This window comes from Bradyrhizobium sp. MI1.7, assembly GCF_055811795.1.
This window is the reverse complement of record NZ_JBVVPO010000003.1, coordinates 1-56,345: the sequence shown is the minus strand read 5'-3', so window position 1 is coordinate 56,345 and position 56,345 is coordinate 1. Positions and strand designations below refer to the sequence as shown.

Genomic DNA, 56,345 nt, shown 5'->3' with positions numbered 1-56,345 from the left:
CAACTCGACCCCGCGGCGCTCGCGCTCGCAGTCGCAGCACTCGAGCCCGCAGCCCCGGAAGCTCCGGCACCGGCCAAGCGGTCCAGCCGGAAATCGGTCCTGGCACTGTCGGTGTGTGCCTTGGCCATCAATGGTGCGGCGGCGATCTATACATGGCCGGCTGATCTTTCGTCGCCGAATCTCAGCAGTCTGGCTGAACTGCTTCCGCGCCGGGAAGCTTCCGCGCCAAAGGCGGATCCGGTTGTCGCTGCCTTGAAGGACATTCAGTCGGCCCAGCAGCAACACACGGCTTCGCTGCAGGAGAACAACCACGCCTTGCAGCAAAATGCAGCCCTGCTGCAGCAGGATTCAATGGTGCTGCTGTCTCTGCGACAGAGCATCACGGACGAACGGGTGGATGTGAGGAAGATATCTTCACAGCTGTCCACGCTCATCGCGAAGGTCGACACGCTGCAGAATGCAATGATGTCGGACGTCACGTCCTCGATCCGAAAAGCGAACGCGCGCTATGGACTGTCGGCAGCGATGCGGAAGCGGATGGTTCGGCAGTCGAAGTCTGTCGGGCCGGTTTCAGTTGGGGGAGCGCCGCTGAGTGTGCCGGCTGCGACGTCGGCTCCGGAAAGCTGAAGATAGTTCAAGCGAAGCAGTTGGCATTACTGGCCCTCGAGTTCACGTTGGCCGGTCTTCTTGTCATGCCAAGCAGGACACGATGGCAAGCACGACGTCTGCGCTTAGCTCCCCTGAGTACATCGTGAAAAGGATGCCAGCGCCAAGAACAACAGCAGAGACCTTGAGAATAATCATTTTGAGATCCCCTCGTGGGTGACGAGACACTGGACCCGGATTGTTTCCTGAGTGCTTCGCGTGATGCGGCGAACGGTTTCATTCACCGAGACGTTATCCGTGAGGGGCCGCTCGACTTAGGGGCCGCTGCGCCCCGATGCATTTTCGAGATCAAGCCCGGGGGCATCGCAATCGAACTGGCGCGCGCCAACGGTGACTTCAAAACTCTCTCGCAAGAGCGAGCGCAAGGTCTCAGTTGCTCCGTTCGGACCTCCAGCCGGTTTCCCGATGTGAAATGGTGGCTGTAATATCGGTATCTCTGCCGGCCGACTGGCGCCAGGCAGCCACGCCGAAACACACCGTCAGCGTTAGTGTCGTCAGCAATAGCAGCACGGACAGAAACTGGCTCACACACACCCCCGGCAAGATCACGCGCGAACGCGCGCACATCTGGTTGATTCGGAAAATGCAGCCCGACTGACCTAGGGAGCGTTTTCCCCAAGGTTGCAGACCCGTGGACCAACACTCGTAGCCCTTGGCCACCGCGCTCAGGAGCCGGCTCCGCACGCACCAGGCTTCTGCGCTTCACAAGAATTGGCCGGCTATTGCCGTCGCCACGGCATAAGCTTTGGCTGGATGCTCGATGGTAGCCTCGCCGGCCGTCGCTCTATGATAGAGGCGATTGTTGGAGGCGGTGACTTTACAGCGCTGCAGATCCCGTCCGACCGACCAAATTGGAATCGCAGCCCTAGATCTCGCGATGGAATTAGCTGGCAACGCAGCGAAGCGCTGACCCGCCGGTTCGCGCTGGCGGCCCCCCTTTAGAATTCGCTAGTTGGGGGGGCTGCCGCTCTTGGCCTTGGACGAATGTTTCACTACCGGTTTGGCCGGCGTGGCCGGCTTCTTCGCTTCGTCGCCGCGGGCAGTTCCCCACGGATCGACTGCCTTCTGGTTGGGAACATTGCCGAGGGAGCGTTGATAGGCGCGCTCGGCCCGAATGTCGTCCGCCTTCTCGGCCTCCGTCTTGTCCTTGGACTCGCCGTACATTGGAACATGGTCCTGAGCCAATGCGGTTTGTCCGATCAGGGCAAACATGACAGCGGCGGCGATTTTGCGCATCGAGAAACTCCCGGTTCTGCGACTAGCATAACATCGCGCCGATTGCGGCATCAATGCATCGGAGTGGCGTCCGGTAACGGCTGATGACGCATCGCCGCCGGTTGAAGCGGTAGAGATAAGCCCGCCGGCTCACAAGGTCGGCGGGGTTCTCTTGCGGGGCAGGCTAGTCATCATCCGCCGACGAGCCGTTAGTTCGCTAGTTGAGCGCGCGCCTGTTTGACATTGCGTGAGACGACACGATCGTAGGCCGATAAAGCGGCATCGGTCGCTAACTCAACCATTTCTCGATAGGCGCCGTCGTTCGTTTGAGTGAAGCTTTCGCGGATTGCTCTGGCAAGCTGTTCGTCTGAAACGGCATCTCCCGGGGCCGCTCGTCCGGTGAGTCGGCTATACAGATTCAAGCGATACACGTCGGCGGCGATTTGCCAGGCCCAATCCTCCAGTCCCAGTTGTTGAACCACCCGGTCGACCCCTTGCTCTACGCGCAGAAAAATTGGGGTAGTCGACGCTGGGCATAGAAAAAACTAACTCAGGTTAGAAAAAAATCTGCCCTACAAATTCAGGTGGAAGCCGCCGCTCGAGGCGCGCGCCGGTTCAGGCACCAACAAATACGCCGCCGGGCTCTAATACATTGTCCCGGCGGCGGTGTTCATTTCCAGCCCCGAGATGGGAACTAACAAAAACCTCGGATAGAGATTTTACGTACGAAACCTGGGAAGGTTTCAGGCTGCCGGTTCACGCTGGCGGGCCTTGGCAGGCCCTGCAAACTCCTGTTGATGTGGCCGAGGAAGCTGTCACATTACTTTGACAGACAGGTGCCAATTTGGAAGGCGCTGGGATTTCAGAGCCCAGACCGGAATACGCGGCGAACGCTGCCAAGCGAATATATTCCGCTTGTGCAGCGTTCAGTATCCTCTCAATTTCGGGAGTTCGGCGTGTTTGATGCTGAAATGACTGCGCTGCTCAGGGCGGTGCTCGATGAAGTTTGCGAAAATATTCCTGTAAGCGAGACGGGCGCCAGAGCGTACGTTGCTTCGAAGCTGCTCGATGCCGCGGCACATGGGCAGTTCTCGACCGACGCGTTGAAAGCAGCGGGTCGCGAGGCCTTGAACCCACCAACGATGTGGCGCTAATTATCCGCTCCACATCACTCGATCACATCGTATTCGAAGGCGACGCCCTCCGGGTCGTTCTCCTCAAACCATCGTTCCGCGGCGCCCACCGTCGCGAAGACCTTGATGTGATCGATGTCGCCGACCTGCTTGGGGTGTTGCGCCGGCCCTAGTGGGGCTCTTTCGCGCGCATGGAGCGCATGTGCCCGGATCTGGCGGACGGGGAGGGCGTGCTGCCGCTTGAGCGCGCCGGCCTCATGGCGATCGCGAGCAATTGCCGCGCTGCATCCTCGACGCTCAGATCGGCAATCAATTTGCCAACACAGTGCCCACACACGGCTTTTTCGGTCGGCTTGTGATTTCGCTCAAGTTATTGTTTCGGCTTGGTGAGCGCGCTGGGGCTCGAACCCAGGACCCCGTGATTAAAAGTCACGTGCTCTACCGGCTGAGCTACGCGCTCCCATGGCCGCTGATGGCTTTCAAGATCGATCGCCATCGTCTTCGGACATTCGAGAAGCATGTCTTGCCGCTGCCTCAACTGGCGTCGCGGGGAAAAACCGGCTGTTTCCGGATCATGCTTTCGGCCCGCGCTGTGTAGGGGGATGGGGCGCTGAGGTCAATAGTGCGAGTGGCGGCCCAAACTCTTGGCGGAGGCGGGGATTCGCTCGCGCTTTCCGCCGCTTAGGCCGGAATTTTCAACTCGATTGGCGGCCCGCTATCCACGCCGAACAGCGCCGGTGGCTTGCCGGCGCGGAGGTTTCACCCGCGCCGAGAGGCCGTTCGTTCGTCAGTTCGCTTCCCGCCGGACTTCGCTCGGCACCGGCTGTGGCGTGCCGGCGGGGGTTGGCAGTGCGACCGGACGGAGGCCAATCAACTCGGCTGTACGGATCGCGCTGTCGCGCCAGAACTGGAACGAGTTGATGCGGCTGAGCTCGAGGATCGCGATCGCGACCGCGGCCAGGAACGGCAGGCTTTGCAGCACCAGGACTCCGGCGAAGATGTAGATCTCGGTGATCTGGCGATAGCTGTTGGAGGCGATCAGCACGCCGGCGCCGATCACCAGCAGGGTGCCGATCACGGCCTCCCAGAACGCCTGGAACTCGATCGACATCCTGGACAGGCCGCCCTTGGAGGTGCGCGCGAACGCGATGTGCTCGGTGATCAGGCCCTGCGCGACCGCGCGCGACACCGTCCATTGCACGCTCATCGCCGCGATCATCGCGCCCATCATCTGGCCGGGCTTGATCGCGACGCGCGCGCGGTACATCGACAGGAAGTGCGCGAGCGAGACGATGAAGGCGCCGATGATCGGCAGGGTCAGGATCTTGTCGGGGATGGCGATGTCGGCGAAGGCGACGATCGGCACCCAGATGAGGTTGAGCAGCGCCACCACCACGCCGAGGCTCTCGGCGCCGAGCCAGTTCAGCCAGCCCAGACCATATTCGCGCTTCTGGTCCGGCGTCAGCCGGCTGCGGCCGGGCAGGAAGTGCCGCCAGTGCTTCTTCACGATCTGGAGGCCGCCATAGGCCCAGCGGTGGCGCTGCTTCTTGAAGGCCTCGTAGGTGTCGGGGAGCAGGCCCTGGCCGTAGCGGTGATTGGTGTAGTGGGTGGTCCAGCCGAGCTCCTGGATCGCAAGGCCGAGATCGCTGTCCTCGCAGATCGTGTCGGACGACCAGCCGCCGGCCATGTCCATCGCGGCGCGGCGGATCAGGCACATCGTGCCGTGCACGATGATGGCGTTGGCTTCGTTGCGCTGGACCATGCCGATGTCGAAGAAGCCGGCATATTCGCCGTTCATGATGTAGTGCATGATCGACAGGTCGCCGTCGCGATGCTCCTGCGGCGCCTGCACGAGGCCGACGCGCGGGTCGGCGAAAGCCGGCACGAGGTCCTTCAGCCAGTCGGGATCGACGACATAGTCGGCATCGAGGATGCCGATGATCTCGGCATCGACGGCGGTGCGGTCCATCGCGATCCGCAGCGCGCCGGCCTTGAAGCCCTGCACCTTCTCGGCGTTGATGAACTTGAAGCGTTCACCGAGCGCGCGGCAATGGTCCTGGATCGGCTGCCAGAACGCGGGATCGGGCGTGTTGTTGATGATGACGACGCATTCGTAGTTCGGATAGTTCAGCCGCGACAGCGCATCGAGCGTCTGCTTCAGCATCTCGACCGGCTCGAAATAGGCGGGGATGTGGATCGAGACCTTCGGGTAGTAATTCTCGGGAACGTTCTCGACCGGCTTGGTCTTGGAGAGCAGCCGCTGCGGCGGCCGGCCCAAGGCCACCGCCGCGATCTCGTCGACGCGCGCCATCGCGATGAGGACCAGGGGAACAAGCAGGATCATGCCGAGCGTGAGCGCGAAGGCCGAGCCGAAGATGAAATAGTGGTCGTTCCAGAACGCGAACACCGTCGCGGCCCAGGCGCCGACGCCGTTGGCGGTCGCCGACAGCAGGAACGCCTGCCTGGCGGTCGGTTGCTCTAGCCGCAGGATCGGCAGCGACAGGAGGATGCCGACCAGCAGCGCAATTCCCATCAGCTTCCAGTAATCGGGATTCTCGACCGGGCCGGTCCAGGCGAATTTCGGCTCGCGGCTGGCGTTGAGGATGCCCCAGTACGGGCCGACGCCGCCCTCGAAATATTTCCAGGGCTGATCGATGGCTTCGACGATGTTATATTCCATGCCGATGGCTTCGGCGCGGCTGACGAAGTTGCGCAGGGTCAGCGCCTGCTGGAACGGACCGGGGTCGGCGTTGCGAAGGTTGTAGCCCTGGCTCGGCCAGCCGAATTCGGCGATCACGATGCGCTTGCCCGGGAACAGGTTGCGCAGCAGGTTGTAGCGATCGACGGCCTGGTCGACGGCCTGGTCCGAGCGGAAGTTTTCCCAATAGGGCAGCACGTGGGCGGCGATGAAGTCGACGTTGGAGGCAAGGTCGGGATTGTCGCGCCAGATGTTCCAGATCTCGCCGGTCGTGACGGGCACGCGGACCGAGCCCTTCACCTTCTTGATCATGTCGATGAGGTCTTCGACCTTCTGCTCGCCGCGGTAGATCACCTCGTTGCCGACCACGACGCCGACGACGTTGCTGTTCTTGCGGGCGAGTTCGATGGCGGCCTTGATCTCGCGCTCGTTGCGATCCTTGTCCTTGTCGATCCAGGCGCCGACGGTGACCTTGAGGCCGAACTCGGCCGCGATCGGCGGCACCAGCTCGACGCCGCCGGTGGACGAATAGAGACGGATCGCGCGCGTCATCGTCGACAGCGTCTTCAGGTCGGCGCGGATTTTCTCGACGGTGGGGATGTTGTCGATGTCGGGGTGCGCCGCGCCTTCGAACGGGGCGTAGGAGACGCTGGGCAGCAGGCCCTTGAAGTCGGGCGCGGGTTCCTTGTCGCGCAGGACTCCCCAGATGCCGGCGTGAAGCACGGACACAAGCAACAGAACGGCGGCGACAACGCGCATCGCGGCTAAACCAAAAGGGGCTGAGGTGGCAGGGAAGCGGATCCGACCCCGAGATCCGACCGAGTCCGCGGCAAATGGAGCATACCTCTGCCGCGCGGTTTCACAACTGTCATGGCCTCATGACCGTATGAGGGCATGACAGTTTTGGAATGTGCGGCAGTGCCAACCGCTTCTATCGCCGATCGTTCCTGAACGGCGGCTGAAACGATCGCGGCTATTTCGAGGGCGCCGGTGTCGGGCTTGCCGCAGGCGCGGGGCTCGCGGCCGGCTGCGGGGCCTGCGAATTGCCCGTGGCTGGCGCCGCCGGCTGGGAGGCGCTGGCTGACGCCTGCTGCGGCTGGGATGCCGGGTTGATCCAGCAGGCGTGCACGCGGCTGTCCAGGGTCTCGGCGACCTTGGGATCGATCTGGCCGCCAAAGCGGGTCAGGCAGCGGAAGGCGGCCTGGATGTGGCCGCCGGGGCAGCCGAAGCGGTCGTAGAGGTCGAGATGGCGGAACGCGGTATCGAGGTCGTCGCGCCACATCAGCCGCACCACGCGCCGGCCGAGCCAGACGCATTCGGGGTTGCCGGCCGGGCCGTTGATGACCTGGGCTGCTTCGGCGAATTCGTCGGTGCGGCGCTGGTTCTGGGCGGCGTCCTTGGCGGCGGCATCGGCGGGCTGGGCGGCTGCCTTGCCCTGGTCCGGGGCGGGCGTGCCGCTCTGGGCGGAGGCGCCACCGAGACCGACCATCACGACCAGGGAGGCGACGGCCAAGGTGGCGGCGAACTGCCGCAGGACCGCATTTCGTAACTCGAACACCCGTTGCCGCATGAATTCCCCAATATATCAGCTGACCGCCCGCGCCAGGACCTCGCGGACTCGCCGGTGATGGCGTCCAAATGGGTCCCCAATGCGGCGGCAAAGTCCTGCCGAGTCCATGACCTGAATTTGAAATTTTGTCCAGCAAAGTCACGATCCTAGGCCTCTGTCGAACGGCCGCAGGTAAATTCCTCGGGGGAGGGAAGGATCCATCCCGGACACACCCCTTGGCAGATGGCGCGTGAGCAGGTAATCGACGGCACCTCGCGGAGGACGGAACCGATTTCTCTTCGTACGCCACTGGCGCTTCTGCTCGTTTCACTGGGTGCGATTGCTGCCGTGTGGTGGTGGCTGGCCACGCCAATCACGCTCGCGCGCGCCCCGATCGACCCGGCCGACAAGGTCCAATGCGTCTCCTATGCGCCGTTCCGCGGGGAACAGTCGCCGCTGAACGCGTGGACCCATATCGAAGCCGACCAGATCGAGCAGGATTTGCGACAGCTCAAGGAGATCACCGACTGCGTCCGCACCTATTCGATGGAGAACGGGCTCGACCAGGTGCCGGCGATCGCCGCCAAGGTCGGCGGGCTGAAGGTGCTCCAGGGCATCTGGCTCTCCAGCAACCGCGCCAAGAATTTTGAGCAGGCCGCGCTCGCCGTCCGCCTTTCCAAGGAATTCCCCGGCATCATCACCAGCGTCATCGTCGGCAACGAGGTGCTGCTGCGCGGCGAGATGACGACGGCGGACCTCGTCTCCATCATCCGCTCGGTGAAGGCGCAGGTCAGCGTGCCCGTCACCTATGCCGACGTCTGGGAGTTCTGGCTCAGGAATCGCGAGGTCTATGACGCCGTCGACTTCGTCACGATCCACATCCTGCCTTATTGGGAGGATGTTCCGGTGAAGGCGAAGTTCGCAGCGAGCCATGTCGAGGCGATCCGCGAGCGCATGGCGGTCGCGTTCCCCGGCAAGGAAATCCTGATCGGCGAGACCGGCTGGCCCAGCGAAGGGCGCATGCGCGAGGGCGCGCTGCCGTCGCGCACCAACCAGGCGCGCGTCGTCTCGGAAATCCTGGGCCTGGCGAAAGCGAACAAGTTTCGCGTCAATCTGATCGAGTCCTATGACCAGCCCTGGAAGCGCAAGCTGGAAGGCACCGTCGGCGGCTATTGGGGCCTGTACGACTCGGTGCGCCGGAACCTGAAATATCCGCCGGGCCAGCCGATCAGCAATTTCCCGTACTGGAAATGGTACATGGGCGCCGGCATGGGCCTCTGCGTGCTGGTGTTCGCGGTCGCCGGCCTCACGCTGCGCAGGCGGCCGTGGACGCCGCGCTTCTCGGCCTGGCTCGGCGTCGCGATCTCGGCGACGTCAGCGGGCACCCTGCTCGGGATCGGCGTCGACAAGATGTATTATGAGAGCTACGGCATCGGCGGCTGGCTGCACTGGGGCGCGCTGCTTCTGGCCGGCATCCTGTCGCCGATCTTCTGCGCGCAGGCGATGGTGATCGGCCGCAGCCTTCCGACCTTCCTCGATCTGCTCGGCCCGCGCGAGGGCCGCAAATGGTCGAAGCTCACCGCCGTGCTCGGCCTGACGCTGGCGGTGACCGCGGTGATCGCGGCGCAGACCGCGCTCGCCTTCGTGTTCGACTCGCGCTACCACGACTTCCCCTACGCCTCGCTGACGATGGCGGTGGTGCCGTTCGCGGTGCTGATGCTGAACCGGCCGCAGATCGGCCAGCGTCCGATTGCGGAATCGGTATTCGCGGGCCTGCTCACGCTGGCGGCCGCCTATGTGCTGTTCAACGAGGGCCGCGAGAACTGGCAGTCGCTGTGGACCTGCGCGATCTACTTGCTGTTCGCGTTCACGCTGTGGCGGGCGCGGGCCGAGCAAATCCAAGAATGAACAGGCCGATCGCAAGGCCCGACAGCACGACATTGTAGAGCACGATGCCGAGGCCGGCGGCGACGATGCCGACGGTCAGCAGCACGATCGACGGCCGCATCAGGTTCAGCGTCGCAACCACCAGCGCGACGATGCCGAACACCGAATTCTTGAACAGCACCGTCGAGACTGTGCGCGCCTTGCAGATTAGAGTCTGCAGGCCGGCGTCACAGGCGAGGCCAACGGTCGAGTTCTCGATGCCGAGATAGCGCAGATAGATCGCGTAGCCGACGGACACGAAGCCGACGACGATCAGGAACTGCACCTGGTAGGGCGTGAGGCGGAAGGGCTTTTTTGTCATGGGCGCAATATGGTCGGGATGACGGGAGGGGGCAACAGGCGAGGTGGATATTTCTGCCCATTGCATAATCGCCAATTAGGCGATGAGACCGAGCTCGCGCGCGCTGTGGCTAACCCAAGCGACACAGGAGACCATTGGGCCTCAATTCCAGCTCGAATGCCCAAGGTTGTGGTGCGTTAATCAGGTCCTCCTCCATATTGCCCTGAGGCGAAAGCTCAGTCTTGTACATCGCCGTCGCGATGGCCAGTGGGACTCCCCCTGGATTGGGCACTGGAATTCCGGCATCAACGCTGATTGGGCCGCCATTTATTGGATCGGATGCCATCAGAGTCGTGTTCAAGCCGTCTCCTAGATCGACAGCGCAACCGTGCATGAGCGTTACCGCGAAGAGCTCAGTCAGGCGCTTTTGTTGATCGAAAGCGTTGCTTTCCTTGGGTTCGAGCACTCCGCTGCTTCTCAGGGTTGCCTTCAGATCGGTGAACAGTCGATCAGACGTAAATGCAGGCCGGACGACAAAGCTACTCGTCAATTTGTCAATATAATCCAGCTCTTCCGCGTTGAGCCGTTCCACGCTTATCGTTCCGAAGTTAGTGCGGACGATCTTTTGTTCGATCGTCTCGACTAGCTTTTTTGCCTTCGCCATCGGGAATTTTCGGAGGCGCGGCGGAGCGCGTCTGAGGGTCGCGTGCAGCCAAGGCACGAACTGGGATGGCAGTGATCTGTTCGTGATGTACGGATTGGCCCCAGGCGGGTGTCTATTGAAGAAAGACATGAAGAAGGCGATCAGAGCCCAATCGCGCACTTCCCGAGTAACTATCCCTTTGTTGCGTTCGGCCTTATGAGCGACGAAGTCGCCGATTTCCTGAACAGGTTCTCTTCCATCGCAGCGATCTCTGGCAAATAGAAAAATACGCGCCAGATCCTCCGGCACAAAGTCTCCGTTCAGGAAACGAACAACGCGCGCTCGGATTCCAGCATCAACCATTGTCGATCACCCCTGCGTTGATGCTTGTTATTTGAGCGTTCCTACCGCCTGAAGAACGACGACAGCGTCGATCCCGTCGAGGCCGTCTCCGGCTTCGCCGGTGCGGCCGGCGGCTGAGGCGCGGGGGCAGGCGCGGGCTCCTCGCGCTTCGACGAGCGTTTTGAGGAGTAGCTGCGGCGGCGCTTCTCCGGTTTGGCGGCCGGAGCGGGCGCCGGCGCAGTCTCGGCTTGCGGGACGGAGTCCTGGTTCTTGTCCGCGTTCTTCTCCTGAACCCGGTCCTGAGTCTTCTCTTGTCCCTTCTCCGATCCGCCGCGCATCGACAGCCGCTGGCCGTCGAACACGGTGGTCTCGCAATGGCGGTCGTTCTCGGCGAGGCCCGCGCAGAGCTTTGCGGCGGCGGCGGCATTGATCAGCGGGCCGGCCCCCAAGCGGAGCTGCATGCCGAGGCCGGCATTGCCTTCCTTGATCATGATGATCGGCCGCAGCGCCGCGATCTCGGGATTGGACTTGGTCAGGCCGCGCCAGAGCGCGCGCAGGCCGTCGAGCGAGTTGGCGCCGCCAAGGTCGATGGCGAAGCGCGTCTGCTGGACCGCGATTGCAGGGGCCTCGCTCTCGGCCGTCTCCGGCGGCTTGGCTGGCGCCGCGGCGACCTCGGTCGGGGCGGGCGCCTGTTCGGGCTTCTTCTCGGCGGCCTTCTCCGTCGTCTCGGGCTGCGTCAGCTTCGATGCGGCGGGATCGGGTGGCGCCATGATCGACTTGGATGGCACCAGCGGAAGCATGGGCAGTGCCGACGTTGTCAGCGGCGACTGCGATACCAGCGAGGCCATGGCGGCGTTCTGCGGCGGCGGGATCAACTGATCCTTTGCGGCCTCCTTCAGGGCGTCTTTTGTCGGCTCCTTCGCCTGGTCCTTCGCGGCTGCCGCGCGCGGCTTGTCACTTGGGGGAGCCGGCGTCGAGGCGACCGGCGCGACGGTCGGCGCCGCGGGCTGGGTGTCAGGCGCCGGCGCGTCCTGCGGCTTCGCGCTCTGCTTGGCGATGGCGCCGGTGACGGAATCCATCCCTTGCTCGAGCACGGTGACGCGCGAATAGAGCCGGTCACGATCGGTGTTCAGCGTCTCGATGGCGGAGGCGAGGCGGCGGGCCTCGTTCTGGCTCTCCTTGGTCAGCATCTGGAGCCGGTCGGCCTGGCGCGACAGATCGGCCGACGCAACCTGGTCACGGCGCCAGCCGAGCTGGGCCTGATTGGCCATCACGGCCATCACGACGGCGCCGACGGCAACCACGCCCCACGCGCCCAGCCGCCACATCGTGCTGCGGTCGACCGCGCTTTCCTCGGCCAGAAGTCCGGAGAACAGCCCGCCGGTCTCCTTGGCCCCGAAGGCGTCCGCCAGTGGGTCGGAATCCTTTGCCATGAACGTTAAGTGCCCAGCCCCGAACTGCTTCCCCGAATCAATCAGGGAACATTAACAGGAAAACCCCGTCGCACTTGAATTCCGGGCGTTTGCGGGGGTAGCAAGGCGACAGCTCATGACGGCGTCGGCCTGCCGCCGCCCGTTGATTCGGCCATGTTTGACAGGATTTCGATGACCGCCCGTTCCAGCCTCACGATCGTACTCGCCGCCGGCGAAGGCACGCGCATGCGATCGAACCTGCCGAAAGTGCTGCATCCGGTCGCCCACCAGAGCCTGCTCGCGCACGTGCTCGCCGCCACACCGAAGGGAACCGGCACCTCGCTCGCCGTCGTGATCGGCCCCGACCATCAGGCGGTCGCGGACGAGGCGAAACGCATCCGTCCCGATGCGCTCACCTTCGTGCAGGCAGAACGGCTCGGCACCGCGCATGCGGTGCTGGCGGCGCGCGAGGCGATTGCGCGGGGCGCGGACGATCTGCTGATTGCCTTCGGCGACACGCCGCTGATCTCAGCCGAGACCTTTGCGCGGCTGCGCGCGCCGCTCGCGAAGGGCGCAGCAATCGCCGCGCTCGGCTTTCGCGCCGCCGATCCCACCGGCTATGGCCGCTTCATCGTCGAGGGCGACCGTCTGGTCGCGATCCGCGAGCATGCCGATGCCAGCGCGGACGAGCGCAAGATCGATCTGTGCAATGCCGGCCTGATGGCGATCGACGGGCGCCGTGCACTCGCGATCCTCGACAAGATCGGCAATGCGAATTCGAAGGGCGAATATTATCTGACTGACGCGGTCGGCGTCGTTCGTGAACAGGGATGGGAGTCCGTCGTGATCGAGACCAGCGAGGACGAGGTGCGCGGCATCAACACCAAGGCGCAGCTCGCGGAGGCCGAAGGCGTGATGCAGGCGCGCTTGCGCAAAGCGGCGATGGAAGCAGGCGTCACGCTGATCGCGCCCGAGACCGTTTATCTGTCCGCCGATACCGTGTTCGGCAATGACGTCACCATCGAGCCGTTCGTGGTGATCGGTGCGGGCGTGTCGATCGCCGACGGCACGGTGATCCATTCCTTCTCGCATATCGTGCAGACCACGCTCGGCAAGAACGTCTCGATCGGCCCCTATGCGCGACTGCGACCCGGCACCTCGCTCGGCGACGGCGCGCGCATCGGCAATTTCGTCGAGACCAAGGCCGCGACGCTGGAGGCCGGCGTCAAGGTCAACCATCTCTCCTACATCGGAGACGCCACCATCGGCGCCAATTCCAACATCGGCGCCGGCACCATCACCTGCAACTACGACGGCTTCAAGAAGCACAAGACGATCATCGGGCAGGGTGCCTTCGTGGGCACCAACTCCTCTCTCGTCGCGCCGGTGAAGATCGGCAACGGCGCCTATATCGGCTCAGGCTCGGTGATCACGCGCGATGTGCCCGACGACGCCATGGCGCTGGAGCGCAATCAGCAGACCATCCGGGAAGGCGGCGCTGCGCGCTATCGCGAGATGAAGACCGGCGGCAAGAAGCCGGAAAAGAAGCCGGAGAACTGAGCGCCAACTGCGGTGTCCTCTCGCTTTGTGCGCGATCTGAGCAGTTTTCTGATTGACACATTCGTCACGGGGATGGGGCGACTGCTGCTGCGGGAAATGAACGAGTACGATCCGCCCGAGATTTTGGCCCTCGTCATCGGGCTAGCGTTCTGGGCGCTCCTCATTTTCCTCGTCTGGGCCGTGATGCTGGGGTGGTAGGGCGCGCCGCTATTCGTCGTCGGAGAATTCCGAGAAGATCGCGCGCGTCAGGCGCCAGCCGCGCGGCTTGGCCCGTTTCGCAGGTTCTCCGGCAGCGTGCTTGACGAAGACGGGTTTGCTTTCCTTGCCGCGCTGGGGCGGCGGCCAATGCGCAAGGTGCGTGCCAGTGGTCTCGCTGGCGTGGGCATACATCGATGACAGGCCTTTGCGGCCGGACGAGCTTTTCATGACCTTACTCCCTGGCCGGGAATCGTTGGTCAAACTTATTGACAACAAGTTAATTCGCGCGGTTTAAGGCCGGCCAATTCGACGCAGTCGAAATCGGAAGCGAACCAGCGCTGTCTCAATCCGCAATAATTATTGAGTATCTGGTTCCTTAGGAACTTCGCTAAAGACCGAGCGGATCGTTTAGGCGATTTTTCGACGATTTGGGGGATATTGATCCGCATGTGCGGGATTGTCGGCATTCTCGGGCGCACGCCGGTTGCAGAGCAATTGGTGGATTCGCTCAAACGTCTTGAATATCGCGGCTACGACTCCGCTGGCGTCGCCACGCTCGAAGGCAAGCATCTCGCGCGCCGCCGCGCCGAGGGCAAGCTGAAGAACCTGGAGAAACGGCTGGAAGCCGAGCCGTTGAAGGGCACGACCGGCATCGGCCACACCCGCTGGGCCACCCACGGCAAGCCGACCGTCAACAATGCCCATCCGCACGCGACCGAACGCGTTGCCGTGGTCCATAACGGCATCATCGAGAATTTCCGCGAGCTGCGCGAGGAGCTCGAGAAAAAGGGCACGGTGTTCCACACCGAGACCGACACCGAGATCGTGCTGCATCTCGTGGACGATCTGCTCACGCGCGGCAACAAGCCCGTGGAAGCGGTGAAGCTGACGCTGGCGCGGCTGCGCGGCGCCTTCGCGCTCGGCTTCATCTTCGCCGGTGACGACGATCTCATGATCGGCGCCCGCAATGGCCCGCCGCTCGCGATCGGATATGGCGACGGCGAGATGTATCTCGGCTCCGACGCCATCGCGCTCGGCCCCTTCACCGACACGATCAGCTATCTCGAAGACGGCGACTGGGTCGTGCTGACGCGCAAGGGCGCCACGGTCTTCGACAAGGACGGCCACGCCGTCCAGCGCGAGAAGATCAAGCACGCCGCCTCGACCTCGCTGGTCGACAAGGCCAATTACCGCCACTTCATGGCGAAGGAAATTCACGAGCAGCCGGAAGTGGTCGGCCACACGCTGGCGCGCTATGTCGACATGGCGACCGAGCGCGTCTCGCTGCCGGTCAAGCTGCCCTTCGACTTCAAGAGCATCCAGCGCATCAACATCACCGCCTGCGGCACCGCGAGCTATGCCGGCTTCGTCGCGAAATACTGGTTCGAACGCTTTGCGCGCGTGCCGGTCGAGGTCGATGTCGCCTCCGAATTCCGCTACCGCGAGGCGCCGTTGCGCAAGGGCGATCTCGCCATCTTCATCTCGCAGTCGGGCGAGACCGCCGACACGCTGGCCGCGCTGCGTTATGCCAAGGCCGAGGGTGTGCACACGGTGGCCGTCGTCAACGTGCCGACCTCGACGATCGCGCGCGAGAGCGAGACCGTGCTGCAGACGCTCGCCGGTCCCGAGATCGGCGTCGCCTCGACCAAGGCCTTCACCTGCCAGCTCATGGTGCTGGCAAATCTTGCGATCGCGGCCGGCAAGGCCCGCGGCGAATTGTCCGACGAGGACGAGACCAAGCTCGTTCATGGCCTCGTCGAGATCCCGCGCCTGATGTCGGACGCGCTCACCACCGAGCTCCAGATCGAGAAGCTGGCGCGTGAGATCGCCAAATCGCGCGACGTGCTCTATCTCGGCCGCGGCACCAGCTTCCCGCTCGCGCTCGAAGGCGCGCTGAAGCTGAAGGAGATCTCCTATATCCATGCCGAGGGCTATGCCGCCGGCGAGCTGAAGCACGGGCCGATCGCGCTGATCGACGAGACCATGCCGGTCGTCGTCATCGCCCCCTATGACCGCGTGTTCGAAAAGACCGTCTCCAACATGCAGGAGGTTGCCGCCCGCGGCGGCAGGATCATCCTGATGACGGACGCCAAGGGCGCGGAGGAGGCGACCGTCGAGTCCCTCGTCACCATCGTCATGCCCGACATGGCGGCCGCGTTCACACCGATGGTCTATGCCGTCCCCGTTCAGCTGCTCGCCTATCATACAGCGGTCATCATGGGCACCGACGTCGACCAGCCGCGCAACCTCGCGAAATCGGTGACCGTGGAATAGGCAGAAGGGATCAGGCCGGAACGCTAGGTAGTCTTCCAAAACCTGCTAGAAGACCCTAGCTTGAGTGCAGCGACCGACCTGGAACCCGAATGACCCCCCGCGACGACGCGCCTGCGCCGCTTGATCCCATCCCGGAACCGCATACCGGCCTGATGGGCCGCTTCCGCAATTATTTCCTCACCGGCCTTGTCGTGACGGGGCCAATTGCCATCACGCTGTATCTGGTCTGGTGGTTCGTCACTTGGGTTGACGGCGTGGTGCGGCCGTTCGTGCCGTTGGCCTACCGGCCCGAAACCTATCTGCCGTATGTCATTCCAGGTTGGGGACTGATTGTCGCATTCTTCACGCTGACGCTGGTCGGCTTCCTCGCGGCCAATCTGATCGGCCGGACGCTGGTCGATATCGGCGAGACCTTCCTCGGCCGGATTCCGGCGGTGCGCGCCATCTATCGCGGCCTGAAGCAGGTGTTCGAGACGCTGTTCTCGGGCAAGGGCTCGAGCTTCCGGAAGGTCGGCCTGGTTGAGTTTCCGTCGCCGGGCATGTGGTCGATCGTGCTGATCTCGCAGTCGCCGAATGAAGAGGTCGCGCGCAGCCTGCCGGGGCAGGAGGAGCACGTCTCGGTGTTCCTGCCGTGCTCGCCGAACCCGACCACGGGCTTCTTCTTCTACGTGCCCAAGAGCAAGATCGTCGAGGTCGACATGAGCACCGAAGATGCCGCGACCCTGATCATGTCGGCCGGCGTGGTGCAGCCGGGCTCGGCGCCCGATCCGAAGAAGGCCGCCGCGCTCGCGGGCATGGCGAACGCCGCGCGCATTGCCAACGCGTCCGCGCTCCAGCCCCAGCCCGCGAAGGTGGAGTAGGGCCATTCCCGTTTCGGATGGCCGCATTCACGCAAGCACTTTCGTCCTCTGCTAGTCTTCCGGTTGAATTGAGCGCCTCGCTCGGAATTCGACCTGGAGTGCATGATGACGAAGACCATTGCGATTCTCGCGCCCGGCGCCATGGGCAGCGCCGTGGCCCGCCGCCTCGGCGAAAACGGTGCGCGCGTGCTGACGTCGTTGAAGGGGCGCAGCGAGGCGACGCAAAAGCGCGCCGCCGATGCCGGCATGATCGGCGCCGAGGACGACGCGATCGTGGAGGCCGACATCATCCTTTCGATCGTGCCGCCGGGCGAAGCCGTGGCTTTGGCCGAACGCCTGGCCGCGCTGATCGTCCGGCGCGAGAAGAAGCCCATCGTCGTCGACTGCAACGCGGTCAATGTCGATACCGTTCAAAGAATCGAGGAGATCATCGGCTCGGCACAGGCGCCGTTCGTCGATGGCGGCATCATCGGCTTCCCGCCGCAGCCCGGCGGCAAGAGCCCGGCTTTCTACCTGTCCGGCGAGTACGCTGGGGATCTCGCGGTGCTGAAGGATCTCGGGCTCGACGTGCGGATTGTCGAGGGCCCCGTCGGCGCGGCCTCCGCGCTGAAGATGTCCTATGCAGGTATCGTCAAGGGCCTGGCCGGCATCGGCTCGGCCATGGTGGTCGCGGCCACGAAAGCGGGCGCGGCTGACGCGCTGCGCGACGAGCTCGCGCTGAGCCAGCCCGCGGTCCTGGCCCGGCTCGAAGTCGCGCTGCCGGACATGATCCCGAAAGCCTATCGCTGGGTCGCGGAGATGCGGGAGATCTCGGGTTTCCTCGGGCCCGACCATCCGGCGAGCCAGATCTACGAAGGCTTTGCGCGCTGGTTCGAGCACCTCGCCGCGGACGCGAATGGCGAAGCGGTGGATGCGGCACTGCTGAAGGCGTTCGCTGCGCGTGTCGCGCAGAAGAAGGCCTGACCGTCCAGTCTGAAGTCACGGCGATGGATCACTCGCAGTGTACTGAAACCGACTCCAGAAAACCCTGGATGTCCCGGTCGCGTCTCAGGCGCACGACCGGGACATCGGGGCCATATTGAAGGCGCTCGGCCTCGATGACGGGCACGCGCTCGGTGTCGTAGCGCCACGCCTCCTTCATCAGTTTCCAGTCGAACTGTTCCGGACATCCCTCGGGCAGATCGGGTCGCGTCGTGTCGCGATCGAACGCGGAGCGCCAGAGAATGCGCCACTGGCAGAGCCAGCGCGGGCGGTCGATGACGACCAGGGTGTCGGCACGCGCAAGCGTGAGATCGAAGGCGAGCCCCGAGAAGCTGCCGTCGATGACCCATGCGTCGCCCGCGATCGCCTCCGCGACGCGTAGACGGAAGCTGGCCTTGTCGGATGGATTCCATCCCGGCCGCCAATAGAGCACGTCGAGATGCACCACGGGCAGTCCAAGCTTCCGCCCGAGATTTCGAGAGAGGCTCGTCTTTCCGCTTCCCTGAGAACCGACAACGATGACCCTGCGCATGAGCGCAAGGTTTCATAAAGTCGACCGCGGCGAAAGGGTGAGTCTTCTGAAGCGGCTCTATCCACTTCGTCATTGCGAGCGCAGCGAAGCAATCCAGCCTGTCTCCGTGGGAAGATTCTGGATTGCTTAGCGGCGCGGGCAAATACGGGGGGGAGAACCCGCCCGCCCCCGGTGGGGTTTTTTTTGGGGGTGAAGCTGGGTTGGTTCGGAGTTCGAATGAGAGTGCTGGTGATCGGCGCAGGCGCGCTTGGAGGCTATTACGGAGCTCGCCTGGTCCGAGCGGGCGGCGACGTGACCTTTCTGGTGCGAGCGAAGCGTGCCGAGCAATTGCGGCGGAATGGATTGCAGGTCGTGAGCCCGCATGGCGACTTTGCCGTGCAGCCGAAGATCGTCCTGGCTAACGATCTCAAGGAGACGTTCGACGTCGTGCTGGTCGGGGTGAAATCCTACTCGCTCGACGATGCGATGGCCCAGTTTGCCCCGGCCGTTGGCGCCAACACGATGATTCTGCCGATACTCAACGGATTGAAACATATTGACGCTCTGACCGCGAAGTTCGGTGCTGCGCGCGTCCTCGGCGGCCTGGCGAACGTCAGCGCCGGGCTCGACGCGGATGGTCGTGTCGTTCAGTTCATGGCCAATCAGACCATCGTCTTCGGCGAGACCAACGGGGCGCCGAGCGAGCGTGCGCTCGCGCTGGAAACACTGCTCCATGTCCCCGGTATCGACGTGCGCGCCAGCGAAACGATCATGCAGGACATGTGGGAGAAATTCATCCAGCTCAGCACGCTCGCCGGCATCACTTGCCTGATGCGCGCAAGTATCGGCGACATCCTGGCGGTGCCGAACGGCGAGCAGTCCATTTTCCGGCTGTTCGCGGAATGCTGTGCCGTTGCAACGGCGTCGGGTTTTGAGCCACGCGCCCCGTTCATCGAGTTCGACCGGAAACTGTTCACCACCCCGGACTCGCCGCTCAAGGCTTCGATGCTGCGCGATATCGAGCGTGGTTCGGTTACCGAAGCGGAGCATATCCTGGGCGATATGGCCAATCGCGCCCGCACGCTCGGTATCGATACGCCGCTGCTGGATCTGGCCCGCGCGCATGTGGCGGCTTATGAGGTCGGGCGCCGAAGAGCAGCAGGCTAACCCGCCCCGATCAGCGGGATCGCCTCGTCCCGCTCGTAGAGATACAGCAGGCACCGCAGCGCCTCGCCGCGCTCGCCTTTCAGCTTCGGATCGTCCTTCAGGATCCGCAGCGCCTCGTCTCTAGCCTGGGTGATGAGCTGGCCGTGCACCTCCGAGCGCGCGATGCGGTAGCCGGGCAGGCCGCTCTGGCGCACGCCGAGCACATCGCCTTCGCCGCGCAGCTTCAAATCTTCCTCGGCGATGCGAAAACCGTCGGTGGTCTCGCGGATCACCTTCAGGCGTGCCTTCGACATCTCGCCGAGCGGCTCCGAGTAGAGAAGGAGACAGGTCGAGGCTTCCGAGCCGCGCCCGATGCGGCCGCGCAGCTGGTGCAGCTGGGCAAGGCCAAACCGTTCGGCGTTCTCGATCACCATGATGGTCGCGGCCGGCACGTCGACGCCGACCTCGACCACGGTGGTCGCAACCAGAAGCCCGATCTCATGGGCGGCGAACTGGCCCATCACGCGGTCCTTCTCGGTGCCCTTCATCTGGCCGTGGACGAGGCCGACGCGGTCGCCGAAACGCTTTTGCAAGCTCTCGAAGCGTTTGGTCGCATTGGTCAGGTGCTCGGTGCCCTCGGCCTCGGATTCCTCGACCAGCGGGCAGATCCAGTAGACCAGCTTGCCCGCCTCCAGGGCCCGGCCGATGCTGTCCGTGACCTCATTGAGGCGACTCATCGATATGGTGCGGGTCTCGATCGGCTGGCGGCCGGCGGGCTTCTCGCGCAACTCGGAGATGTCCATGTCGCCGAAATAGGTCAGCACCAGCGTGCGCGGGATCGGCGTCGCACTCAGCACCAGCACGTCGACGGCGGCGCCCTTCGAGGTCAGCGCGAGGCGTTCGCGCACGCCGAAACGATGCTGCTCGTCGACGACGGCCAGGGCGAGATCGTTGAAGATCACGTCGTCCTGGATCAGGGCATGGGTGCCGACGAGGAGATTGATCTCGCCGGCTTCGAGTTGCGCCAACAGCTCGCGCCGTTCCTTGCCTTTCTCGCGGCCGGTGAGGATGGCCACGCGCAGCCCTGCGCGCTCCGCGAGCGGGGCGATGGTCTTGATGTGCTGCCGCGCCAAAATTTCCGTCGGCGCCATCAGCGCCGCCTGCTTGCCGACTTCGGCGACGGCGGCGGCCGCCAGCAGCGCCACCACGGTCTTGCCCGAGCCGACATCGCCCTGAAGCAGGCGCAGCATGCGCACGGGCTGTTTTAGATCCTCGGCGATGGCGGCCGCGGCGTTGCGCTGGGACGGGGTCAGGGCATAGGGCAGGGCGTCGATGATCTTGTTGCGCAAGTGACCGTCGCCGGCGTTGCGGACGCCGGCCGGGCGGCGCAATTGGGCGCGGATCAGGGCCAGCGCGAGCTGGCCGGCCAAAAGCTCATCGAAGGCGAGGCGCGACCAGTAGGGTTTTTCGGGCAGGATGTCTGTCAGCTCGACCGGCTGGTGCACGCGGCTGAGCGCCTCGGTGACCGTCGGAAAACTGCAGCGGCGCATCACCTCCGGGCTGATCCATTCCGGCAGGGCCGGCAGCTTCTGCAGCGCTTGCGCGACCGCGCGGCGGAGCGAGCCGAGTGCCAGACCGGTGGTCAGCGGATAGACCGGATCGATGCCGGAGAGTTTTGCGATCGCCTCCTCGTCGAGCACGCGGTCGGGATGCACGATCTGCGGGATGCCGTCATACATCTGCAGCGTGCCCGAGACGTAGCGCTTCTCGCCCATCGGCAGCAGCTTTTCGACATAGCCGGGCTTGGCGCGGAAGAAGGTCAGCACGACGTCGCCGGTGTCGTCGCTGGCGTAGACGAGATAGGGCGCGCGGGCGTTGCGCGGCGGAGGCGGGCGATGGCGATCGACGGTGACCTCCAGCGTCACCATGGTTCCCTGGACGGCGTCGCGGATCTTTGGCCGCGCACGGCGGTCGATGACCTGGCTCGGCAAATGCAGCAGCAGGTCAACCAGGCGCGGCGTCTCATTGCGGCTGAGCAGGTACTGCAGCAGCTTGTCCTGCTTCGGACCGACGCCGGGCAGGCTGGTCACGGGAGCAAACAGCGGATTGAGCAGGCTGGGGCGCATGAGAGCGAATCTAGGATCGTTTCGGCCCGTCATGCCCGGCTTTATGCCGGGCATCCACGGCTTTTTTCGCGGCGCCCACGCGGGCAGCGGGCCATGCCAAATCGAGGGCTGACAGGGGCGGTCCGAGTGGCTATATCACCCCGGCCCGGCACGTCCGGGCTTTCTGCGTTTGACTGGATCTGAGACATGACGGGAACGACACGATCGAGCAACGGGCTGGACGATCGCCGCAAGCGGCTTCTGTTCCGCTGCTGGCACCGCGGCACGCGCGAGATGGACCTGATCCTGGGCCGCTTCGCGGATGCCGAGATCGGCAATCTGTCCGACGACGAGCTGACCGAGCTCGAGACCCTGCTCGAAGAGTCCGATCCCGATCTCTATGCCGCCATCACCGGTGACAAGGTGCTGCCAGCTGATGTCACCGGCGCGCTGTTTGCGCGCATCAAGGCGTTCCCGATTACGGACGGCGATTTATGAAACAGGGGATAAAGTCGCCGGCCGAGCTGCTTACGCCCGGCCGCGCGCTGACGCTTGCCAATGTTGCCGAGGGCGCCGAGGGCCTCGTCATCTCCGATCTCGCCCGTGCCATCGCCGCACGGCCGAAGAAACCGGCCGTCAGCCTTGCCGTGGTCTGCCGCGACGGCGGGCGAATGCAGCAGCTCGAGCGCGCGCTGCAATTCTTCGCGCCCGATTTGCCGGTGCTGACCTTTCCGGCCTGGGACTGCCAGCCCTATGACCGCGTCTCGCCGCATGGCGGCATCCTCGCGCAGCGCCTGACCACACTGGCGCGGCTTGCGCCGCTGACCGGCAGCGACAAGCCGCTGATCGTGCTCACCACGGTGAACGCAATCCTGCAGCGCGTCCCTGCGCGCGAACTCGTTGCCGCGCAGGCGCTGTCGGTTGCGCCGGGCAACGTGGTGCCAATGGACACCATCGTCGCCTGGCTCGAGCACAACGGCTACAACCGCTCCTCGACCGTGCGCGAGCCCGGCGAATATGCCGTGCGCGGCGGTATCCTGGATCTGTTTCCGGCCGGCCTCGACCAGCCGGTCCGCTTCGACTTCTTCGGCGACAGCCTGGAATCGATCCGCTCCTTCGACGCCGAGACCCAGCGCACGATGCTCGACATGCGCTCGCTCGACCTCGTGCCGATCTCGGAATTCCAGCTCGTCACCGACACCATCCGCCGCTTCCGCATGGGCTATGTCGCCGAGTTCGGCGCGCCCGAGCGCGACGATGCGCTGTACGAGGCCGTCAGCGAGGGCCGCCGCCATCCCGGCATGGAGCACTGGCTGCCGCTGTTCCAGGACCGGATGGACACGCTGTTCGACTATCTGCAAGGCGCAGCCATCGCGATCGAGCCGCAGGCCGAGGACGCCGTTCGCGAGCGTTTCAAGCAGATCCAAGATTACTACGAAGCCCGCCGCGATGCGATGGAGCATCCCGGCGGCGGTGCGATCTACAAGCCGCTGCCGCCTGACAGGCTCTATCTCACCGACGAGGAATGGACCAGGCGCGAAAGCGAGATTTCGCTGGTGCGGCTGACGCAGTTTTCGGTTCCGGCCGATGGTGCGACGATCGTCGATGCCGGCGCGCGCAAGGGCCGCGACTTCGCACCCGAACGCAATGACGCCACCGTCAACGTGTTCGAGTCCGTCGTCAGCCACGTGATGGCGCTGCATGCCCAGCGCAAGAAGGTCGTGATCGCACTCTGGAGCGAGGGATCGCGCGACCGCATGACCTCGATGCTGCGCGACCACAAGCTGACCCACACCACCAGCGTCAACGCCTGGCGGACGGTGCAGGCGACCCCGCGCAACGAGACCATGCTCGCCGTGCTCGGCCTGGAGGCCGGGTTCGAGACCGATGAGATCGCGCTGATCAGCGAGCAGGACATCCTCGGCGACCGCCTGGTGCGGCCCCGCAAGGCCAGCCGCAAGCTCGACAATTTCATCTCGGAGGTGACGAGCCTCACCGCCGGCGACATCGTCGTCCATGCCGACCACGGCATCGGCCGCTTCATCGGCTTGCAAACCCTCGACGTCGCCGGCGCGCCGCATGACTGTCTTGAGCTGCATTACGCCGCCGACGCAAAACTGTTTCTGCCGGTCGAGAACATCGAGCTGCTGTCGCGCTACGGCTCCGACCAGACCACGGTCGAGCTGGACCGCCTCGGCGGCTCCGGCTGGCAGACCCGCAAGGCGAAGCTCAAGAACCGCATCCGTGAGATCGCGGGCGAATTGATCAAGATCGCCGCCGCGCGCCATTTGCACGAGGCGCCAAAGCTGCCGGTGCAGCCGGGACTTTACGACGAGTTCTGCGCGCGCTTCCCCTATGACGAGACCGAGGACCAGTTAGGGGCCATCGAATCCACGCTGAAGGACCTTGAGCTCGGCCGTCCGATGGACCGGCTGATCTGCGGCGACGTCGGCTTCGGCAAGACCGAGGTGGCCTTGCGCGCGGCCTTTGCCGTCGCGCTCGAAGGCAAGCAGGTCGCGGTCGTGGTGCCGACCACGCTGCTCGCCCGCCAGCACCACAAGACCTTCACCGACCGCTTCAAGGGCTTTCCGGTGAACGTGGCGCAGGCCTCGCGCCTGGTCCCGACCAAGGCGCTGAACCTGGTCAAGAAGGGTATCGCCGATGGCTCGGTCGACATCGTCGTCGGCACCCACGCGCTGCTCGGCAAGGCGATCAAGTTCCGCGATCTCGGCCTTGTCATCGTCGACGAGGAGCAGCATTTTGGCGTCACTCACAAGGAGCGGCTGAAGGCGCTTCGCTCCGAGGTGCATGTGCTGACGCTGTCGGCGACGCCGATCCCGCGCACGCTGCAGCTGGCGCTGACCGGCGTCCGCGAGCTCTCGATCATTGCCTCGCCCCCGGTCGACCGCCTCGCGGTGCGCACCTTCGTCGCCCCGCACGATCCGCTGATGATCCGCGAGGCGCTGCTGCGCGAGCGCTATCGCGGCGGCCAGGCGTTCTACGTGGTGCCGCGCATCGACGACCTCGCCGAGGTCAAGGACTTCCTCGACAAGAACGTGCCGGAGATGAAGGTCGCGGTCGCGCACGGCCAGATGCCGCCCGCGGTGATCGAGGACATCATGACCGCCTTCTACGACGGCAAGTTCGACATCCTGCTGTCGACCACCATCGTGGAGTCCGGCCTCGACATTCCCAACGCCAACACGCTGATCGTGCACCGTGCCGACATGTTCGGCCTGGCGCAGCTGTATCAGCTCCGCGGCCGCGTCGGCCGCTCCAAGCTGCGAGCCTATGCGCTGTTCACGCTGCCGGCGCAGCAGAAGATCACCGCGCAGGCCGAGCGCCGGCTCACCGTGTTGCAATCGCTGGAGACGCTGGGCGCGGGCTTCCAGCTCGCCTCGCACGACCTCGACATCCGCGGCGCCGGCAACCTGCTCGGCGAGGAGCAGTCCGGCCACATCAAGGAAGTCGGCTTCGAGCTCTACCAGTCGATGCTGGAGGAGGCGATCGTCAACCTCAAGGCCGGCGTGTCCGAGCCCGCCGCCGACCGCTGGTCGCCCTCGATCACCATCGGCATGCCCGTGCTCATTCCGGAAGACTATGTCGGCGACCTCTCGGTGCGGCTGTCGCTGTACCGGCGGCTCGCCGATCTCGACACCGAGGAGGAGATCGAGAATTTTGGTGCGGAGATGCGCGACCGTTTTGGCGTGTTGCCGGACGAGGTGCGCTATCTGTTCAAGGTCGCCGCGATCAAGGCGTTCTGCCGCACGGCCAATGTCGGGAAGATCGACGCCGGCCCGAAGGGCGCGGTCATCGCCTTCCGCGATAATTCGTTCGCCCATCCCGACCGCCTGGTGTCGTTCATCCGCAGCTACGGCCAGGCCGCCAAGGTGCGGCCCGACATGAAGGTGGTATTCCTGCAAGACTGGGAGACGCCGGAAGAGCGGCTCGCCGGCACCACGGAGATCATGCGCCAGCTGGCACAGCTCGCGCAGAGCAAGAAGGCGGCGTAATTGTTCCGAGCGCCACCGAGCGGTACTTGGATACAAAACAGCGGCATATGGCCACTTGCGGAATGATCGAACGACAGCCATGTTCGATTCGTCGAGTTAGGCCGACGACTTGGCCTCCGACTTGGCCTCGCCGCTGATAGCGTGCCTGACTGATGACCTGATTCGTGTGACCCGCGACTGGTTTACCGGCCGCGGGTTTTTTGTACCGCAAAGCGGGGCTGCCCCGCCCATTGAAACTTCTGAGGTCGCGAGCGTGTCTATCAATATCGATTCAGGCCAGGAACACGGTGACGAACACGACGACGTCATGTATCCGCAGGTCCTGCCGTTCATATTGGTCCACGCGGGATGCGTCGCGGCGATCTGGTCGGGCGTCTCGTGGCAAGCCGTTACCATTTGCGCGGTTCTGTACTGGTTGCGCATGTTTGCGATCACCGCCGGCTATCACCGGTATTTCTCGCATCGGGCTTACGCGACCAGCCGGGTGTTTCAGTTCATCCTGGCCTTCCTGGCCCAGAGCAGCGCTCAGAAAAGCGTCCTCTGGTGGGCTGCCAAACATCGCCATCATCATCTTCACTCGGATACGGCGCAGGATGTGCATTCGCCCCGGCACAAGGGCTTCCTCTACAGTCATCTCGGCTGGATCTTCTACCGGCAGCACGATGCAACCGATCTGGTGAAAGTATCGGATCTGGCGTCGTATCCCGAGCTGATGTGGCTGCACAAACTGGAGCTTCTGCCGGCATTCGTGCTCGCGGGCCTCTGCTTCCTCATTGCCGGGTGGTCAGGACTCGTGGTCGGCTTTCTCTGGAGCACGGTGCTCGTGTATCACGGCACGTTCTGCATCAACTCCCTCGCACATGTTCACGGCCGCAGGCGGTACGTGACCGGCGACGATTCCCGCAACAACTGGCTGCTCGCTCTCGTCACGATGGGTGAGGGGTGGCACAACAATCACCACGCCTATCAGGCCAGTGCTCGACAGGGCTTCCACTGGTACGAGATTGATCTCACCTATTATATCCTGGTGGCCTTGTCCTGGCTCGGGATTGTCCGGGATCTGAAGATGCCGCCCAAGCAGGTCCTGCGCAATGAGCATCGGTTGGGATCACGCGCGATCAAGCAAGCGGCCGAGCAGCTCGCCGCTCGCTTCAATCCTGAACACATCGCACAGGCGATCAAGACGTCGATCCATGAGACCGAATTGTCGGTCAGGGACGCGATCATTCTGTTGCAGCAGCGTGCCGATTTGCGTCTGTCCAGCATGCCGACTCGCGACCAGTTGCTGGCTGAAGCGCAGCGCATGTTCGCAAAGACGATGTCGCTGGACGACATCGTCGACCGGGCCCACGAGCTCCTGAACGAGACTGTCGGCTTTCTCCTGGCCACTCCCGCTCTGGCGGCCGCCCCGAAATCGGGCGCGAATGGTGGCGCTTAGCGCCACGTTGCCCGTACAAGGGGCGCGCACGAGATCAGGGATTGCTGACGCGCGACTACGACGCCGCGCGCGACGCGTCGGCTGAGAGACGCCCGAGCAGTGACCGCGCCGTATCCGACGGCGACAGCGAGTCCACGCTGACGACGGGATCGCTGCGCATCTCGTGCTTGCCATTGGAGGTGTGCCGCATCACCGCCGACAGGCGGCGGGCGATCATGTGGGCGGTGCGGAAGTCGGTCTCCGCGAACACGACGATGACGGAGCCGTCTTTCTGCGCCACGCCAAAATCCATCTGCCGCATCAGGCGGCTCAGGATCCGCGCGGCGTCGAGCTGGGCACGGGAATTGCCGGGCTCGAAGGCGAAGCGCGCCACGGAGAGGCCGCCGCCGCGGGCAAGAGCCTGCTCGACCGCCTTGGCGAAATCGCGGGCAAAAGCTTCCACCGTGAGCAGGCCGCTGCGCGGGTCGAGCCAGCCGCCGGCATCGATCGAACGCAGCGTGCGGCTCAGTTGCGCTTCCATCGCGTGCTGGCGGATCAGCGGCAGCGCGTTGGCGGCGACCTTCGCCGGCTCGCCCGGGATCAGCTCGAGATTGGGCAGGTCGTAAGTCTGCGCGAGCTGGTGCGCGGTGACGACCACGGGCAGGCTGCGGAATCGGGTGTCTTCGGCGAGTACCGTGAGGAAGGCGTCGGTGACGCGCGCGGTAAAGCCTTCGGCGAGCACGACGCCATCGATATCGCGGGTGTTGAGATGCTTGGCCGCGGCCTCGATCGAGAGCGCGCCGACGACCCCGACGCGTTCGCCGAGTGCGACGGAGAGCGCAGGATAAGCTGCGCCGCGGCCGATCAGGAGCACCGTCGCATCGCGTGCCGGATCCCCCTCCGGCAACCCGACTTTCGCGTCCGGCAGCCGGCGCAGAACCGTCGCATGGAGAGTCCGTACGCGCAGCGCGGCGCGGAGCCGCGCGACGAGGCGGTCGGAATTGCCGCCGCGCGAGGAGAAGGGCAGGGCGTTCTGCGGCAGCGTACCCGCAGCCTCGAGCGCCACGAACGGCAGGTAGGGCGATTGGTCCGCGATCTTCCTGGCGAGCGTCGCCAGATGGGGCTCGTGCCCGACATGCATCGCGGCGAGAACCGCGGCCGGCTGCACCTGCTCGACCGCGCGCGCCGCGCTGGCCCAGTCGGCGTCGACGACGGGAAACAGACGGGCCTCGTCCAGGGCCGCAATGAAAGGCGGCCGCTGGGCGTTGGACACAAACAGGATCGGGCCCGCCTGGGACATCGCAAACTCTGATCACGCAACAGATGCTGCGCAATCTAGTCCGGTTGCCTTAATGCAGCGTCAATGGATGGGTCGAAACTGCGCTTAAACCGGCCCGGAGCGGTCGCGAAAAGCCTCGACCATCAGGGGGTTAAGCCCGAGCTCATTGAGCGCTTCGCGGGCGCGGGCATTGTCTTGCGCCCGTCCTGCGAGCCGGTGACCCGAGAGCCGGTCGGGCAGCGCGGTGAGCAGGGCGCCCTGGCCGAGCCGGCGCGCCCATTCCTGGAGATCGTTGGACAGGAAGCGGTAGCCGCCGACGGCCATGATGCCGGAGGGCGGTGCGGTGATGCAGATCGCGCCGCTCGGACGGTCGAGCCGCGCGGCATAGCCGGTGTCGACATAATCGCGCGGCGGCTGCGCCGTCAGCGTGTCGCCGACCGGCTGCGGCGGCGCGTAGGCCGCGATCGGCACCATCGCTCCGCGCAGGCCGAGCGTGCCCCTGGGCGTCAGCAGGATCTCGCCGGCGATGGAGGAACCGGACTGCTCGCGCGGGGCGCCGTGCGGTCCGGGCATCACCGCAACAGGCATGCCGTCCTCGCCGCGGCGGGCGCCGAACAGCCCGGCCTCGCCGAACAGATAGACGTCGGTCAGCGGTGCATGCGGCGCGATCCAGGCATCGCTCGCCGCCACCTGCTCGGGCGCGCGCCAGAGGCCGATGACGTTGCGCAAGCTCGGCATCCGCGCCGCGAGATCGGCATCGCCGAGCCGCAGCGCGAGCTGCGCGGGGGCGATCAGCACCTCGCATTCGTGCTCGTTGATTTGCTGTTCCAGCACGTCGTTCTCGAAGGGATGATGCAGCGCCAGCGTGCCGCCGCAGAGCAGCCACACCGCGAGCGAGGAGGCGAGGCCCGCGAACGACATCGGCGTGAACGCCGCCATCACGGTCGCGCCCTGCTTGATGTCGGCTTCCAGCGACATCGCGAGCCCGCCGGCGATCAGGCTGAAATGCGGCCGCGGCACCGGGCGAAAGCCTTCCGCGGTGACGTCGAAGGAGATCATCGCCGCCTTGCGGCCGTCCTGGATCACGGCGCGCGTGGTGCCCGGCGGGCGGGCCAGCACCTCGTCGAGCGAGGCCATGCCCTCGGGCAGGTCGGCGCCGAAACCGCAGACGTAACGGATCGAGAAGGCCTCCGCGGCGGCATGCATCGCGAGGTCGGAATAGCTGACGCCGTCGACCTTGCTCATGGTGACGATGGCGCGCGCCGCGGTGCGGTTCAGCGCGGCGGTCAGTTCCGCATGGCGCCAGAGCAGCGGCAGCACGGCGACCACGAGCCCGGCGCGATGCGCGGCGAGCACCGTCAGCACGAACTCGACCGTAGCAGGCAGCTGGATCGCGATGACCGAATTGGCCGGCAGGCCCGATTCGACGAAATGCGCCGACAGGGCCTCGATGGCGGTGTCGGCCTCGGCGTAGGTCATCCGCCGCGGCTGGTGGCCGGTCACGCGGGCCTTGTTGAGGGGATCGAGCAGGGCGAGCGCGTGCGGTTGCCGCATCAGCGTGCGCTGAAACAGCGTGTCGAGCGTCGGCGATACGGCTGGCTGATTCACGGCGTCACTTCGCTTGCGGCTGCCCCTTCGACCACCAGGTCTCCGGCAGGTAGCCGGACAGCGAGGTGGCCTTTGGCCGTTCTATCCGATTCCAGCGCGCGATCCATTGCTCGGATACGTTAAACAGGGGGATTGTATAGAAACCGGAGATCAAGGTGCGGTCGAGCGCCCGCACCGCCGAGACGAAGGCCGTGTGATCACGGGCCTCGAGGAGAGCGTCGATCATGGCATCGACGGCGGGATCTTTGGCGCCCATGTAGTTGCGGGTGCCCGGATTGTCGGCGGCAGCACTCCCCCAATAGAAATACTGCTCGTTGCCGGGCGACAGCGACTGGTCCCAGCGGTTCTGGATCATGTCGAACTCGTAGCTGAGCCGGCGCTGGTCGAACTGCACGGGATCGACCGCGCGAACGCTCGGCTCGATGCCGGCGCGCTTGAGGTCGCGCTGGAACGCGAGCGCGATGCGCTCCTGGTCGCGGGTCGTCACCAGCATCTCGAAGGTGAAGGGGGCCTTTGTCGCGCGGTTACGCAGCACGGTGCCGTCGAGATCGTAACCGGCGTCCGACAGGAGCTTGAGTGCCGCGCGCAGCGTCGTCCGGTCGCGCCCCGAGCCGTCGGTGACGGGCAGGCGGTAGCTGCCGTCCATGACGTCGGGGGGGATCTGCGCGGCAAAGGGCTTCAGCAGCTCGCGTTCGCGCGCATCCGCAGGCCGTCCATAGGCCGAGAGGTCGGAGCCGGCGAAATAGCCCGCAACGCGCGAATAGAGTCCGAAGAAGTAGTTGCGGTTGACCAGCTCGAAATCGAACAGCAGCGTCAGTGCCCGGCGCACGCGGATGTCGGCGAAGATCGGACGGCGCGTGTTGAACACCAGGAATTCGGAAGGCTGCGGCACGCCGGGCTTGATGGTGTCGCGGATCACGTCGCCGCTTTTGGCGGCTGGAAAGTCGTAACCGTCGTGCCAGCGCAGCGGCTCGTGCTCGACGCGGAAATCATAGAGGCCGCGCTTGAAGGCTTCGAACTGGCCATTGGCCTCGCGAAAATAGTCGAGCCTGATCTCGTCGAAATTGTAGAGCCCGCGATTGATGGGCAGGTCGCGACCCCAATAGTCGGGATTGCGGGTCAAGGTCACGCTGGCGCCGGGCTTCACCGCCATGATCCGATACGGGCCCGAGCCGATTGGGCCGGTCAGCGTCGTCTCCTCGAAGGTTGCGACATCCACTGCATGCTTCGGCAGGATCGGCATCAGGCCGAGGATCAGCGGCAATTCCCTGTCGTTGGCGCCAGCCAGGTCGAAGCGGACGGTGAGAGGGTCGGGCGCTTCGGCCTTGGCGACCTTGGCGTAATATTGCCGATGGTTGGGGCGGCCGTGATCGCGCAGCAGCTGCCAGGAGAACAGCGCATCCTCCGCCAGGACCGGCTTGCCGTCGGAGAAGCGGGCGCGGGGATCGAGGCGGAACGTGACAAAGCTCCGCGCGTCATCGGTCTCGACCGATCTGGCGAGCAGGCCGTAGAGCGTGAACGGCTCGTCATTGCCGCGTGCGAGCAGGCTCTCGACCACGTAGTTCCGCACCGGCTGCACGGCCAATCCCCTGACGATGAAGGGATTGAGGCTGTCGAAGGTGCCGAGAATGCCCCAGGTGAGCCGGCCGCCCTTGGGGGCATCAGGGTTGGCGTAGGGCATGTGGGTGAAATCGGCCGGCATCGCCGGCTTGCCGTGCATCGCGATGGCATGGGCTTCCCCAGCCCCTGCGCCGCCTGCGGAGAGCGCGGAGGCGACGACGAAGGCGAGAAGACAGAGGCGGGTGCCAAGGCCCTCACGAAGGCCCTCGAGAAGGCGCTGGAACATGGACATCGGCACACGTTGATTCGAGGACCTGCGGGCCTGAATCCTATCACAAGGAATTTCACGGATCGCAGGCCAGGGAGCGGTTCAAGGCGTGGTCAAAGACGCTTGTCGGCATTGATCTTTTCGTCGGCCACGTTAAGAAGGCACGCAATCGCGCAAGAGCGTCGAGCCCGTCACTTATCCGCCTCAATTGACGGGGAGAGAGCCGCGCCAGGCGGCTCGGTTCGGCGCTTCGGAGCGGTTCGGGCACTTCCCGTTCAGAAAGGGTTTTCCGCAATGAATTTCCGTTACTTGGCCGCGTCCGTCCGGCCGCGCGGGCGACTTTTCGCCCTGTTGACGGCGACGGCGTTGGTCGTCCCGTTTGCTGCTGAGGCCCAGGCTCCCGCGCCGGCCCCCGGCGCGCCTGCCGCGCCCAAGGCGGCCCCGAAAGCCGCTCCGAAGGCTGCCCCCAAGGCTCCGGCACCGGCTGCCCAGGCTCCCGCCCAGCCGGCTCCCGCGCAGGGCGCTCCGGCGCAGCAAGGCGCCGCGGCCCAGCCGGCCGATCAGCAGATCCAGCTGATCTACGCCCCCTGGACCAAGTTCTGCCTCAAGGGCCAGGACGCCAACGCCAAGCAGGTCTGCTTCACCGGCAAGGACGGCCGTATCGAATCGGGCCAGCCGGTCATCGCGGCCGTGATCATCGAGCCGGAAGGCGAGCCCAAGAAGATCCTGCGCGTGACGCTGCCGCTCGGCATGCAGCTCGTGCACGGCACCCGCATCATCGTGGACAACAATGCGCCGTTGCAGAGCCCCTACGTCATCTGCTTCCAGAATGGCTGCATGTCCGACTACGAGGCCACGCCCGAGCTCATCGGCAACATGAAGAAGGGCCAAAACCTCGTTGTCCAGGCGATCAATGCCAACGGCGCACCCTTGACGCTGCCGCTGCCGCTCGCCGGCGAATTCCAGAAGGCCTATGACGGTCCGCCGACCGATCCGAAGGTGTTCGAGGAAACCCAGAAGAAGCTTCAGGAAGAGCTTCAGAAGAAGGCCGACGAGCAGCGCAAGAAGCTCGAGCAGAACGGTGGCGCGCCCGGCGCGGCTCCGGCCGGTCAGAAGTAAGCGGGCTAAAATCCCGGACATGAAAAAGGCGCTCGGTTCGAGCGCCTTTTTTGCTGGCCGCTTGATGGCGGCAAAACTCAGTTCAAGCGCGCTGGCTCAGTTCAGCGACGGATTGCGCGGGCGATAGCCGCCGGTCTTGTCCTTGATGAAAATCTCGGCGACCTGGGAATGGCGGATCGGCTCGCCGGAATCGTCCGGCACCAGGTTCTGCTCGGAGACATAGGCGACGTATTCCGACTCTGCGTTCTCCGCGAGCAGGTGGTAGAACGGCTGGTCCTTGTGAGGCCGCACCTCTTCGGGAATCGACAGCCACCACTCCTCGGTGTTGTTGAATTCCGGATCGATGTCGAAGATCACCCCCCGGAACGAGAAGATCCGGTGGCGAACGACCTGTCCGATCTGGAATTTGGCGGTCCTCGCTTTAATCATTCCCCGTCGATAGACCAGGATTGTGGCCGATGCTAGTGCCCTGATCTGGAATTGACCTTCGGCTAAGGGGCAGATAGCCCCCAAATCTTCAGAAACCACTTCATCAATGGTCGATATCCTCAATCTGGCGCTACCTTATTTCGGCTTGATCTTCGTCGGATTCGCCTGCGGCAAGGCCAAGTCGCTGCCGGAATCGGGCCTCGCCTGGATGAACTTCTTCCTGCTCTACGTGTCGCTGCCGGCGCTGCTGTTCGCGATCATGTCGAAGACGCCGTTTGCGGAATTGAACAACCCGCCGTTCCTGGTCGCGACCACGCTGTCGACGGTTGCGGCGTTCACCCTGGCGCTGGTCGTCGGCAAGGTTCTGGGACGGCTGACGCTGCGCGAGGCGACGCTTGCGGGCCTCTCCGGCGGCTATGGCAATATCGGCTATATGGGGCCGGGGCTGGCGCTCGCCGTGCTTGGGCCGAAGGCCTCGGCGCCGACCGCGCTGATCTTCTGCTGCGACAGCATCTTCCTGTTCACGATCGTGCCGCTGCTGATCGAGCTCTCCGACCGCGACCATCCCTCGCTGGTCCATGCCTTCGGCGTGGTGCTGAAGCAGATCGTGCTCAACCCGCTGATCATGTCGGCCTGCTTTGGCGCGGCCGTGGCGGCGCTTCATATCGAGCTGCCGGTCGCACTCGATCGCACCATCACGTTCCTTCAGAACGCAGCCGCACCGACCGCGCTGTTCGTGCTCGGCGTGACCGTGGCGCTCCGCCCGTTCAACCGGGTGCCGTGGGAGGTGCCGGGCGTGATCGCGGTGAAGCTCTTGATCCACCCGCTCGCCGCGTTCGGTCTGATGCTGGCGTTCGGACCGTTCGCGCAGCCCTGGGCCGCGACCGCCGTGCTGATGGCCTCGCTGCCGCCGGCGCTCAACGTGTTCGTGATCGCCCGGCAGAACGACGCCTGGATCGAATCCGCCTCCGTCGCGGTGCTGCTCGGGACCTTCGCGTCCGTGGTCACGCTGACCAGCGTGATGTGGGCGATCCAGACCGGCCGGCTGGCGTTTCCGTAAGCGAGCCTACCGCCGCCACGTCGGGGTCAGGCCCTCGCGCATGGCGAAGCGCCTGAGCGGGCCGATGGCGCCGAGCAGGTGCATGCCGACCGCGCGGACCGGCTGGAGCGGCAGGAAATCGTTGAGCAGGGAACGGTTGGCGATGTCGATCGCGAAAGTGCGGCTCAAGATATCCGGACGCCGCGCCTGGTCGTAGCGCTTGAGCACGTCGGGCGCGCCGGGATCCTGGCCCGCAGCGATGGCTTCGCCCGCGAGCCTGGCGATGTCAGCGGCATCGCGCAGGCCAAGGTTGAGGCCCTGGGCGCCGATCGGCGGGACCACATGGGCGGCTTCGCCGACCAGCGCGATGCGGTCGCGCCCGAAGGATTTTGGACGTTCGATCGCCAGCGGGAATAGGTTGCGGCCCGGCTCGACCGTCATGCGCCCCAAAATGGAATGCGACTGCTTCTCGATCGCGGCGGACAGCTCCGCGTCGCTCAAGCCGCGAAGCCGCTCGGCCTCGGCGGGGGCCGAGACCCAGACGATGCTGGAGCGGTCGCCTGGCAGGGGCACGAACACGCAAGGGCCATGCGGCGTGTGGAACTCGGTCGAGACGTTGCGATGCGGGCGCGCGTGGCCGACGTTGAAGGTCAGCGCGGTCTGCGTCAGGTCGCGTCGCGTCACCGCGATGCCGGCGGCTTCCCGGCACAGCGAGTGCCGGCCGTCGGCGCCGACCACGAGCCGGGCCGTGAGGAATTGAGCGGACGCCGTGCGGATCGCGACGTCGTCGGCTTCGATGACGACGCTTTCGGCCTCGTCATCGCAACGGACGAGGTTGGGCAACTCGGCCGCGCGTTCTTCCATCGCCAGCATCAGCGAGCGGTTGTCGATATTGTAGCCGAAGGCGTCGAGCGCGATTTCGTGGCAGGAGAACCGGACCTCCGGCGCCCGGAACAGCCGGCCGGTGTCGTCGACGAGGCGCATGATTTCGAGCGCGGCCGCCTTGCCCTTGCAGCGCGGCCAGACGTCGAGGCTCTCCAGGAGATCGACGGAGGCGCCGAGCAGGGCGGTGGTGCGGTTGTCGGCGTAGGGCATGCGCCGCGCCACCAGCGCGGTCCGCGCGCCGGCCTGCGCCAGTGCGATGGCGGCCGCCAGTCCCGCCGGTCCGCCGCCGACCACGGCCGCGTCATGGAGTGTCGATGCATCTGTCATGGAACGACAATTGACATGCTGCGCGGCAAATTCAAGCCCGGCTATATTTCCTTGATTTTGTGGCGAATTGTGCGACCGCGCGCCGCAATGGCGGATGTGCAAACCGGTCCCATTCTGATAGCAGAAGCCATGGATACCCAAGAGGATTCCCTGAAGCCGAGACCGGCGATCCGCGCCGCGGCCTTCTCGGTGCACATCTTCACCGCATTCGGCGCGGCCATCGCGCTGCTGGCGATGCTGGAGGCCGTGCGCGAGCATTGGGCGGCGATGTTTCAGTGGCTGGGTGTTGCCCTGATCATCGATGCGATCGACGGGCCGATCGCCCGCCTGCTGAAGGTCAAGGATGTGCAGCCGAACTGGTCGGGAGACGTGCTCGATCTCGTGGTCGACTTCGTCACCTATGTGTTCGTGCCGGCCTATGCGATCGTGGCGAGCGGGCTATTGCTGCCGGTGGCCGCGCCGCTGCTCGGCATCGCCATCATCGTCACCAGCGCATTATATTTCGCCGATCTGCGCATGAAGGCGGACGACAATCATTTTCGCGGCTTTCCGGCGCTGTGGAATGCGGCGGCGTTCTATCTGTTCCTGCTGCACTGGCCGCCGCTGGCATCGACGCTGCTGGTCGCGGCGCTTGTCGTGCTGACCTTCGTGCCGTTCCACGTGCTGCATCCGGTCCGGGTGGTTCGGCTGCGCTGGCTGACGATGTCGCTGATCGCGATCTGGGCCGTGCTCGGCCTCTATGTGCTGGAGATGGATTTTCGCGTCGGCACCGGCGTGACCATCGTGCTCTGCGCCATCGCGCTCTGGATCAGCTTCAGCGACGCCTTGATCCGCCTGGCAAGATCCTTCGCATGATGCACCTCCTCACTAGTCCTGAAGCCTGGGCCGCGCTGCTCACCTTGACCGCGCTCGAGATCGTGCTCGGCATCGACAACGTCATCTTCCTGTCGGTGATCGTGTCACGCATCCCCGAGAAGCAGGCCCACCGCGCCCGCCAGATCGGGCTCGCGCTGGCACTGATCTTTCGCATCATCCTGCTCAGCCTGCTGGTCTGGCTGATCGGCCTGACCGCGCCGGTGTTTTCGTTTTCAGGTTACGGCTTCTCCTGGCGCGATCTCATCCTGATCGGTGGCGGCCTGTTCCTGATCGCCAAGGCGACGCACGAGATCCACGCCGAGGTCGAAGCCGATGACGGCGAGGGCGACCGGGAGTCCGGCGGCAGCGCGTTCTTCTGGGTGATCGTCCAGATCATCGTCATCGACATCGTGTTCTCGCTGGACTCGATCATCACCGCGATCGGCATGGCGCAGGACATCGAGATCATGATCGCGGCGGTCGTGATCGCCTGCCTGATCATGTACATTTCGTCGGGACCGGTGTCGCGATTCGTCGCCGAGCATCCGACCACCAAGATGCTGGCGCTGGCGTTCCTGGTGCTGATCGGCGTCGCCCTGGTCGCGGACGGATTCCAATTCCACATTCCGCGCGGCTACATCTACTTCGCAATTGCGTTCTCGGCGGCGGTGGAATTCTTCAACGTGCTGGCGAAGCGCAACCGCAGGAAAGTCCGCAAGTCGTCCGTTTAGCCGTTCCAATCTGGGTCGAGTTGACAAGGCGGGCGCGATGTCTTTCGCTCAGCGGCGAGAAGACCGAGAGGAGGTCAGGTGATGACCAAAGCCGTCCGAGTGCACAAGGTCGGAGGCCCCGAAGCCCTGGTCTATGAGAGCGTCGATGTCCCGGCGCCGGCTTCCGGCGAGGTGCGCATCCGCCAGCATGCGGTCGGGTTGAACTTCATCGACGTCTATTATCGCACCGGCCTCTACAAGGCTCCGGGGCTGCCCTTCATCGCCGGCAACGAGGCGTCGGGCGAGGTCATCGCCGTCGGGCCCGGCGTGACGCATTTCCATCCCGGCGACCGCGTGGCCTACTACCACAATCTCGGTGCCTATACGGGCGAGCGCAACATCCCCTGGGAGAAGCTGGTCAAGCTGCCCGACCACATCACGCACGAGCAGGGCGCCGTGCTGATGCTGAAGGGGCTGACGGTCTGGTATCTCCTGCACAAGACCTTCAAGGTCGAGCCGCATCACCGCGTGCTGATCCATGCTGCGGCCGGCGGCATCGGCTTGCTCGCCTGCCAATGGGCGAGGGCGCTCGGCGCCCATGTCATCGGCACGGTCGGCTCGCGCGAGAAGGCGGAGCTTGCGGAGGCCAATGGCTGCGACCACGTCATCCTCTACAACGAAGAAGATTTCGTCGCGCGCGTGAAGCAGATCAGCCGCAACGAGGGCTGCGACGTCGTCTATGACGGCGTCGGCAAGGCGACCTTCCCGGGCTCGCTGTCCTGCCTGAAGCCGCGCGGCATGTTCGTCTCGTTCGGCAATGCCTCGGGGCCCGTGCCGCCGTTCTCGATCGCCGAGCTCAACAATCACGGCTCGCTGTTTGCGACGCGGCCGAAGCTGAACGACTACGTCGGCACGCGCAAGGAGCTGCTGGAAGGCGCCGACACCCTGTTCGCCGCCGTCATCAACGGCAAGCTGCACGTGCCGATCAACCACGCCTACGCGCTCAAGGACGCCGCCAAGGCGCATATCGATCTCGAAAGCCGCAAGACCACCGGCGCGTCGATCCTGAAGCCGTAGTCTCTCGTCATGCTCGGCTCCCGTGTCCCGGACGCGCCGCAGCGTGAAACGCTGCTGCGCAGAGCGGGGACCCATCTCCCCGGCTGGGCCCCGGCTCTGCAGCGCACCGCCGAAGGGGCGCTGCGCTGCGTCCGGGGCACGAGACTGGCCTCACGCCACCCGCCGTGCCGCGCCGGCCCTGGTCAAAATCCCGTCGAGACAATCGATCATCTCGGCGATCTCGGCCCGCGTGACGTTCAGCGCCGGCATGAAGCGCAGCGTGTCGAGCTGCGGCGCGTTCAGGAGCACGCCGGCCTCGAACGCCTGCGCGACGATGCCTGGCGCGATCGGCAGCTTGAGGTCGAGCGCGAGCAAGAGGCCACGTCCCCGCACGCCGCCGAGGCCGTGCCGGGCCGAGACCTTCTGCAACTCGCTTTCGAGCAGCAGGCCGGTCTCGGTGACCGACTTCAGGAAGTCGGGCTTGCTGATCTCCTCCAGCACCGCGAGCCCCGCCGCGCACATGATCGGGTTGCCGTTGAAGGTCCCGCCCTGATCGCCGTGCTCGAAGCAGGAGGCACGTTCGGTTGCGAGCAGGGCTGCGAGCGGCACGCCACCGCCGATGCCTTTGCCGAGCGTCATGATGTCGGGCGCGATGCCGGTGTGCTCGTAGTGGAAGAGTTTTCCGGTCCGGCCCATGCCGGTCTGGATCTCGTCAAAAATGAGCAGCAGGCCGTGCGCGTCGGTGAGCGCGCGCAGTTCCTTCAGGAACTGATCGGTCGCGGGCCACACGCCGGACTCGCCCTGGATCGGCTCCAGCATCACCGCGACGGTGTTGTCGTTGATCAGCTTCTCGACCGAGGCGATGTCGTTCAGCTTCGCCTTCTTGAAGCCGGCGACCTTCGGCTCGAACAGCGGCTCGAACGCCTTCTTGCCCGAGGCTGACATCGTCGCCAGCGTCCGGCCGTGGAAGCCGCCTGCGAAGCTGATGATCTCGAACGCGCCGTTCCCGTGCAGGCTGCCGTATTTGCGCGCGAGCTTGATCGCGCCCTCGTTGGCCTCCGCACCCGAGTTGGCAAAGAACACCTGGTCGAACGCGCTGTTTGCGACAAGCCGCTCGGCAAGCTTCAGGCTCGGCTCGTTGTAGAACGCCGGGCTTGGCGTCAGCAACCGCTTGGCCTGCGCGGAAAGCGCATCGGCGATCGCGGGCGGGGAGTGACCGAGGCAGTTCACGGCCCAGCCCTGCACGAAATCGAGATAGCGCTTGCGGCTGTCGTCCCAGAGGTAGGAGCCCGCGCCGCGGACGAACACGGCCTTGGGCCGTGCGGTGATGTCCATCAGCGCGTCAAACGGATGCGTGGTCATGTCGAACTCCTGTGGGGACGGGGTGGAAAAGGGGCGCAAAAAGCAGAAAGGCCGCACCTTGCGGGTGCGGCCTTCTCGAAAACTCGGCTGAATTCAGTGGTTCAGCGGCGTCGTCGGACATGGCGCACCCTCTCGTCGTCGCGGAAGCGACGGCGGAGCATTTCGGTGCGCTGATGGGTCCGAGCGTTGATCATGGGGCGCGGCAATACATGCGAACGGCGGGACTTGTCAAGCGGGCGTTTTGAAAAACACCCGTCCGGCGTGCATCGGCGGCGAGATCGGAGCACGTCACTGAACGCCGTAGCGCGCAAAACTGTCCGCGATGCCGGCGTTGATTGCCTTGGCGGCCGCGATGTCTTGCTCAGCGCCTTCACTGTCGCCCTTCTTTCGCTTCGCCAGTCCGCGGCCGTAGAGGGAGCCGTCGAGCTCAGGCTTTGCGCTCAGCGCCGCGTCGTAATCCGCAATCGCCGCGTCGAGATTGCCGAGCTTCAGATTCGTGAGGGCGCGGCTGTCCAGCGTATAGGGGTCGTTGGGAGCCATCCGCAGCGACTGCTCGCAATCGGCCAGCGCCTCCTGCAGGCGGCCAAGGATCGCACGCGTCATGCAACGCGAATTGAACACGCCCGGATAGCTCGCATTGGCCTTGATCGAGCGATCGTAATCCTCCAGCGCCTGCGCATAGTCGTGGGTGTCGAAATACATGTTCGCGCGCGCAAAGAAATCGCGATCGTTGTTCGGACTGAGCTGAAGCGATTTTGCGAAGTCGGCGAGCGCACGCGCACGGTCGCCGCGGTCGCGGAAGACGCGTGCACGGTTGCCGTAGGCCGGGCCGTAATTCGGGTCGAGCTTGATCGAGAGATCGAAATCCGCCAGTGCGCGAGCGTCGTCGCCATGGTTGCGATAGGCAGTGCCGCGATTGAAATAGGCCAGCGCAAATTTAGGGTCGAGCTTGATGGCCTGATCGTAGTCGGCCATCGCATGCTCGGAGTCGTTCTTGTGGATGTGGGAATTGCCGCGGTTGTTGTAGTAGAGCGCGTCGCGGGAATTCAGCCGAATGGCGCGTGTGTAGTCGGCAATGGCGTGGTCGGTGTCGCCGAGATCGTCGTGGGCGATGCCGCGATTGTACCAGAGGTCGGCGTCTTTCGGATCGAGATCGATGGCACGGTTGAAGTCCGCCAGGGCACGCTCCGTGTCGCCTTTTCGCCGAAACATCTCGCCGCGATTGGCCAGCGCCCGCACATTCGAGGGATCGGCCTTGAGCACGGCCGAGCAGCCGGCGATGCGCTGATCCTCGTTTCCCCCGTCGTCGTCGCCATAGCACCATTGGCGTGCCTGCGCGGCTGACGGCGATCGCGCGGTGGCGGGGGCGGACAGGGCGAACACGGCCATTGCGATGCCGATCGCAGACAGCTTGAAGCGAATCCTTGACGTTTCAGTGTGTTTCATTGTTTTCCACATCGAAACCATTGCGCCTCTAGCGCGTTTGTGATCGAAGGACGCGACTTGGTTCGAACCGAATGCATCACGGATCAGACCAAGAAGGCGGGACCAACCAGATAGTTTGAAGACCTTGTCCGATACGCCTTACCCGATCGACCTCGACAGCATTCGCGGCGCGTTTCCGCCGGGCATCGAGGCGCCATCCCTGCTGGTCGACTTTGCCGATTGGCTGAACGGGCGCCCGTGGGGCAGCGTCGGCCGTTTCTCGCTGCAAGGCCAGTTCTCCGATCAGGCGCCGATCTTCGACGGCAGTCCCTTGCGCGACAGGTTTTCACTGTTCATGCGGCTGCCGGATGGCTCGGCCGTCGGCGGCTGGTATGGCGCAGGTCTTGATCGCGACAACCCGCCGATCGTGGGGCTGGGCTCCGAGGGCGACTACGAGCTGCTCGCGCCGAGCCTCGACGGCTTGCTGGCGAAGCTGACGTCACAGCAATTTGACAAGGCCTGGAGCGATCTCAAGCCGCATGACGAGGTCGAGTGCCAGACCGACGAGCTCGCGAAATGGCTTGCGGGACAGCCGATCGGCGACAAGGCCGCGTGTGACGACGGTGCTGCAGAGCTTCCCGATTTCCGCGGCTTCGTGGAAAAATGGAGCCGGGATCGCGAAGACTATTGGGCCAATCATCGCTTGATGGCCGAGCTCGGCTGGCGGCTCGCCGCGCATCTGCCCAAGGGCAAGAAGCCCTGGGACAAGACCCGCTTCGAGGTCGCGATCGTCGGCAAGCAGTACGAGGCCCGCGTCCTGACCCTCGGCCCGCAGCCGTTCGAGGAGGCCGCCTCGATCGAATCGCTGCTGCGCGATCTGCGCGAGGAGATGCGCAAGGCACAGCCCGAGCTCGGGCTGTGGCACGCGATGAAATTCGGCCTCTATGTCGACGGCCGCGTCATGCCGAACTTCGAATACGATGTGCGTCCGATCATCGGCGGCGAGCCGGCGCAGCTCTCCGAAGCAAAGGCCGATCTCGCCCGCGCCCCGCGCCCGGAGCGGTGGGTGCCGAAATGGCTGGCGTGACGGAACACCGTCAGAATCCCGTCACGGAGCCGTGCAATCAGGTTGCTGATTGAATTAGCTTCTCGTCGGGGTAGTTCGCTGATGCGCGGCCTTTGTCACCGGTTGATTGTCGCGATCCTGCTGATGTCAGCGGCCTCGGCCGCAGACGCGCAAACCGAGCTCGTGGAAAGCGCCGTTGCCGACCTTCCGATCGTGCTGGCTACCGATCCCGCGCTCACGCGGCCTCACGTGATCACACCGGACGAAAAGAAAAACAGCGATGAGGCCGATGCTGGCGGCGTTATTCTCACCTACGTTTTTGAAACGAAGCTTCGCCTTCGGTCGGAGAGGTACTTCCTGGTTGTCTGCAGCTCCGGCGGTAGTGCCGACTACAATTGCGTATTTAACCTGATTGGAGGCGCGGGCGATCTCTATCAAGACCAGATCGAAGGCCTCCGATTCGAGATACCCGGCGACGGGTGCGTCTACGCCTCCGGTCACGTCAATACGATGTTCGACCATCGACGCAAGTACTGCCTTGACGACGACCGGTTGAAGGAGGTTAACCAGCCGTTTCATTACGTCGGCCTCAAGTCAAAGACGCTGCATGACCTGACGTTCTATTTCGATAAGGCTGCGACGAATGCGGTCGGCACCATTCCGAAAGGTGAGTTCGTTGAGGTGCTCGTCGCAAGCGACCGACGTGAGGAAGACTCGTCCGAGCGCTACCATTTCCTCGTTCGGGACAAGAACGGACTGACTGGTTGGGTCAGTCTGGCCGGAGGTCAGCAAGCGGAAGACATCGAGGGAATCTTTTTTGCCGGCGACTAGTCGCGTCGAACCGGTGTTCTTCTGCTGTCGCGCCGTCTTGACCTCGCGGGAACGGCACCTTCGATCCCCCTTGCGATCCCCCTTGACTTAGAGTGCGCTCGAAGGGGTATCTGTACGTGCGTCAGTACGAGAACGGGCACACATGAAGATCGGCGACCTCGCAAAACGAACCGGCTTGTCGACGCACACGTTGCGTTATTATGAGCGCGTCGGGCTGCTGCCATACGCAGACCGGGATCGTTCCGGCCAGCGTGACTTTGACGCATCGATCCTCACCTGGATCGCATTCCTCGGTCGGCTCAAGACCACGGGAATGCCGATCCGGGACATGTTGCGTTATGCGGCGCTTCGTGATGAAGGCGATGCCACCGGGCCAGCCCGGCGGCAGATGCTGGAAATCCACCGGGAACAGGTTCGCACGCAGATTGCCGAACTCCAGGAATGCCTGCTCGTCCTTGATACCAAGATCTCCGGTTATGCCGGCGATGAACAGAGGACGAAGGAAAATGACGCACGCCCAAACACAAGCCGAAAGCCGCTTCGATCGCGGCCAGCGGGCCCTGTCACGCATTGACGGCAGAGCCGGCGAAAAGGTCGTCGCCTCACTCGCCGCCCGGACCTCGGCCTGCGCGATCGAGAGATCGCGACGATCGCCGCGCTGACGGCGCTCGGAAATGCCGCGCCTCAGCTCAAAGTGCATATCGAGGCGGGTCTGAACGTCGGGCTGTCTCGCGACGAGATCGTGGAGATCATCATGCAGATGGCCGTCTATGCGGGCTTCCCGGCGGCGGTGAACGGGCTGTTCGCAGCCAAGGAGGTGTTTTCCGCGCATGACGGACGGCAGGCGTCGGGAGAAGCGACGTGACGTCATCGCGAGCGCGGCAAAGGCGATAGCGGACCCGTCATCCCCGCGAGCGCGTAGCGCTCGTCGGTGAAGGTGCGAGGCATGGGACGCAAGGCGTCCCATGGGGAGCCTCGAAGGATGAGCGGCCGGGATGCCGGGCCGTCGTCCTTCGAGGCTCGCTCTACGGCGCGGTTGCGCCGCAGAGCGAGCGCCTCAGGATGACGGTGATGGTGCGCTGCGCTCGCAATGACAGAGGGTTTCAGAATCCCGCGACGCTGCCGTGCAGGTCGTATTGGTCGGCTCGCTCGATCTTCGCGGTGACGATCTCGCCGACGCGCAACGGGCGGCGGCTGGAGAGATAAACCGCGCCGTCAATCTCCGGCGCGTCGGCCTTGGAGCGGCCTTTTGAAACCGTCGGGCCGACCTCGTCGATGATGATCTGCTGGCGCGTGCCGACCTTGCGCTTCAGCCGGCGCGCGGAGATCTTCTGCTGGCGGGCCATCAGCGCGTTGTAGCGCTCCTGCTTGATCTCTTCGGGCACGGGGTTCTCGATCGCATTCGACGTCGCACCGGCAACCGGCTCGTATTTGAAGCAGCCGAGGCGATCGATCTCGGCCTCATCCAGCCAGTCAAGCAGATAGGCGAAATCGGCATCGGTCTCGCCGGGGAAGCCGACGATGAAGGTCGAACGCAAAGCGAGATCGGGACATTCCTCGCGCCAGCGCTTGATCCGCGCCAGCGTCTTGTCCTGCGCTGCAGGGCGCTTCATCGCCTTCAGCACCTCGGGGCTCGCATGCTGGAACGGGATGTCGAGATAGGGCAGCACCTTGCCCTCGTTCATCAGCGCGATGACCTCGTCGACATGCGGGTAGGGGTAGACATATTGCAGCCGGACCCAGGCGCCGAGCTCGCCGAGCTCGCGCGCGAGGTCGAGGAATTTGGCGCGGACCTGGCGATCCCTCCACGGGCTCTCGGCGTATTTGAGATCGACGCCGTAGGCGGAGGTGTCCTGCGAGATCACCAGCAGCTCTTTGACGCCGGCGCTGACAAGGCGCTCGGCCTCGCGCAACACGTCGTTGGCCGGACGCGAGACGAGATCGCCGCGCAGCTTCGGGATGATGCAGAACGTGCAGCGGTTGTTGCAGCCCTCGGAGATCTTCAAGTACGCGTAGTGGCGCGGCGTCAGCTTGATGCCCTGGGGCGGCACCAGATCGAGATGCGGATTGTGGGCGGGCGGCAGCGCGCGGTGCACGGCGTCCAGCACGCTCTCATATTGCTGCGGGCCGGTGATGGAGAGCACGCCGGGATAGGCTTGCTCGATCTGCTCGGGTTCCGCGCCCATGCAACCGGTCACGATCACCTTGCCGTTCTCGGCCATGGCCTCGCCGATCGCCGAAAGCGATTCCTGCTTGGCACTGTCGAGGAAGCCGCACGTATTGACGATGACGATGTCAGCCCCGTCATGCTTGCGGGCGAGCTCGTAGCCCTCGGCGCGCAGGCGCGTGATGATGCGCTCGGAATCCACCAATGCCTTGGGACACCCGAGCGACACGAAGCTGACCTTGGGCGCAGCCGTCTGATCCATATCTGATCTGCCTGATTGACAGGCCTGAGCTAGTCCCAATTGCCCATAATTACAACCCTTTGCATCGCCCTCCGGCATGCTATGGATGAATCGCCGGGTGGTGAGTGAGCTATGAGCGCCGAACAGTCGCCTAAAATCGTGATTGTCGACGAAAGCCCGATCCGGGCTGCGATCCTCGAGGAAGGGTTGCGGGAGGCCGGATTCACGCAAGTCGTCCATATCCGCGAGATGCAGAGCCTGCTCGCCCGTATTTATGCGGTGGATCCCGACATCATCCTGATCGATCTGGAAAACCCCAGCCGCGACGTGCTTGAGGCGATGTTCCAGGTCAGCCGCGCCGTGAAGCGGCCGATCGCGATGTTCGTGGACCAGAGCGACTCAGCCTCGATCCAGGCGTCCGTGGAGGCGGGAGTATCCGCCTACATCGTCGACGGGTTGAAGAAGGAGCGCATCAAGCCGATCCTCGACCTCTGCGTGTCCCGCTTCAACGCCTTCGCAAAACTCCAGGAGGAGCTGGAGCGCACCAAGTCGCAGCTCGAGGACCGCAAGATCATCGAGAAGGCCAAGGGAATTTTGATGAAGGTCAAGGGCCTCACCGAGGACGAGGCCTACGTGCTGCTGCGCTCCACGGCGATGCGCGAGAAGAAGAAAATCGGCGAGATCGCGCAATCGATCATCACCGCGTCGGAGATGCTGAAATGACCGGTCCCCTCCGCATCGGGTTCATCCCGCTGGTCGACGCCGCCGCCCTGATCGTCGCCGTCGACAAGGGCTTTGCTGCCGCCGAAGGGCTCGAGGTCGAGCTGGTGCGCGAGGTCTCCTGGTCCAACGTGCGTGACAAGCTCAATATCGGCCTGTTCGACGCCGCGCATCTGCTGGCGCCGGTCGCGATCGCGTCCTCGCTCGGGCTCGGCCACGTCAAGGTGCCGATCGCGGCGCCCTTCAACCTCGGCATCAACGGCAACGCGATCACGGTCTCGCCTGCGCTTCACGCCGCGCTGATGGAGGAGATCGACGGTGACCGCTTCGATCCGCTTGTCACGGCGAACGCGCTGGCGAAGGTCGTCGCGAAGCGGCGCAAGCTAGGTGCCGATCCGCTGACCTTCGGCATGACCTTCCCGTTCTCGACCCACAATTACCAGCTGCGGTTCTGGATGGCGGCGGCCGGCGTCGATCCGGACGAGGATGTGCGTCTCGTGGTGCTGCCGCCGCCCTACATGGTCGATAGCCTCGCCAATGGCCATGTCGATGCGTTCTGCGTCGGCGCGCCCTGGAACTCGGTCGCGGTCGATCTCGGCATAGGCCACATCCTGCATTTCGTCTCCGACATTCTCGTGCGCGCTGCAGAGAAGGTGCTGGCGGTTCGTCAGGTCTGGGCCGACAAGCATCCGGATGTGGTGGCAGCGCTGGTGCGCGCGGCCGTGAAGGGCGCCGAGTTCATCGAGAACCCCGCGAACCTGTCTGAAGCGGCGCGGATCCTGGCGCAGCCGGAACGGATCGGCGTCGATGCCGAAGTCATTCAGCGAACCCTCACCGGGCGCCTGAAGATTTCTCCCGACGGCACCCTCCGCGAGAGCGGTCGGTATCTCCTGGTCGGACGCGAAGGGGCAGGGCGCCCCGATCCGGTCCAGGCGGCCTGGCTCTATGCGCAGATGGTGCGCTGGGGGCAGACCGCACTGACGCCGGACGGCGTCAAGACCGCGATGGCCGTGTTCAGGCCCGATCTCTACGACGCAGCCCTCGGTCAGCCATCGCCCGCTGAAGCCCCCGCGGCGTTCGGGGCATTTGCGGGCCCGGCCTTCGATCCCGGTAACATCCGCGGGCATCTGGAGGCCTTCGAGGTCGGACGCTGGAAGGCCTGATTCGGTTCTGCATCGTTTTTAGGCGGAAGAGATCATCGGCTAAATTTTGGGCCGCCTGCTCGAATTTCATGAGAGTTCCAGACCGCGATTTTCCGGGCTCGTCTGTATCCATCTGAAATCAAAGCAATTTTCATTTCATCGAAGCTGGCACGCAACTTGTATGTTGCAGTGCGGCCAGCTTGTCACAGACGCCTGCTGAGCCAAGTCCCGCAGCAACGAAGCTGACCGGACCGTTGGGTGCGCAGCCGGCTTCTTGAGCCAGCCGAGTTCCTCGCGGGTCGCGCAATTTTCCGTCGATGCCACCCGGTGGCCGCAGGAGCTTCGTTACCGACCATGAAAATCGATACGCTCTCAGTCGACTTTTCCGACGAGCAGAAACGCTATCTCGAAGGCTTCACGACCGGTTTGCAGATCAGCCGGGTCGGTCGCGGTCTCGGCGGCAGCGCCGGCAAGGCCAATGCCGAGCCCACGGGCCCCGACGCCGTCCACATCAAGGCGCAGGACAAGGTCATCGCAGCCGGCAAGAAGCTCGCCGACCAGGAGAAGTTCAAGCGCGACGAGCATCCGTTCGATGCCTATCCGCGACTGCGGCAGCAGGCGCTCGACAACGCGCCGCCGAGCCCGGCGGACAATTTCCGCTGGCGCTATTACGGCATCTTCTACGTCGCGCCGACGCAGGACTCCTACATGTGCCGGCTGCGCATCCCGAACGGTATCATGAAGCACTGGCAGCTGTCCGGCCTTGCCGATCTCGCCGACGATCTCTGCGGCCCGTACAGTCACGTCACGACGCGCGCCAATCTCCAGCTCCGCGAGATCCCGCCGAAGAATGCGATCAGGCTGATCGAGGGCATCCAGGACCTCGGCCTGTGCTCGCGCGGCTCTGGCGCCGACAACATCCGCAACGTGACGGGGACGCCGACGGCCGGCATCGACCCGCAGGAACTGATCGACACGCGCCCCTATGCGCGTGAGTGGCACTACCACATCCTCAACGATCGCTCGCTCTACGGCCTGCCGCGCAAGTTCAACGTCGCCTTCGACGGCGCCGGCAGGATCGCGGTGCTGGAGGAAACCAACGACATCGCCTTCACCGCGTTCGAGGTGAAGGATGGATTTGGCGTCGAGCCCGGTGTCTGGTTCCGCCTCGGCCTCGGCGGCATCACCGGCCACAAGGACTTTGCAAAATACTCCAACATCATCGTCAAGCCGGAGCAGGCCACCGCCGTCGCCGACGCCATCGTGCGCGTGTTCATCGATCATGGCGATCGCACCAACCGCAACAAGGCGCGGCTGAAATACGTGCTCGATGCCATGGGTCATGACGGCTTCCTCAAGCTTGTCGAGGAGCGGCTGAAGACGCCGTTCACGCGCGTGCCGGAAGAGGCGTTTGCGCCGCGGCCAGCCGCGGACCGCATGGCGCATATCGGCGTGCACAAGCAGAAGCAGGACGGCTTGAACTGGATCGGCGTCTCGCTGACGCTCGGCAAGATCAGCTGCGATCAGATGCGGGGTTTGGCCAAAGTGGCGCAGGACCTCGGCGACGGCGAGATCCGCCTGACCGTCTGGCAGAACCTGCTGATATCGGGCGTGCGCGACGAGAATGTCGAGCTCGCCATCGCGGCGATCAAGCAGATCGGGCTCGCGGTCGAGGCCTCGCACATCCGCGCTGGCCTGATCGCCTGCACCGGCAGTGCCGGCTGCCGCTTCGCGGCTTCCAATACCAAGCGCAATGCCGCCGAGATCGGCGACTGGTGCGAGCCGCGCGTCGCCATGGACAAGCCGGTCAACATCCACGTCACCGGCTGCCATCATTCCTGCGCGCAGCATTACATCAGCGACATCGGCCTGATCGGAGCGCGCGTGCCGATCAACGACGAAGACACGGTGGACGGCTATCACCTCTTCACCGGCGGCGGGTTCGGTCCCGATGCGGATGTCGGGCAGGAGGTCTATCACGACCTCAAGGCCGAAGACGCGCCGAAGACGGTCGAGGGACTGCTCAAGGCCTATATCGCCCACCGCTCGTCGCCCGACGAGACCTTCCTGTCCTTTGCGCGCCGCCATGATGGCGAAACGCTGCGCAAGCTTGCCGATGCACAGGTGTCCGCATGAACCAGATCACGCCCCCGCCGAAACTCGACATCATTCCCGCCAGCGCGCCGTTCTCCGACGCGCAGCGCTCCTGGCTCAACGGCTTCTTTGCCGGGCTGCTGTCGCCTGATGTGGCCACGCCGTTGTCGGCGGAGCAGGGTGCCGCCGTCATGCAAGCCGGTGACGGCGACGACGGTGAAGCGCCATGGCACGACCAGGCCATGCCGATTGCGGACCGGATGAAGCTCGCCGAAGGCCGTCCCGTGCGCCGCAAGATGATGGCCGCGATGGCGCAGCAGGATTGCGGGCAGTGCGGCTACAATTGCCACGACTATTCGGAGGCGATCGCGGGCCGTAGCGAAGCACGGCTCAATCTCTGCGTCCCCGGCGGCAAGGAAACCGCGCGGATGCTGAAGTCGCTGTACGAGGAGCTGGACAAGGCGCCGGCGGCCAAGGCGGCCGACAAGGTGGATGCGGTGGCGGCGCCGGCCGTGACGGTGACGATCGCCGAGCCCGGCCGCTCGCGCGACAATCCGATCGCGGCGACGTTCCTGTCGCGGCGCCTGCTCAACAAGGGGAAGTCTGAGAAAGAGACCTATCACGTCGAGTTCGATCTCGCCGAGAGCAAGCTCGACTATGTCGTCGGCGATAGTTTTGGCGTGTTCGCACGCAACGAGGTCGGCCTCGTCGATCAGATCATCGCGCTGCTCGGCGCCTCCCACACCACCAAGGTCAACGGCAAGACGCTGCGCGAAGTGCTGATCGACGACGTCTCGCTGTCGCCGGCGCCCGACACGCTGTTCGAGCTGATCTCCTTCATCACCGGCGGCGCGCAGCGCGAGAAGGCGCGGGCGCTGGCACAGGGCGAGGATCCCGATGGTGACGCCGCCACGCTCGATGTCATGGCGGCGCTCCAGAAGTTTTCGGGCACGCGGCCGCATCCGGAGGCCTTCGTCGAGGCGCTGGAGCCGCTCCAGCCGCGGCTGTATTCGATCTCGTCCTCGCACAATGCGACGCCCGGAAAGCTGTCGCTGACGGTGGACTCCGTGCGTTACGTCATCGGCAAGCGCAAGCGGATCGGCGTGGCCTCGACCTTCCTCGGCGAACGCATCGCCGAGGGCGAGAAGCTCAAGGTCTATGTGCAGAAGGCGCACGGTTTCGGCCTGCCGCAGGATCCGAAGACGCCTGTCATCATGATCGGCCCCGGCACCGGCATCGCGCCGTTCCGCGCCTTCCTGCTCGACCGCAAGGCGACCGGCGCGCCCGGCAAGAACTGGCTGTTCTTCGGCCATCAGCGCAGCGATTGCGATTTCTTCTATCAGGAAGAGCTCAACGCGATGAAGACCTCGGGGCTGTTGACGCGCATGTCGCTGGCCTGGTCGCGCGACGGCGAGAAGAAGTTCTACGTGCAGGACCGCATGCGCGAGGTCGGCCGCGAGGTGTGGACCTGGCTTGCCGAAGGCGCGCATCTGTACATCTGCGGCGATGCCAAACGCATGGCCAAGGACGTCGAGCGCGCGCTGGTCGACATCGTCGCGCAGTTCGGGGCGCGTTCGACGGATGAGGCCGTCAGTTTCGTCGCCGAGCTCAAGAAGACGGGCCGCTTCCAGGCTGACGTCTACTAAGGCGCGAGCCGATCAGCGCAAATCGTCCCGGCGGCGCAACCGCCGGACGTCGCGCCGTTGGCCGCTTCTACTGTGCATGGGGTTGTTTTCGATAATTTTGTTTGGAGGGGGCTGAAGGCCTCCGCCCGGCTGTCATCCCACCGTCATCCGGGCCGGTTCCAGCTGGCTCGGATCTTAACGAATAAGATTCTCGGAACCCTTGGGTGCAGAGAATTTGCACCTGCGACGGGGCGCCTTCAGAGAACCTCCATCGCTATTTTCTCCGCCATCTTGCCTCCCGCCAGGGTTGATCCTTCATACTCCCACAAATGGGGCGTTGGAGATCGACCATGCGCGAACTATCGGCGGAAGCCAGGCTGCACTTCTACGCGCGCTCGCTCTCGCGTCGGACCGGGGCGAGCATGCATCACGTTGGGCTCTACAGCGCCTTCGCGGTCATCGCGGCCATCGTGTTCGGCACGCTCTCGGTGCATCCGTTCTGATTACGCCCCGCGCTTGAACGGCGCGACCTCGATTCCCGCATCCTTCAACGCCTGACGCAGGCCGCGCGCGATGTCGACTGCGCCCGGCGTATCGCCGTGGATGCACACCGTGTCCGTGCGCATCTTGATCACCTTACCAGTGACCGAAACCACCGCACCGTCCTGCACCATGCGCACCACGCGGTCGGCGATGGCCTTGGCATCGTGCAGCACCGCGCCGGGCTTCTTGCGCGAGACGAGGTTGCCGTCGTCCTCATAGGCGCGGTCGGCGAACACCTCGTGCACCATCGGCAGATTGGCCTCTTCGCCGGCCTTCACCAGCTTTGAATTGGCGAGCACGACGAAGATCAGGCTCGGGTCGACCGCCCTAATGCCGGCGGCGATCGCCTTGGCCGTCATGTCATCCTCGCAGGCGACGTTGGAGAGCGCGCCATGCGCCTTCACATGCGTGACCTTGTGCCCGGCCGCGGTCGCGATAGCCTGCAGCGCGCCAATCTGGTAGGCGACGAGGTTCTCGATCTCGGAAGCCTTCAGGCCCGCGATCGGATGGCGGCCGAAACCGTGCAGGTCGCGGTAGCCAGGGTGGGCGCCGACCGAGACGCCGCGCGCCTTCGCGAGCTCGACCGTCCGGCGCATGATGTCGGGGTCGCCGGCATGGAAGCCGCAGGCGACGTTGACCGAGCTGGCAAGCTCGATCATCGCGGCGTCGTTGCCCATCTCCCACGCGCCAAAACCTTCGCCGAGGTCGCAGTTGAGATCGATCGTCTTCATGGGGTGCTCTCCGCCTCTGGTCGTCTTGTCGCTTACGGCTCCGCCGTGACCTGCCAGGTCCCGGCATCCATGGCGCTCACCGCATAGCCCGCGACATTAGCATCGCTGAGCGCCTCGATGTTCAGCTCGACGGTATCGGAAGAGCGCAGGCGATCGGGCAGGTTGCGGATGAGTTGCGCGAACTTGCGCGCCTCCTCCTGCGCCTCGGCCATGGTGACCTCAAGGAAGCGGAACGCGGTTCCCGCCGAGGTCTGTGCGAGGCGGCCGACATCGGCCGTGATCACGGTTGCGATCTTCGGATAGCCGCCGGACGTGCCGCGATCCATCATCAGAGCGATCGGCGAGCCGTTGCCGGGGACCTGGATGCTGCCGTTGACGGTGCCGTCGGAGACGATGTTGTGGCCATGCAGATGCTTGATCGCCGGGCCCTCGAGCCGGTAGCCCATGCGGTCGGAGGTCGCCGAGATCTTCCACTCGCTATCGAGGAACAGCGCCTTGTTGGCGTCGTCGAACTCGTCGTCCTGCGGTCCGAGCAGGACGCGGATCGGACCTGTTGCAGGCTTCGGCAGCTCGATGCGCAGCTCGGGCGCGCCGCTTGCGGCATCAACTGTGAATTCATCGCCGGCCTGCAGCGGGCGCGGGTAGGGGCTGCCGAGGCCCGCGCGGGCGTTCACCGCAAGGCTGCCGAACACCAGTTCGCCTTTGATCCCGCCTTCGATCGCCAGATAAGTGAACGCGCCGCCGCGGGCAAAGCCCAGCGTCAGCGTCTCGCCGTCCTTGAGCGTCACTGACGTGTCCATGGCCACCGGCTTACCGGCGACGTCCGCATTGCGCGGCGCGCCTGATATCGCGACGCGCACGGCGCCGTCTTTGGCAGTGAACGTGGCGCCGAAGGGGCCGATCTCGACGACGGCCGCGAACGGCGCGTTGCCGACCAGCGTGTTCGCTGCCGCCAGCGACAGACGGTCCATCGCCCCGCTGACCGTCAGGCCGTAGCGCTGCGCGCCGTGGCGGCCGCCGTCCTGAACGGAGCTTGCGGGACCGATGCTGGCGATCACGAGCCGGCTCATGCGACCACCTGCTCGGCGATGATCTCGCCAGCCTCGGCGGCGCGATCCTGTTCCTCGAAGGTCTTGTGGTCGATGGCAAAAAACGTCACGCGATCACCGGGTTCGGTGAGAAAGGTCGGATTCCGGTGGAGTTGATAGGTTCTGACCGGCGTGCGGCCGAGCAGGTGCCAGCCGCTTGGCGCGGCCAGGCACTGGATTCCGGCCTGGATACCGCCGATCGAGATCGTGCCGGCGGGCGTGAACAGCCGCGGGCTCTGCCGCCGCGACATGTGAAGGGATTTGTCGAGGCCGCTGAGATAGGACCAACCCGGGGTGAAACCGATCATGGCAACGCGGTAGTCGCCGGCGATGTGACGGGCGACGATGTCGTCGGGCGTGGTGTTCAGCGCCTTGGCGACATCCTCGAGGTCGATGCCGTGTTCGCCGCCATAGGCGACGGGAATGCGCCAGCGCCGCGCCTTCGTGGCCGGCGGCAGCGGCTGGCTGGCGAGTGCAAGCAGCTTTTCGCCGAGCGCGTCGAAGCCGATCTTGCCGGGGTCGTAATGCACCAGCAGCGAGCGATAGGTCGGAACGGTCTCGGTGATGCCGTCGATGGGGCTTGCTGCGAGCGCCTTGTCGAGCGCGAGCACGCGCTCGTTGGCGGCGTCATCGATGGTGCGGCTGAATTCGACCGTGACGGCGCTGTCGCCACTGGGCAGAAGGCGGGGCGGGGGAAGCGTCGCGGCCATGAGCTGTCGAAGGGCTGTCGAAATCGGGCTTCTCAGGAAATGCGGGCTCAGCCTTGAGTTCCGCTTTTCCTTGCTTCGCGTAAATGCGCCCGCAAGTCCAATAAATTAATGCAAGGGGAAACGATAAAGCGTTGTTATCGCGTCGCATAACAGCCCAGCGGCCCTGCGTTCTTGCTGGCCCTTTGGCCCTTGACGCAAGGGCTGCGGCTCGCAAGATGCCCGCGTTCTTTCCCGCCCATCCGGAGCTCGTTCTCGTCCATGTCGCTGTCCCCCGAAGCCCGCAAGACCCTCGCCGCCATCACCACTGCCACCATCACCACGGTCCTGCTGAAGAAGGGCCTGCGCAACGTGTGGATGCGCGGCGCGCGTCCGCTGCGTCCGGGCCTGCCGCGGCTGGTCGGGCCGGCCTTCACGCTGCGCTTCGTGCCGGCGCGCGAGGATCTGGCGACGCCGGAATCCTGGTCCTCGCCGATCTCGACCCGCACCGCGATCGAGGCGATGCCGGACGGCTGTATTGCCGTGGTCGATGCCATGGGCATCACCGATGCCGGCATCTTCGGCGACATCCTCTGCGCGCGCATGATGAAACGCGGCGTGACCGCACTCGTCACCGACGGCGTGGTGCGGGACGTCGAGGGCGTGCTCGGCACCAATCTTCCGGTGTGGTGCGACGGCTATGCCGCGCCGCCGTCGGTTGCAGGCCTCACCTTCGTCGGCTGGGGCGAGCCGATTGGCTGCGGCGGCGTTGCGGTGTTCCCGAACGACATCGTGGTCGCCGACCAGGACGGCTGCGTGCTGATCCCGCAGGCGATGCTCGATCACGTGCTCAATGAGGGCGTCGAGCAGGAGCGGATGGAAGCCTGGATCGTCAACGAGGTGAACAACGGCGCGGTGCTGCCGGGCCTCTATCCCATGAACGCCGAAACCAAGGCGCGCTACGCCGCCAGCAAGAAGTAACAGGAAACGAGGTATCCCATGGAAATCACCGTCGCAGGCACGCGGCCGACCCGCCGCGCGCCGAAGGAAAATTTTACGGGCACCGTGTTGCAGGACCCCGTGATCATGGCGCCGGCGCCGGCGCGGCTGAACTGCTCGCGCGTCGCCTTTGAGCCGGGCGCGCGTACCAACTGGCACCACCATCCGCTTGGGCAGACGCTCTACGTGATTTCCGGCGTCGGCCGCGTCCAGACCAAGGGTGGCCCCGTCAAGGAGATCCGTCCCGGTGACACCGTCTGGATTCCGCCGGGTGAACTGCACTGGCATGGCGCTTCGCCAAACAACAGCATGTGCCACATCGCCATGCAGGAAGCGCTCGACGGCGTCTATTCGACCTGGCTGGAGCCGGTGACCGACGCGGAGTACGGCGCGGCGCTGGGCTAATCTCTCGTGCCCCGGATGCAATGCAGCGCGTAAGCGCGGCGTTGCTGATCCGGGGCCCACAAGTCTCCTCAAAGCAAGAGCCCTTGGGTCCCGGCTCAGCGCAGCAACGCTGCGCGTTGCAGCGCGTCCGGGACGCGGCAAATCACATCCGCTCCGCCGTCCACGTGCCCGTGCACAGGGGGCCGCGCCATGTGCCGGAGCCTGAAGCGCCGCTGAGCCGGCCGAAGCCGACGGCGCGTTTGATCCCGGTGCTCAAGGTGACGTTGATGCTGCCGGCATCGGCCACGCGGCCGGATGCTGAAACCACAGCGCTGCTCGATGCGATCTGACCGTTGCTGATGCCGATCGAGACCATTGCGCCGTTACCGCAAGTCTCGCTCGATGATGAGATGCGGACATTCCATGCGCCGTCGAAGGTGGAGGTCGCCGCGCCCGCCTGCGTCAGGGGGACGGCGATGGCGACAATGCTGGCGAAGAGACCTTTGCAAAATCTGTTCATGACACGCCCCGTTGGTTGACCATGGGGGGATCGTGGCATGAGCGCGGAACCCGCGATGTGAGGGCTGTCACGTGCGCAAGGGGCTCTGTGAGGTGGCGCACTCCGCAAAGAGATCGCGGACAAAAGTTAAAGGGGTCCGGATCGCGGGCCCCATGTCTCGGTTCGAACGTCGAAGCCGGACTCAGTTCACGCGCGTCCAGGTCTGGCCGCCGCAGAACATGCCGCCAAAGGCGCAGCCCTGCACGCGCAGGCGGTCGGTGCCCCTCATCGCGATCGTGGAATCGTAGGTCGAGCCGGAGTTGGGATCGAGGATGCGACCGGACCATTTCTGATCCTTGTTCTGGTCCTTGCCGGGCTTCATGTTGATCAGGACTTGCTCGCCGTTCTGGTTCGATTTGCTGTCGACCGAATAGCCGCAGAGATTGCTGCCGCATTGCTCGATGCGGACCTTGCCTTCCTTCTCCTCGGTGAGCCAGATGCCGAGCGGTGAATTGAGATCGCGCGCGGGCGCGGCTGCAGGAGCCGGCGGTGCGACGGCAGCCGCCTGAACGGGTGCGGGGGCCGGAGCGGATGTGATTTGCCGCGTCCCGGACGCGCTGCAACGCGCAGCGTTGCTGCGCTGAGCCGGGACCCAAG

At 64.8% G+C, this 56,345-nt stretch carries 51 protein-coding genes, 1 tRNA gene and 1 pseudogene (1 of these 53 running past the window's edge); 28 read left to right on the top strand and 25 right to left on the bottom strand.

Annotated elements, in window-relative coordinates:
- A protein-coding gene (locus tag AC0L3X_RS04745; RefSeq protein ID WP_063983196.1) for a hypothetical protein crosses the window boundary here: on the top strand, positions 1–627 show its 3' portion. It extends 42 nt beyond the left edge of the window; only the last 627 of its 669 coding nucleotides appear in the window; its start codon lies beyond the left edge, outside the window; its stop codon occupies positions 625–627.
- 987 nt (positions 628–1,614) lie between these two features.
- Here AC0L3X_RS04745 and AC0L3X_RS04740 read toward each other — a convergent pair.
- A complete protein-coding gene (locus tag AC0L3X_RS04740) occupies positions 1,615–1,902 on the bottom strand; it encodes a hypothetical protein (RefSeq protein ID WP_063983198.1) in 288 nt (95 codons plus the stop codon).
- Between the two features lie 188 nt (positions 1,903–2,090).
- The gene (locus AC0L3X_RS04735) at positions 2,091–2,363 is read right to left on the bottom strand and encodes a hypothetical protein (RefSeq protein ID WP_063983199.1); all 273 of its coding nucleotides are present in this window, start codon (positions 2,361–2,363) and stop codon (positions 2,091–2,093) included.
- A 435-nt stretch (positions 2,364–2,798) separates the two neighbouring features.
- On the opposite strand from AC0L3X_RS04735, the gene AC0L3X_RS04730 reads away from it, so the two are divergent.
- The gene (locus AC0L3X_RS04730; RefSeq protein WP_085404758.1) at positions 2,799–3,035 is read left to right on the top strand and encodes a hypothetical protein; all 237 of its coding nucleotides are present in this window, start codon (positions 2,799–2,801) and stop codon (positions 3,033–3,035) included.
- Between the two features lie 14 nt (positions 3,036–3,049).
- Here AC0L3X_RS04730 and AC0L3X_RS04725 read toward each other — a convergent pair whose 3' ends face one another.
- The 4 genes from AC0L3X_RS04725 to AC0L3X_RS04710 all read right to left on the bottom strand — a co-directional run bounded on the left by AC0L3X_RS04725 (position 3,050) and on the right by AC0L3X_RS04710 (position 7,282).
- Positions 3,050–3,349, bottom strand: a complete 300-nt coding sequence (locus tag AC0L3X_RS04725; protein ID WP_063983202.1) for a hypothetical protein — start codon at positions 3,347–3,349, stop codon at positions 3,050–3,052.
- A 49-nt stretch (positions 3,350–3,398) separates the two neighbouring features.
- Positions 3,399–3,474 (bottom strand) — tRNA-Lys (locus AC0L3X_RS04720).
- Positions 3,475–3,801: 327 nt separating this feature from the next.
- Entirely contained in the window at positions 3,802–6,471 is a 2,670-nt protein-coding gene (locus AC0L3X_RS04715; RefSeq protein WP_354112882.1) for a glycosyltransferase, read from the bottom strand.
- A 214-nt stretch (positions 6,472–6,685) separates the two neighbouring features.
- Positions 6,686–7,282: a beta-1-3, beta-1-6-glucan biosynthesis protein gene (locus AC0L3X_RS04710; RefSeq protein ID WP_354096457.1), complete on the bottom strand. Its 597-nt coding sequence runs from the start codon at positions 7,280–7,282 to the stop codon at positions 6,686–6,688.
- A 222-nt stretch (positions 7,283–7,504) separates the two neighbouring features.
- Here AC0L3X_RS04710 and AC0L3X_RS04705 point away from each other — a divergent pair, with 222 nt between their 5' ends.
- Positions 7,505–9,169: a glycoside hydrolase family 17 protein gene (locus AC0L3X_RS04705; RefSeq protein WP_187387696.1), complete on the top strand. Its 1,665-nt coding sequence runs from the start codon at positions 7,505–7,507 to the stop codon at positions 9,167–9,169.
- Here AC0L3X_RS04705 and AC0L3X_RS04700 read toward each other — a convergent pair.
- The 3 genes from AC0L3X_RS04700 to AC0L3X_RS04690 all read right to left on the bottom strand — a co-directional run bounded on the left by AC0L3X_RS04700 (position 9,129) and on the right by AC0L3X_RS04690 (position 11,906).
- On the bottom strand, positions 9,129–9,509 hold the full coding sequence (locus AC0L3X_RS04700; RefSeq protein WP_028147889.1) for a hypothetical protein: 381 nt from the start codon (positions 9,507–9,509) through the stop codon (positions 9,129–9,131). The two genes, AC0L3X_RS04705 and AC0L3X_RS04700, sit on opposite strands and share 41 nt — an antisense overlap.
- Before the next feature lie 109 nt (positions 9,510–9,618).
- Entirely contained in the window at positions 9,619–10,494 is an 876-nt protein-coding gene (locus AC0L3X_RS04695; RefSeq protein ID WP_063983206.1) for a hypothetical protein, read from the bottom strand.
- 41 nt (positions 10,495–10,535) lie between these two features.
- Positions 10,536–11,906 (bottom strand): hypothetical protein, encoded by a 1,371-nt coding sequence (locus AC0L3X_RS04690; RefSeq protein ID WP_063983207.1) that lies wholly within the window; start codon positions 11,904–11,906, stop codon positions 10,536–10,538.
- A 171-nt stretch (positions 11,907–12,077) separates the two neighbouring features.
- Here AC0L3X_RS04690 and glmU point away from each other — a divergent pair, with 171 nt between their 5' ends.
- Entirely contained in the window at positions 12,078–13,445 is a 1,368-nt protein-coding gene (gene glmU, locus AC0L3X_RS04685) for a bifunctional UDP-N-acetylglucosamine diphosphorylase/glucosamine-1-phosphate N-acetyltransferase GlmU (protein WP_063983208.1), read from the top strand.
- 12 nt (positions 13,446–13,457) lie between these two features.
- The gene (locus AC0L3X_RS04680; protein WP_187387697.1) at positions 13,458–13,643 is read left to right on the top strand and encodes a hypothetical protein; all 186 of its coding nucleotides are present in this window, start codon (positions 13,458–13,460) and stop codon (positions 13,641–13,643) included.
- Positions 13,644–13,652: 9 nt separating this feature from the next.
- Here AC0L3X_RS04680 and AC0L3X_RS04675 read toward each other — a convergent pair whose 3' ends face one another.
- On the bottom strand, positions 13,653–13,871 hold the full coding sequence (locus AC0L3X_RS04675; RefSeq protein ID WP_028158733.1) for a hypothetical protein: 219 nt from the start codon (positions 13,869–13,871) through the stop codon (positions 13,653–13,655).
- Between the two features lie 219 nt (positions 13,872–14,090).
- On the opposite strand from AC0L3X_RS04675, the gene glmS reads away from it, so the two are divergent.
- From glmS to AC0L3X_RS04660, 3 genes are all read left to right on the top strand, one after another.
- Positions 14,091–15,917: a glutamine--fructose-6-phosphate transaminase (isomerizing) gene (gene glmS, locus AC0L3X_RS04670; protein ID WP_063983209.1), complete on the top strand. Its 1,827-nt coding sequence runs from the start codon at positions 14,091–14,093 to the stop codon at positions 15,915–15,917.
- A gap of 89 nt (positions 15,918–16,006) precedes the next feature.
- Positions 16,007–16,777: a DUF502 domain-containing protein gene (locus AC0L3X_RS04665; RefSeq protein ID WP_014495163.1), complete on the top strand. Its 771-nt coding sequence runs from the start codon at positions 16,007–16,009 to the stop codon at positions 16,775–16,777.
- Between the two features lie 105 nt (positions 16,778–16,882).
- On the top strand, positions 16,883–17,740 hold the full coding sequence (locus AC0L3X_RS04660; RefSeq protein WP_283016540.1) for an NAD(P)-dependent oxidoreductase: 858 nt from the start codon (positions 16,883–16,885) through the stop codon (positions 17,738–17,740).
- Between the two features lie 28 nt (positions 17,741–17,768).
- Here the strand turns inward: AC0L3X_RS04660 and AC0L3X_RS04655 are convergent, their stop codons facing one another.
- Positions 17,769–18,206 carry a P-loop NTPase family protein gene (locus AC0L3X_RS04655; protein ID WP_283016539.1) on the bottom strand — a complete coding sequence of 146 codons (438 nt, stop codon included), beginning with the start codon at positions 18,204–18,206 and terminating at the stop codon, positions 17,769–17,771.
- A gap of 300 nt (positions 18,207–18,506) precedes the next feature.
- Between AC0L3X_RS04655 and panE the strand changes: the two genes are divergently transcribed.
- The gene (gene panE / locus AC0L3X_RS04650) at positions 18,507–19,436 is read left to right on the top strand and encodes a 2-dehydropantoate 2-reductase (protein ID WP_283016538.1); all 930 of its coding nucleotides are present in this window, start codon (positions 18,507–18,509) and stop codon (positions 19,434–19,436) included.
- On the opposite strand, the gene recG is transcribed toward panE, so the two are convergent.
- Positions 19,433–21,541, bottom strand: a complete 2,109-nt coding sequence (gene recG, locus AC0L3X_RS04645; RefSeq protein WP_283016537.1) for an ATP-dependent DNA helicase RecG — start codon at positions 21,539–21,541, stop codon at positions 19,433–19,435. The genes panE and recG overlap by 4 nt on opposite strands.
- Positions 21,542–21,727: 186 nt before the next feature.
- Between recG and AC0L3X_RS04640 the strand changes: the two genes are divergently transcribed.
- The 3 genes from AC0L3X_RS04640 (at position 21,728) to AC0L3X_RS04630 (ending at position 26,971) form a co-directional block, all read left to right on the top strand.
- Entirely contained in the window at positions 21,728–22,018 is a 291-nt protein-coding gene (locus AC0L3X_RS04640; RefSeq protein WP_028147879.1) for an FAD assembly factor SdhE, read from the top strand.
- Positions 22,015–25,533 (top strand): transcription-repair coupling factor, encoded by a 3,519-nt coding sequence (gene mfd / locus AC0L3X_RS04635; protein WP_283016536.1) that lies wholly within the window; start codon positions 22,015–22,017, stop codon positions 25,531–25,533. Before AC0L3X_RS04640 ends, mfd begins: the two co-directional genes overlap by 4 nt.
- A 307-nt stretch (positions 25,534–25,840) precedes the next feature.
- Positions 25,841–26,971, top strand: a complete 1,131-nt coding sequence (locus tag AC0L3X_RS04630; protein ID WP_166353125.1) for an acyl-CoA desaturase — start codon at positions 25,841–25,843, stop codon at positions 26,969–26,971.
- 55 nt (positions 26,972–27,026) lie between these two features.
- Here the strand turns inward: AC0L3X_RS04630 and AC0L3X_RS04625 are convergent, their stop codons facing one another.
- The 3 genes from AC0L3X_RS04625 to AC0L3X_RS04615 all read right to left on the bottom strand — a co-directional run bounded on the left by AC0L3X_RS04625 (position 27,027) and on the right by AC0L3X_RS04615 (position 31,689).
- Positions 27,027–28,250, bottom strand: a complete 1,224-nt coding sequence (locus tag AC0L3X_RS04625; RefSeq protein ID WP_354099699.1) for a GGDEF domain-containing protein — start codon at positions 28,248–28,250, stop codon at positions 27,027–27,029.
- An 84-nt stretch (positions 28,251–28,334) separates the two neighbouring features.
- Positions 28,335–29,837, bottom strand: coding sequence for a class I adenylate-forming enzyme family protein (locus AC0L3X_RS04620; RefSeq protein WP_354099698.1), 1,503 nt, complete (start codon positions 29,835–29,837; stop codon positions 28,335–28,337).
- Positions 29,838–29,841: 4 nt separating this feature from the next.
- Positions 29,842–31,689 carry an extracellular solute-binding protein gene (locus AC0L3X_RS04615; RefSeq protein WP_354099697.1) on the bottom strand — a complete coding sequence of 616 codons (1,848 nt, stop codon included), beginning with the start codon at positions 31,687–31,689 and terminating at the stop codon, positions 29,842–29,844.
- 270 nt (positions 31,690–31,959) lie between these two features.
- On the opposite strand from AC0L3X_RS04615, the gene AC0L3X_RS04610 reads away from it, so the two are divergent.
- Entirely contained in the window at positions 31,960–32,784 is an 825-nt protein-coding gene (locus AC0L3X_RS04610) for an invasion associated locus B family protein (protein ID WP_166096620.1), read from the top strand.
- A 96-nt stretch (positions 32,785–32,880) separates the two neighbouring features.
- On the opposite strand, the gene hspQ is transcribed toward AC0L3X_RS04610, so the two are convergent.
- Positions 32,881–33,213 carry a heat shock protein HspQ gene (gene hspQ, locus AC0L3X_RS04605; RefSeq protein ID WP_014495177.1) on the bottom strand — a complete coding sequence of 111 codons (333 nt, stop codon included), beginning with the start codon at positions 33,211–33,213 and terminating at the stop codon, positions 32,881–32,883.
- 106 nt (positions 33,214–33,319) lie between these two features.
- On the opposite strand from hspQ, the gene AC0L3X_RS04600 reads away from it, so the two are divergent.
- Positions 33,320–34,273: an AEC family transporter gene (locus AC0L3X_RS04600; protein WP_071913784.1), complete on the top strand. Its 954-nt coding sequence runs from the start codon at positions 33,320–33,322 to the stop codon at positions 34,271–34,273.
- Positions 34,274–34,279: 6 nt separating this feature from the next.
- On the opposite strand, the gene AC0L3X_RS04595 is transcribed toward AC0L3X_RS04600, so the two are convergent.
- Complete coding sequence (locus AC0L3X_RS04595; protein ID WP_354131541.1) at positions 34,280–35,464, bottom strand: UbiH/UbiF family hydroxylase; 1,185 nt, start codon at positions 35,462–35,464, stop codon at positions 34,280–34,282.
- 87 nt (positions 35,465–35,551) lie between these two features.
- Here AC0L3X_RS04595 and pcsA point away from each other — a divergent pair, with 87 nt between their 5' ends.
- The 3 genes from pcsA (at position 35,552) to AC0L3X_RS04580 (ending at position 38,106) form a co-directional block, all read left to right on the top strand.
- Positions 35,552–36,319 carry a phosphatidylcholine synthase gene (pcsA, locus tag AC0L3X_RS04590; RefSeq protein ID WP_167767898.1) on the top strand — a complete coding sequence of 256 codons (768 nt, stop codon included), beginning with the start codon at positions 35,552–35,554 and terminating at the stop codon, positions 36,317–36,319.
- Positions 36,316–37,050, top strand: a complete 735-nt coding sequence (locus tag AC0L3X_RS04585) for a TerC family protein (RefSeq protein ID WP_063983222.1) — start codon at positions 36,316–36,318, stop codon at positions 37,048–37,050. The genes pcsA and AC0L3X_RS04585 overlap by 4 nt, the downstream gene beginning before the upstream one ends.
- An 81-nt stretch (positions 37,051–37,131) precedes the next feature.
- Complete coding sequence (locus AC0L3X_RS04580; RefSeq protein WP_014495182.1) at positions 37,132–38,106, top strand: quinone oxidoreductase family protein; 975 nt, start codon at positions 37,132–37,134, stop codon at positions 38,104–38,106.
- Between the two features lie 150 nt (positions 38,107–38,256).
- Here the strand turns inward: AC0L3X_RS04580 and AC0L3X_RS04575 are convergent, their stop codons facing one another.
- Both AC0L3X_RS04575 and AC0L3X_RS04570 read right to left on the bottom strand, forming a co-directional pair.
- Positions 38,257–39,447, bottom strand: coding sequence for an acetylornithine transaminase (locus AC0L3X_RS04575; RefSeq protein ID WP_354131540.1), 1,191 nt, complete (start codon positions 39,445–39,447; stop codon positions 38,257–38,259).
- Positions 39,448–39,735: 288 nt separating this feature from the next.
- Positions 39,736–40,893 carry a tetratricopeptide repeat protein gene (locus AC0L3X_RS04570; RefSeq protein ID WP_354131539.1) on the bottom strand — a complete coding sequence of 386 codons (1,158 nt, stop codon included), beginning with the start codon at positions 40,891–40,893 and terminating at the stop codon, positions 39,736–39,738.
- A gap of 115 nt (positions 40,894–41,008) precedes the next feature.
- Here AC0L3X_RS04570 and AC0L3X_RS04565 point away from each other — a divergent pair, with 115 nt between their 5' ends.
- From AC0L3X_RS04565 to AC0L3X_RS04550, 4 genes and pseudogenes are all read left to right on the top strand, one after another.
- Positions 41,009–41,959, top strand: a complete 951-nt coding sequence (locus tag AC0L3X_RS04565) for a hypothetical protein (RefSeq protein ID WP_225048847.1) — start codon at positions 41,009–41,011, stop codon at positions 41,957–41,959.
- Positions 41,960–42,001: 42 nt separating this feature from the next.
- Positions 42,002–42,769, top strand: coding sequence for an SH3 domain-containing protein (locus tag AC0L3X_RS04560; RefSeq protein WP_354097573.1), 768 nt, complete (start codon positions 42,002–42,004; stop codon positions 42,767–42,769).
- Positions 42,770–42,911: 142 nt separating this feature from the next.
- A complete protein-coding gene (locus AC0L3X_RS04555; RefSeq protein ID WP_071913796.1) occupies positions 42,912–43,343 on the top strand; it encodes a MerR family transcriptional regulator in 432 nt (143 codons plus the stop codon).
- Positions 43,276–43,634 (top strand): annotated as a pseudogene (locus AC0L3X_RS04550) (carboxymuconolactone decarboxylase family protein). Before AC0L3X_RS04555 ends, AC0L3X_RS04550 begins: the two are co-directional and overlap by 68 nt.
- A gap of 238 nt (positions 43,635–43,872) precedes the next feature.
- Here the strand turns inward: AC0L3X_RS04550 and rimO are convergent.
- The gene (gene rimO / locus AC0L3X_RS04545; RefSeq protein WP_166341298.1) at positions 43,873–45,198 is read right to left on the bottom strand and encodes a 30S ribosomal protein S12 methylthiotransferase RimO; all 1,326 of its coding nucleotides are present in this window, start codon (positions 45,196–45,198) and stop codon (positions 43,873–43,875) included.
- 111 nt (positions 45,199–45,309) lie between these two features.
- On the opposite strand from rimO, the gene AC0L3X_RS04540 reads away from it, so the two are divergent.
- From AC0L3X_RS04540 to AC0L3X_RS04520, 5 genes are all read left to right on the top strand, one after another.
- Positions 45,310–45,900, top strand: a complete 591-nt coding sequence (locus AC0L3X_RS04540) for an ANTAR domain-containing response regulator (protein ID WP_027559205.1) — start codon at positions 45,310–45,312, stop codon at positions 45,898–45,900.
- Complete coding sequence (locus AC0L3X_RS04535; protein ID WP_354096464.1) at positions 45,897–47,060, top strand: CmpA/NrtA family ABC transporter substrate-binding protein; 1,164 nt, start codon at positions 45,897–45,899, stop codon at positions 47,058–47,060. Before AC0L3X_RS04540 ends, AC0L3X_RS04535 begins: the two co-directional genes overlap by 4 nt.
- Positions 47,061–47,393: 333 nt before the next feature.
- Positions 47,394–49,175: a NirA family protein gene (locus AC0L3X_RS04530; protein ID WP_063983230.1), complete on the top strand. Its 1,782-nt coding sequence runs from the start codon at positions 47,394–47,396 to the stop codon at positions 49,173–49,175.
- Complete coding sequence (locus AC0L3X_RS04525; RefSeq protein ID WP_063983231.1) at positions 49,172–50,779, top strand: sulfite reductase subunit alpha; 1,608 nt, start codon at positions 49,172–49,174, stop codon at positions 50,777–50,779. Before AC0L3X_RS04530 ends, AC0L3X_RS04525 begins: the two co-directional genes overlap by 4 nt.
- Before the next feature lie 329 nt (positions 50,780–51,108).
- Positions 51,109–51,261: a hypothetical protein gene (locus AC0L3X_RS04520; RefSeq protein ID WP_014495196.1), complete on the top strand. Its 153-nt coding sequence runs from the start codon at positions 51,109–51,111 to the stop codon at positions 51,259–51,261.
- Here the strand turns inward: AC0L3X_RS04520 and AC0L3X_RS04515 are convergent, their stop codons facing one another.
- Genes AC0L3X_RS04515 through pxpB form a run of 3 tightly spaced genes read right to left on the bottom strand, consistent with a single transcriptional unit; the run spans position 51,262 to position 53,830 of the window.
- Complete coding sequence (locus AC0L3X_RS04515) at positions 51,262–52,032, bottom strand: LamB/YcsF family protein (protein ID WP_063983232.1); 771 nt, start codon at positions 52,030–52,032, stop codon at positions 51,262–51,264.
- Positions 52,033–52,064: 32 nt separating this feature from the next.
- Complete coding sequence (locus AC0L3X_RS04510; RefSeq protein ID WP_063983233.1) at positions 52,065–53,102, bottom strand: 5-oxoprolinase subunit C family protein; 1,038 nt, start codon at positions 53,100–53,102, stop codon at positions 52,065–52,067.
- The gene (gene pxpB / locus AC0L3X_RS04505; RefSeq protein ID WP_063983234.1) at positions 53,099–53,830 is read right to left on the bottom strand and encodes a 5-oxoprolinase subunit PxpB; all 732 of its coding nucleotides are present in this window, start codon (positions 53,828–53,830) and stop codon (positions 53,099–53,101) included. Before pxpB ends, AC0L3X_RS04510 begins: the two co-directional genes overlap by 4 nt.
- A gap of 258 nt (positions 53,831–54,088) precedes the next feature.
- Here pxpB and AC0L3X_RS04500 point away from each other — a divergent pair, with 258 nt between their 5' ends.
- A complete protein-coding gene (locus tag AC0L3X_RS04500; protein ID WP_063983235.1) occupies positions 54,089–54,787 on the top strand; it encodes a ribonuclease activity regulator RraA in 699 nt (232 codons plus the stop codon).
- A gap of 18 nt (positions 54,788–54,805) precedes the next feature.
- Positions 54,806–55,210: a (R)-mandelonitrile lyase gene (locus AC0L3X_RS04495; RefSeq protein ID WP_063983236.1), complete on the top strand. Its 405-nt coding sequence runs from the start codon at positions 54,806–54,808 to the stop codon at positions 55,208–55,210.
- Between the two features lie 142 nt (positions 55,211–55,352).
- Here AC0L3X_RS04495 and AC0L3X_RS04490 read toward each other — a convergent pair whose 3' ends face one another.
- Together AC0L3X_RS04490 and AC0L3X_RS04485 are read right to left on the bottom strand one after the other, a co-directional pair.
- A complete protein-coding gene (locus AC0L3X_RS04490) occupies positions 55,353–55,709 on the bottom strand; it encodes a hypothetical protein (protein WP_354096467.1) in 357 nt (118 codons plus the stop codon).
- A 181-nt stretch (positions 55,710–55,890) separates the two neighbouring features.
- A partial coding sequence (locus AC0L3X_RS04485) for a DUF2147 domain-containing protein (RefSeq protein ID WP_473316280.1) occupies positions 55,891–56,345 on the bottom strand: 455 nt, incomplete at its 5' end.

Bases quoted from the DNA above. Each gene is read 5' to 3' on its own strand.
- AC0L3X_RS04740 (WP_063983198.1), bottom strand. From the start codon at position 1,902: ATGCGCAAAATCGCCGCCGCTGTCATGTTTGCCCTGATCGGACAAACC.
- AC0L3X_RS04715 (WP_354112882.1), bottom strand. From the start codon at position 6,471: ATGCGCGTTGTCGCCGCCGTTCTGTTGCTTGTGTCCGTGCTTCACGCC.
- AC0L3X_RS04710 (WP_354096457.1), bottom strand. From the start codon at position 7,282: ATGCGGCAACGGGTGTTCGAGTTACGAAATGCGGTCCTGCGGCAGTTC.
- AC0L3X_RS04705 (WP_187387696.1), top strand. From the start codon at position 7,505: ATGGCGCGTGAGCAGGTAATCGACGGCACCTCGCGGAGGACGGAACCG.
- AC0L3X_RS04700 (WP_028147889.1), bottom strand. From the start codon at position 9,509: ATGACAAAAAAGCCCTTCCGCCTCACGCCCTACCAGGTGCAGTTCCTG.
- AC0L3X_RS04695 (WP_063983206.1), bottom strand. From the start codon at position 10,494: ATGGTTGATGCTGGAATCCGAGCGCGCGTTGTTCGTTTCCTGAACGGA.
- AC0L3X_RS04690 (WP_063983207.1), bottom strand. From the start codon at position 11,906: ATGGCAAAGGATTCCGACCCACTGGCGGACGCCTTCGGGGCCAAGGAG.
- glmU (WP_063983208.1), top strand. From the start codon at position 12,078: ATGACCGCCCGTTCCAGCCTCACGATCGTACTCGCCGCCGGCGAAGGC.
- AC0L3X_RS04675 (WP_028158733.1), bottom strand. From the start codon at position 13,871: ATGAAAAGCTCGTCCGGCCGCAAAGGCCTGTCATCGATGTATGCCCAC.
- glmS (WP_063983209.1), top strand. From the start codon at position 14,091: ATGTGCGGGATTGTCGGCATTCTCGGGCGCACGCCGGTTGCAGAGCAA.
- AC0L3X_RS04665 (WP_014495163.1), top strand. From the start codon at position 16,007: ATGACCCCCCGCGACGACGCGCCTGCGCCGCTTGATCCCATCCCGGAA.
- AC0L3X_RS04660 (WP_283016540.1), top strand. From the start codon at position 16,883: ATGACGAAGACCATTGCGATTCTCGCGCCCGGCGCCATGGGCAGCGCC.
- panE (WP_283016538.1), top strand. From the start codon at position 18,507: ATGAGAGTGCTGGTGATCGGCGCAGGCGCGCTTGGAGGCTATTACGGA.
- recG (WP_283016537.1), bottom strand. From the start codon at position 21,541: ATGCGCCCCAGCCTGCTCAATCCGCTGTTTGCTCCCGTGACCAGCCTG.
- AC0L3X_RS04640 (WP_028147879.1), top strand. From the start codon at position 21,728: ATGACGGGAACGACACGATCGAGCAACGGGCTGGACGATCGCCGCAAG.
- mfd (WP_283016536.1), top strand. From the start codon at position 22,015: ATGAAACAGGGGATAAAGTCGCCGGCCGAGCTGCTTACGCCCGGCCGC.
- AC0L3X_RS04630 (WP_166353125.1), top strand. From the start codon at position 25,841: ATGTATCCGCAGGTCCTGCCGTTCATATTGGTCCACGCGGGATGCGTC.
- AC0L3X_RS04625 (WP_354099699.1), bottom strand. From the start codon at position 28,250: ATGTCCCAGGCGGGCCCGATCCTGTTTGTGTCCAACGCCCAGCGGCCG.
- AC0L3X_RS04615 (WP_354099697.1), bottom strand. From the start codon at position 31,689: ATGTCCATGTTCCAGCGCCTTCTCGAGGGCCTTCGTGAGGGCCTTGGC.
- AC0L3X_RS04610 (WP_166096620.1), top strand. From the start codon at position 31,960: ATGAATTTCCGTTACTTGGCCGCGTCCGTCCGGCCGCGCGGGCGACTT.
- hspQ (WP_014495177.1), bottom strand. From the start codon at position 33,213: ATGATTAAAGCGAGGACCGCCAAATTCCAGATCGGACAGGTCGTTCGC.
- AC0L3X_RS04600 (WP_071913784.1), top strand. From the start codon at position 33,320: ATGGTCGATATCCTCAATCTGGCGCTACCTTATTTCGGCTTGATCTTC.
- AC0L3X_RS04595 (WP_354131541.1), bottom strand. From the start codon at position 35,464: ATGACAGATGCATCGACACTCCATGACGCGGCCGTGGTCGGCGGCGGA.
- pcsA (WP_167767898.1), top strand. From the start codon at position 35,552: ATGGCGGATGTGCAAACCGGTCCCATTCTGATAGCAGAAGCCATGGAT.
- AC0L3X_RS04585 (WP_063983222.1), top strand. From the start codon at position 36,316: ATGATGCACCTCCTCACTAGTCCTGAAGCCTGGGCCGCGCTGCTCACC.
- AC0L3X_RS04580 (WP_014495182.1), top strand. From the start codon at position 37,132: ATGACCAAAGCCGTCCGAGTGCACAAGGTCGGAGGCCCCGAAGCCCTG.
- AC0L3X_RS04575 (WP_354131540.1), bottom strand. From the start codon at position 39,447: ATGACCACGCATCCGTTTGACGCGCTGATGGACATCACCGCACGGCCC.
- AC0L3X_RS04570 (WP_354131539.1), bottom strand. From the start codon at position 40,893: ATGAAACACACTGAAACGTCAAGGATTCGCTTCAAGCTGTCTGCGATC.
- AC0L3X_RS04555 (WP_071913796.1), top strand. From the start codon at position 42,912: ATGAAGATCGGCGACCTCGCAAAACGAACCGGCTTGTCGACGCACACG.
- rimO (WP_166341298.1), bottom strand. From the start codon at position 45,198: ATGGATCAGACGGCTGCGCCCAAGGTCAGCTTCGTGTCGCTCGGGTGT.
- AC0L3X_RS04540 (WP_027559205.1), top strand. From the start codon at position 45,310: ATGAGCGCCGAACAGTCGCCTAAAATCGTGATTGTCGACGAAAGCCCG.
- AC0L3X_RS04535 (WP_354096464.1), top strand. From the start codon at position 45,897: ATGACCGGTCCCCTCCGCATCGGGTTCATCCCGCTGGTCGACGCCGCC.
- AC0L3X_RS04530 (WP_063983230.1), top strand. From the start codon at position 47,394: ATGAAAATCGATACGCTCTCAGTCGACTTTTCCGACGAGCAGAAACGC.
- AC0L3X_RS04525 (WP_063983231.1), top strand. From the start codon at position 49,172: ATGAACCAGATCACGCCCCCGCCGAAACTCGACATCATTCCCGCCAGC.
- AC0L3X_RS04520 (WP_014495196.1), top strand. From the start codon at position 51,109: ATGCGCGAACTATCGGCGGAAGCCAGGCTGCACTTCTACGCGCGCTCG.
- AC0L3X_RS04515 (WP_063983232.1), bottom strand. From the start codon at position 52,032: ATGAAGACGATCGATCTCAACTGCGACCTCGGCGAAGGTTTTGGCGCG.
- AC0L3X_RS04510 (WP_063983233.1), bottom strand. From the start codon at position 53,102: ATGAGCCGGCTCGTGATCGCCAGCATCGGTCCCGCAAGCTCCGTTCAG.
- pxpB (WP_063983234.1), bottom strand. From the start codon at position 53,830: ATGGCCGCGACGCTTCCCCCGCCCCGCCTTCTGCCCAGTGGCGACAGC.
- AC0L3X_RS04500 (WP_063983235.1), top strand. From the start codon at position 54,089: ATGTCGCTGTCCCCCGAAGCCCGCAAGACCCTCGCCGCCATCACCACT.
- AC0L3X_RS04495 (WP_063983236.1), top strand. From the start codon at position 54,806: ATGGAAATCACCGTCGCAGGCACGCGGCCGACCCGCCGCGCGCCGAAG.
- AC0L3X_RS04490 (WP_354096467.1), bottom strand. From the start codon at position 55,709: ATGAACAGATTTTGCAAAGGTCTCTTCGCCAGCATTGTCGCCATCGCC.